General features: G+C 49.7%; 49 protein-coding genes (2 of these 49 only partly in view). 8 read left to right on the plus strand and 41 right to left on the minus strand.

Annotation, left to right across the window (positions count from 1 at the left end):
* Nucleotides 1-1,375, plus strand: the 3' portion of a protein-coding gene (gene ilvD / locus KJS63_RS05150) for a dihydroxy-acid dehydratase (protein ID WP_213618337.1). Its footprint begins 296 nt before the window's first position; 1,375 of the gene's 1,671 nt are visible here — the last part of the coding sequence; its start codon lies off the left edge, out of view; the stop codon is at nucleotides 1,373-1,375.
* Nucleotides 1,376-1,553: 178 nt separating this feature from the next.
* Here the strand turns inward: ilvD and KJS63_RS05155 are convergent, their stop codons facing one another.
* From KJS63_RS05155 to KJS63_RS05225, 15 genes are all read right to left on the minus strand, one after another.
* Nucleotides 1,554-2,963, minus strand: coding sequence for a polysaccharide deacetylase family protein (locus KJS63_RS05155; protein WP_213618196.1), 1,410 nt, complete (start codon nucleotides 2,961-2,963; stop codon nucleotides 1,554-1,556).
* 70 nt (nucleotides 2,964-3,033) lie between these two features.
* Nucleotides 3,034-4,827, minus strand: coding sequence for a peptidoglycan D,D-transpeptidase FtsI family protein (locus KJS63_RS05160; RefSeq protein WP_213618197.1), 1,794 nt, complete (start codon nucleotides 4,825-4,827; stop codon nucleotides 3,034-3,036).
* A 339-nt stretch (nucleotides 4,828-5,166) separates the two neighbouring features.
* Nucleotides 5,167-7,317: a methyl-accepting chemotaxis protein gene (locus KJS63_RS05165; RefSeq protein WP_213618198.1), complete on the minus strand. Its 2,151-nt coding sequence runs from the start codon at nucleotides 7,315-7,317 to the stop codon at nucleotides 5,167-5,169.
* Nucleotides 7,318-7,547: 230 nt separating this feature from the next.
* On the minus strand, nucleotides 7,548-8,882 hold the full coding sequence (locus tag KJS63_RS05170) for a peptidase U32 family protein (RefSeq protein ID WP_213618199.1): 1,335 nt from the start codon (nucleotides 8,880-8,882) through the stop codon (nucleotides 7,548-7,550).
* A gap of 14 nt (nucleotides 8,883-8,896) precedes the next feature.
* A complete protein-coding gene (locus KJS63_RS05175) occupies nucleotides 8,897-9,832 on the minus strand; it encodes a peptidase U32 family protein (protein ID WP_213618200.1) in 936 nt (311 codons plus the stop codon).
* A 17-nt stretch (nucleotides 9,833-9,849) separates the two neighbouring features.
* Nucleotides 9,850-10,902: an endolytic transglycosylase MltG gene (mltG, locus tag KJS63_RS05180; protein ID WP_213618201.1), complete on the minus strand. Its 1,053-nt coding sequence runs from the start codon at nucleotides 10,900-10,902 to the stop codon at nucleotides 9,850-9,852.
* Nucleotides 10,903-11,015: 113 nt separating this feature from the next.
* Entirely contained in the window at nucleotides 11,016-11,318 is a 303-nt protein-coding gene (locus tag KJS63_RS05185) for a DUF1292 domain-containing protein (protein ID WP_068615903.1), read from the minus strand.
* Complete coding sequence (locus KJS63_RS05190) at nucleotides 11,311-11,625, minus strand: DUF1292 domain-containing protein (RefSeq protein WP_068615901.1); 315 nt, start codon at nucleotides 11,623-11,625, stop codon at nucleotides 11,311-11,313. Before KJS63_RS05190 ends, KJS63_RS05185 begins: the two co-directional genes overlap by 8 nt.
* A 12-nt stretch (nucleotides 11,626-11,637) precedes the next feature.
* Complete coding sequence (gene ruvX, locus KJS63_RS05195; RefSeq protein ID WP_213618202.1) at nucleotides 11,638-12,054, minus strand: Holliday junction resolvase RuvX; 417 nt, start codon at nucleotides 12,052-12,054, stop codon at nucleotides 11,638-11,640.
* A 39-nt stretch (nucleotides 12,055-12,093) separates the two neighbouring features.
* Nucleotides 12,094-12,354 (minus strand): IreB family regulatory phosphoprotein, encoded by a 261-nt coding sequence (locus KJS63_RS05200; RefSeq protein WP_068615897.1) that lies wholly within the window; start codon nucleotides 12,352-12,354, stop codon nucleotides 12,094-12,096.
* Between the two features lie 131 nt (nucleotides 12,355-12,485).
* Nucleotides 12,486-15,113, minus strand: coding sequence for an alanine--tRNA ligase (gene alaS / locus KJS63_RS05205; RefSeq protein ID WP_213618203.1), 2,628 nt, complete (start codon nucleotides 15,111-15,113; stop codon nucleotides 12,486-12,488).
* Nucleotides 15,114-15,469: 356 nt separating this feature from the next.
* Complete coding sequence (locus KJS63_RS05210) at nucleotides 15,470-16,537, minus strand: AI-2E family transporter (protein WP_068615892.1); 1,068 nt, start codon at nucleotides 16,535-16,537, stop codon at nucleotides 15,470-15,472.
* A gap of 195 nt (nucleotides 16,538-16,732) precedes the next feature.
* Complete coding sequence (locus tag KJS63_RS05215) at nucleotides 16,733-16,942, minus strand: hypothetical protein (RefSeq protein WP_187386117.1); 210 nt, start codon at nucleotides 16,940-16,942, stop codon at nucleotides 16,733-16,735.
* Nucleotides 16,943-16,955: 13 nt separating this feature from the next.
* Entirely contained in the window at nucleotides 16,956-17,477 is a 522-nt protein-coding gene (locus KJS63_RS05220; protein WP_213618204.1) for a PRC-barrel domain-containing protein, read from the minus strand.
* A gap of 94 nt (nucleotides 17,478-17,571) precedes the next feature.
* Entirely contained in the window at nucleotides 17,572-18,723 is a 1,152-nt protein-coding gene (locus tag KJS63_RS05225) for a cysteine desulfurase family protein (RefSeq protein ID WP_213618205.1), read from the minus strand.
* A 553-nt stretch (nucleotides 18,724-19,276) separates the two neighbouring features.
* On the opposite strand from KJS63_RS05225, the gene KJS63_RS26105 reads away from it, so the two are divergent.
* Nucleotides 19,277-19,348 carry a YjcZ family sporulation protein gene (locus KJS63_RS26105; RefSeq protein WP_244862507.1) on the plus strand — a complete coding sequence of 24 codons (72 nt, stop codon included), beginning with the start codon at nucleotides 19,277-19,279 and terminating at the stop codon, nucleotides 19,346-19,348.
* 147 nt (nucleotides 19,349-19,495) lie between these two features.
* Here KJS63_RS26105 and cymR read toward each other — a convergent pair whose 3' ends face one another.
* Complete coding sequence (gene cymR / locus KJS63_RS05230; RefSeq protein WP_068615882.1) at nucleotides 19,496-19,915, minus strand: cysteine metabolism transcriptional regulator CymR; 420 nt, start codon at nucleotides 19,913-19,915, stop codon at nucleotides 19,496-19,498.
* Between the two features lie 232 nt (nucleotides 19,916-20,147).
* Here cymR and mnmA point away from each other — a divergent pair, with 232 nt between their 5' ends.
* The gene (gene mnmA / locus KJS63_RS05235) at nucleotides 20,148-21,287 is read left to right on the plus strand and encodes a tRNA 2-thiouridine(34) synthase MnmA (protein WP_213618206.1); all 1,140 of its coding nucleotides are present in this window, start codon (nucleotides 20,148-20,150) and stop codon (nucleotides 21,285-21,287) included.
* A 305-nt stretch (nucleotides 21,288-21,592) separates the two neighbouring features.
* Here the strand turns inward: mnmA and KJS63_RS05240 are convergent, their stop codons facing one another.
* Complete coding sequence (locus tag KJS63_RS05240; RefSeq protein WP_068615879.1) at nucleotides 21,593-22,921, minus strand: replication-associated recombination protein A; 1,329 nt, start codon at nucleotides 22,919-22,921, stop codon at nucleotides 21,593-21,595.
* Between the two features lie 630 nt (nucleotides 22,922-23,551).
* On the opposite strand from KJS63_RS05240, the gene KJS63_RS05245 reads away from it, so the two are divergent.
* Nucleotides 23,552-23,887: a CD3324 family protein gene (locus tag KJS63_RS05245; protein WP_068615877.1), complete on the plus strand. Its 336-nt coding sequence runs from the start codon at nucleotides 23,552-23,554 to the stop codon at nucleotides 23,885-23,887.
* Between the two features lie 381 nt (nucleotides 23,888-24,268).
* Here KJS63_RS05245 and KJS63_RS05250 read toward each other — a convergent pair whose 3' ends face one another.
* The 13 genes from KJS63_RS05250 to KJS63_RS05310 all read right to left on the minus strand — a co-directional run bounded on the left by KJS63_RS05250 (nucleotide 24,269) and on the right by KJS63_RS05310 (nucleotide 41,092).
* Nucleotides 24,269-26,413 (minus strand): HelD family protein, encoded by a 2,145-nt coding sequence (locus KJS63_RS05250; RefSeq protein ID WP_213618207.1) that lies wholly within the window; start codon nucleotides 26,411-26,413, stop codon nucleotides 24,269-24,271.
* Nucleotides 26,414-26,547: 134 nt separating this feature from the next.
* Complete coding sequence (locus KJS63_RS05255; protein ID WP_213618208.1) at nucleotides 26,548-27,207, minus strand: YdeI/OmpD-associated family protein; 660 nt, start codon at nucleotides 27,205-27,207, stop codon at nucleotides 26,548-26,550.
* Nucleotides 27,204-27,953 (minus strand): tRNA threonylcarbamoyladenosine dehydratase, encoded by a 750-nt coding sequence (locus tag KJS63_RS05260; protein WP_213618209.1) that lies wholly within the window; start codon nucleotides 27,951-27,953, stop codon nucleotides 27,204-27,206. Before KJS63_RS05260 ends, KJS63_RS05255 begins: the two co-directional genes overlap by 4 nt.
* Before the next feature lie 26 nt (nucleotides 27,954-27,979).
* On the minus strand, nucleotides 27,980-29,758 hold the full coding sequence (gene aspS, locus KJS63_RS05265; RefSeq protein WP_068615869.1) for an aspartate--tRNA ligase: 1,779 nt from the start codon (nucleotides 29,756-29,758) through the stop codon (nucleotides 27,980-27,982).
* 631 nt (nucleotides 29,759-30,389) lie between these two features.
* A complete protein-coding gene (gene hisS, locus KJS63_RS05270; RefSeq protein WP_213618210.1) occupies nucleotides 30,390-31,634 on the minus strand; it encodes a histidine--tRNA ligase in 1,245 nt (414 codons plus the stop codon).
* 827 nt (nucleotides 31,635-32,461) lie between these two features.
* Nucleotides 32,462-32,929, minus strand: a complete 468-nt coding sequence (locus KJS63_RS05275) for a hypothetical protein (RefSeq protein ID WP_213618211.1) — start codon at nucleotides 32,927-32,929, stop codon at nucleotides 32,462-32,464.
* Nucleotides 32,930-32,973: 44 nt separating this feature from the next.
* Nucleotides 32,974-33,483, minus strand: a complete 510-nt coding sequence (locus tag KJS63_RS05280; protein ID WP_213618212.1) for a type 1 glutamine amidotransferase domain-containing protein — start codon at nucleotides 33,481-33,483, stop codon at nucleotides 32,974-32,976.
* A gap of 233 nt (nucleotides 33,484-33,716) precedes the next feature.
* On the minus strand, nucleotides 33,717-34,844 hold the full coding sequence (locus KJS63_RS05285; protein WP_213618213.1) for an ROK family transcriptional regulator: 1,128 nt from the start codon (nucleotides 34,842-34,844) through the stop codon (nucleotides 33,717-33,719).
* Nucleotides 34,845-34,905: 61 nt separating this feature from the next.
* On the minus strand, nucleotides 34,906-36,120 hold the full coding sequence (locus KJS63_RS05290) for an MFS transporter (RefSeq protein WP_213618214.1): 1,215 nt from the start codon (nucleotides 36,118-36,120) through the stop codon (nucleotides 34,906-34,908).
* Between the two features lie 46 nt (nucleotides 36,121-36,166).
* Nucleotides 36,167-37,297 carry a Gfo/Idh/MocA family protein gene (locus tag KJS63_RS05295; RefSeq protein WP_213618215.1) on the minus strand — a complete coding sequence of 377 codons (1,131 nt, stop codon included), beginning with the start codon at nucleotides 37,295-37,297 and terminating at the stop codon, nucleotides 36,167-36,169.
* 36 nt (nucleotides 37,298-37,333) lie between these two features.
* Complete coding sequence (locus tag KJS63_RS05300) at nucleotides 37,334-38,179, minus strand: sugar phosphate isomerase/epimerase family protein (RefSeq protein WP_213618216.1); 846 nt, start codon at nucleotides 38,177-38,179, stop codon at nucleotides 37,334-37,336.
* A gap of 275 nt (nucleotides 38,180-38,454) precedes the next feature.
* Nucleotides 38,455-38,901 (minus strand): D-aminoacyl-tRNA deacylase, encoded by a 447-nt coding sequence (gene dtd, locus KJS63_RS05305; RefSeq protein ID WP_213618217.1) that lies wholly within the window; start codon nucleotides 38,899-38,901, stop codon nucleotides 38,455-38,457.
* A 16-nt stretch (nucleotides 38,902-38,917) separates the two neighbouring features.
* Nucleotides 38,918-41,092 carry a RelA/SpoT family protein gene (locus KJS63_RS05310; RefSeq protein ID WP_213618218.1) on the minus strand — a complete coding sequence of 725 codons (2,175 nt, stop codon included), beginning with the start codon at nucleotides 41,090-41,092 and terminating at the stop codon, nucleotides 38,918-38,920.
* Nucleotides 41,093-41,337: 245 nt separating this feature from the next.
* On the opposite strand from KJS63_RS05310, the gene uraA reads away from it, so the two are divergent.
* A complete protein-coding gene (gene uraA, locus KJS63_RS05315) occupies nucleotides 41,338-42,627 on the plus strand; it encodes a uracil permease (RefSeq protein WP_213618219.1) in 1,290 nt (429 codons plus the stop codon).
* A 319-nt stretch (nucleotides 42,628-42,946) separates the two neighbouring features.
* Here uraA and KJS63_RS05320 read toward each other — a convergent pair whose 3' ends face one another.
* The 6 genes from KJS63_RS05320 to KJS63_RS05345 all read right to left on the minus strand — a co-directional run bounded on the left by KJS63_RS05320 (nucleotide 42,947) and on the right by KJS63_RS05345 (nucleotide 49,629).
* A complete protein-coding gene (locus KJS63_RS05320) occupies nucleotides 42,947-43,459 on the minus strand; it encodes an adenine phosphoribosyltransferase (protein ID WP_213618220.1) in 513 nt (170 codons plus the stop codon).
* 51 nt (nucleotides 43,460-43,510) lie between these two features.
* A complete protein-coding gene (gene recJ, locus KJS63_RS05325) occupies nucleotides 43,511-45,922 on the minus strand; it encodes a single-stranded-DNA-specific exonuclease RecJ (RefSeq protein ID WP_213618221.1) in 2,412 nt (803 codons plus the stop codon).
* 137 nt (nucleotides 45,923-46,059) lie between these two features.
* Nucleotides 46,060-47,019: a cation diffusion facilitator family transporter gene (locus KJS63_RS05330; protein WP_213618222.1), complete on the minus strand. Its 960-nt coding sequence runs from the start codon at nucleotides 47,017-47,019 to the stop codon at nucleotides 46,060-46,062.
* 97 nt (nucleotides 47,020-47,116) lie between these two features.
* On the minus strand, nucleotides 47,117-48,028 hold the full coding sequence (gene secF / locus KJS63_RS05335) for a protein translocase subunit SecF (RefSeq protein ID WP_213618223.1): 912 nt from the start codon (nucleotides 48,026-48,028) through the stop codon (nucleotides 47,117-47,119).
* Nucleotides 48,018-49,274, minus strand: coding sequence for a protein translocase subunit SecD (gene secD / locus KJS63_RS05340; RefSeq protein WP_213618224.1), 1,257 nt, complete (start codon nucleotides 49,272-49,274; stop codon nucleotides 48,018-48,020). Before secD ends, secF begins: the two co-directional genes overlap by 11 nt.
* Before the next feature lie 97 nt (nucleotides 49,275-49,371).
* Nucleotides 49,372-49,629 carry a post-transcriptional regulator gene (locus KJS63_RS05345; RefSeq protein WP_068615837.1) on the minus strand — a complete coding sequence of 86 codons (258 nt, stop codon included), beginning with the start codon at nucleotides 49,627-49,629 and terminating at the stop codon, nucleotides 49,372-49,374.
* A 266-nt stretch (nucleotides 49,630-49,895) separates the two neighbouring features.
* Between KJS63_RS05345 and spoVB the strand changes: the two genes are divergently transcribed.
* Nucleotides 49,896-51,473 carry a stage V sporulation protein B gene (gene spoVB, locus KJS63_RS05350; protein ID WP_213618225.1) on the plus strand — a complete coding sequence of 526 codons (1,578 nt, stop codon included), beginning with the start codon at nucleotides 49,896-49,898 and terminating at the stop codon, nucleotides 51,471-51,473.
* A gap of 18 nt (nucleotides 51,474-51,491) precedes the next feature.
* On the opposite strand, the gene KJS63_RS05355 is transcribed toward spoVB, so the two are convergent.
* The gene (locus tag KJS63_RS05355; protein ID WP_068615833.1) at nucleotides 51,492-51,695 is read right to left on the minus strand and encodes a YetF domain-containing protein; all 204 of its coding nucleotides are present in this window, start codon (nucleotides 51,693-51,695) and stop codon (nucleotides 51,492-51,494) included.
* 186 nt (nucleotides 51,696-51,881) lie between these two features.
* Between KJS63_RS05355 and KJS63_RS05360 the strand changes: the two genes are divergently transcribed.
* Both KJS63_RS05360 and KJS63_RS05365 read left to right on the plus strand, forming a co-directional pair.
* Nucleotides 51,882-52,274 carry a TIGR04086 family membrane protein gene (locus KJS63_RS05360; protein ID WP_213618226.1) on the plus strand — a complete coding sequence of 131 codons (393 nt, stop codon included), beginning with the start codon at nucleotides 51,882-51,884 and terminating at the stop codon, nucleotides 52,272-52,274.
* Between the two features lie 102 nt (nucleotides 52,275-52,376).
* Nucleotides 52,377-53,204 (plus strand): phosphatase PAP2 family protein, encoded by an 828-nt coding sequence (locus tag KJS63_RS05365; RefSeq protein WP_213618227.1) that lies wholly within the window; start codon nucleotides 52,377-52,379, stop codon nucleotides 53,202-53,204.
* Nucleotides 53,205-53,302: 98 nt separating this feature from the next.
* On the opposite strand, the gene yajC is transcribed toward KJS63_RS05365, so the two are convergent.
* The 4 genes in view from yajC to KJS63_RS05385 are tightly spaced (at most 30 nt apart) and all read right to left on the minus strand, a layout consistent with a single transcriptional unit that may run on beyond the window.
* Complete coding sequence (gene yajC, locus KJS63_RS05370) at nucleotides 53,303-53,626, minus strand: preprotein translocase subunit YajC (protein WP_068615829.1); 324 nt, start codon at nucleotides 53,624-53,626, stop codon at nucleotides 53,303-53,305.
* A 30-nt stretch (nucleotides 53,627-53,656) separates the two neighbouring features.
* The gene (gene tgt / locus KJS63_RS05375; protein WP_068615826.1) at nucleotides 53,657-54,796 is read right to left on the minus strand and encodes a tRNA guanosine(34) transglycosylase Tgt; all 1,140 of its coding nucleotides are present in this window, start codon (nucleotides 54,794-54,796) and stop codon (nucleotides 53,657-53,659) included.
* A 24-nt stretch (nucleotides 54,797-54,820) separates the two neighbouring features.
* Complete coding sequence (gene queA, locus KJS63_RS05380) at nucleotides 54,821-55,849, minus strand: tRNA preQ1(34) S-adenosylmethionine ribosyltransferase-isomerase QueA (protein WP_213618228.1); 1,029 nt, start codon at nucleotides 55,847-55,849, stop codon at nucleotides 54,821-54,823.
* Nucleotides 55,850-55,858: 9 nt separating this feature from the next.
* A protein-coding gene (locus KJS63_RS05385; protein ID WP_213618229.1) for a SpoIID/LytB domain-containing protein crosses the window boundary here: on the minus strand, nucleotides 55,859-57,671 show its 3' portion. The gene runs 293 nt beyond the window's last position; 1,813 of the gene's 2,106 nt are visible here — the last part of the coding sequence; its start codon lies off the right edge, out of view; it ends in the stop codon at nucleotides 55,859-55,861.

The following is a 57,671-nucleotide window of genomic DNA, read 5'->3' on the forward strand; positions in this document are numbered from 1 at the left end:
CTCCCTGGAGACCGTGGTCTCCGCACACTGGTTCGACGGCATGGTATGCATTCCGAACTGTGACAAGATCACACCGGGAATGCTGATGGGCGCGCTGCGCGTTAATATTCCCACTATCTTTGTCAGCGGCGGTCCAATGAAAGCTGGCGTGGACAGCAAAGGGAACAAATTGTCGCTTACATCCGTATTTGAAGGTGTTGGTGCGTATCAAGCCGGCAAGATTGACGACAAAGGACTTCTGGAGCTGGAACAGTTCGGCTGCCCAACCTGTGGCTCGTGTTCAGGAATGTTCACCGCCAACTCCATGAACTGTCTGGCTGAGGCGCTTGGTCTCGCTCTTCCGGGCAACGGTACGATTCTTGCCGTATCGGAAGAACGTCGCGATTTCGTTCGTGAATCTGCGAAGCAGCTTATGGAGCTGGTCAAGATGGACCTCAAGCCTCGCGATATTGTGAACGAGGAAGCGATCGACAACGCTTTTGCTCTGGATATGGCTATGGGGGGTTCAACTAATACCGTTCTCCATACCCTCGCTCTTGCCCAGGAAGCAGGCATCGACTATCCGCTTGAGCGCATTAATGAAGTAGCCAACCGCGTTCCTCATATCTCAAAACTGGCACCGGCTTCTAACCATTTCATCGAAGACGTACACCGGGCAGGCGGAGTTAGTGCGGTAATCAACGAGCTTCTGAAAAAGCCGGGCGCTATCCACGGCGACCGTATCACGGTTACAGGCAAGACGCTTCGTGAGAATGTGGAAGGCGCTGAAATCAAAGACTTTGAAGTTATTCATGCCATTGACAATCCGCATTCCGAGCGCGGCGGTCTGGCTATCCTATACGGCAACCTGGCACCGGAGGGCTCCGTTATCAAGGTTGGCGCGGTTGATCCTTCCGTTGGCGGCTACCATAAAGGCCCAGCCATCTGCTTCGATTCCCAGGAACAAGCTCTGGAAGGAATTGCGAATGGCAAGGTAAAAGAAGGCCATGTGGTTGTTATCCGCTATGAAGGACCTAAGGGCGGACCGGGTATGCCGGAAATGCTCGCTCCAACTTCCCAAATCGCAGGTATGGGACTTGGCGCCAAGGTAGGTCTTATCACCGACGGACGCTTCTCCGGCGCTTCCCGCGGCATTAGCATCGGGCATATTTCTCCGGAGGCTGCAGAAGGCGGTCCGATCGCCTTTGTTGAAGATGGGGATATCATCGAGCTGGATCTGAATAACCGCAAAATTGAACTGCACGTCAGCGAGGAAGAAATGGCAGCACGCAAAGCGAATTGGAAAGGCTTCGAGCCGAAAGTTAAAACCGGCTATCTTGCCCGCTACTCCAAGCTCGTAACCAATGCAAGCAACGGTGGCGTGATGAAGATTTAATATTTGAATCACCATAATTATGATGGAACTCAACCATTTGGGTTCCTAACAAACTGGCGCTGCAGGTTTGATACCTGCAGCGCCAGTTGTTTGTTATGGGGATATTCCCTGTTAACACAAATAACAAGAGGCCGTCTCTCGCCATTATAATGACGTTAAAGACAGCCTCTTGTTTGGTTTATTTGGCCAGCACCATGTCGCTGCCTTCAATTCCAGGCTCCGCCGGATTCGGTTCTGCTTCATTCATTTGACGATGGGATCCGCTGACCGCGTAACGACTGAGCAGCAGGCTAACTGGCATAACAATCAGCTTCGGTACCATCTGCTCCGAATGGCGTTTGATCCGCTGCTGACCGGCAGGATGAATAACTCGCATTAATAATTTCAAATACAATGTCGATGATTTCGCAAATAAACCTTTGGGAAGGTCCTTAACCGTGAATCCAAACTGTTCAGGCCCCCGATTAATCAAACTTACTCCATATAAAGCTTTAGCATTCATCACCTCAGGATGCTCCTGAATGTACCGGGCCAGTTCAGGCAGTGTTTTCTCCACCGCGCGAATCATCTGAATCGCTATATGCATCGATGATTTGGCCCTCGAACCTATGTCGTATAACTTCTTATTATCGAAATGAAGTTCAACGATCTGGTCACCGTTCTCCAGTGTATTTCCATCCTTCATCTCTACAGGTTCCCCATGGTAAGTGCGAAGCCGGAAATGAAAAACAGGGTCTTGGCTGTTTGTTGTCTCCAACTGAAAAATCAGGTGGAAGATCTTTTCCCATAGCAGCCATAAGTAGACAATTGAACGTTTGAACCAGGATGGCTTGACTGTCTTAGCCAGAGATTTGCTCAGAGGCTGCGAGCTGACCACCTTCGCTCCTCCTGACTCCGCAATCATCTCGTCAATCCGTATGCTGCTTAATCCCCGGCTCTTGGCTTCAATCAATACCCTTTCCAGAGCAATCAACATATTCATTGGAGCCTCAGCATTGGCTCCGAGCGTTGCCCCGCAATCATGAAGCAGGAACACTTCACCAGGCGCAAGCTTCTTAAGCATTCTTCGGGCCAGCTCATCTGCACCAAGCTTGTATCTCCAGTCGCCAAACATCGAGGACCAAAGAACAATTTGGATATCATTCTTCTTGGAGAAATCAAACAGGTTGACGATTCCCCAAGGTGGCCTGTAATAATGCGTATTGAATCCCGTCACGTCATGTATAATCTTATCCGTCCGAAGAATCTGTTTCTTTACCGTGCCTGGTCGCATCAGCCAATTTGTCTTATGGATGTAGTTATGAATGCCAATCAGGTGGCCCTCCTCATACATCCTTTTAACAATTTCCGGATTCTTCTCAGCATTGGAACCTACCACGAAGAACGTTGCCTTCGCATTATATTTCTTGAGTAAGTCCAACAGCTGAGGAGTGTATACCGGATCAGGCCCATCATCAAAAGTAAGAGCGAAATGATGCTCCCCCTTACCTCTTCTGAAGACACGAAATCCAAACATGCGGCTGATTATTCCCGGTATGAAGGCATACAACGTAGAAATGTAGAATAACCACAGCAGTAAAGTCTCCATGTCGCTCTCCCCACTTTTCTAATCACCACAATCCTTGCATCTAATCTATTTTATCATATGATGTTAAGATTTAGGCGAGTTTTTTTGCGAGCATCTGCATTAACTCCCGAAACATTTGTGTAGCCTCGTGCCGGGCACCGGGATTCTTGCTTTGAACAAGGACAGCGGCGGCGTATTTCGGACTCTTCACAGGACCATAACCGATAAACCATTGATCATTAAGTTCCTTCCCTCCCCGCAATACCTGAGCCGTGCCTGATTTGCCTGCCAGTTCCCACCGGGCATCAAGAGTAGATCTCCCGGTTCCCTCAGTTACAACCTCACGCATCCACTGAAGCAGTGTTCGGGCTGTTCGTGGGGATATGGTTCCTGCAGTCGCAGGGGAACGATGGGGTGGAAGTTCGGCAAGCATACTTCCGTCAGCATACCGAATCTCACTTACCAGCCGCGGGGCCAGAACGGTCCCGTCATGAAGAAGTGTGACTACAAGATTCGCTGCCTGCAGCGGAGTCACGAGCACATCCCTCTGGCCGATCGCACTCTGGGCACGGGTGCCCTGATCGGGAATTCCCCTTTTGCCTGAAAATATGGCTCCCGCTTCCTCCTGGTCCAAGGGCCTTAAATCGTCAGCCCCCAGAAACATCTTCTCCTGCCACCCAACACGCCGGCCTATGCCCAGACTTAATGCCGCTGCTTCAATCTGTGAAGCCGTAAGGCGCTCGCCCAGAGCTGCAAACACGGTGTTACAGGAATTAGCGTAACCCTTCTCGAAGCTGATTTCACCATGTCCTCCTTCTTTCCAACACGAAAGATGATATTTCCCATAATCTCCTTTACATACGAACTTTTCATCCGGACTTGCACTTTGTGACTCCAACGCGGCAGCGGCAATCACGGTCTTAAAAATTGAACCTGGGGTGTAAGCTTTAACCGCCCGATTTCCCCACTGCTCCCCTTTTAAATTAATACGGTTTGGATCGTAAAAAGGTTTGGAAACCATGGCAACAATATCTCCATTTCGGACATCCAGGATCACCACTGCGCCTTCTTTCATCCCCATCCGTTCGGTCAAATCCTCCACCATGAACTGGATATCCGAGTCGATCGTTGTGCGGATTTGAAGAGGATAATAAGGACTTTGAGGACCTGTGATCCGGCTCCCGATCTGCTCAATCGGTCTCTTTTTCCCGTCTACTACCACATAGGCTGTTGTTGCTTCGGCTCTCCTAAGAAAAGAATCCATGGTCTTCTCAAGGCCAGCCCCCCCTACTTTCAAATTAAGGGGCAGCGGATGAGCCATGCCGTTTCGGGAGAAAAGTCCCTTAATCGTGTCCGGCTGCTCGGAGACAAAACCAAGCCATTGCCTGCCAGAAGGACCCGCCTTGTATCTTCTGACTATCGGCAGCGCTTCCAATCCGGCAATTTTTAGTCCGGACAAGGTTTGTAAATCGGCAGCTGATAAGTTAAGCGGTTCCCCGCTCTTGCTATCTTTCCATGGAACAGGTTGTTTTATGTTCGCCCACTTTCTGGTTAAGACTGCAGGATCCGTATGAAGCAATGCGGCCAGTTTCCCAAGAGATTTAGGGTCCGGCTTGACACCCACTGGGAATAACACGGGCGTCCATATGACTTGGCCGGTCAGGAGATGGCCTTTACGATCCGTAAAGTGTCCCCTCCCCGGATCAAGCTCAATCCCTCTTTCACGCTGACGTACTGCCATCTCATTAAGACTGTGTCCCCCGGCTGTCCAATGATCCCGATTCGAGGTGAACTGGACATAAGCCAGCCGAATGGCTAACAATAAGAACACGCCGCTTAAGGCAATTAAAATATATAATATTCGCTTTTTGTGCAGCACAGTCATGCTAGAAGCCCTCCAAGGAAATAAAAGTTCTGAATCTATATAAAATGAACTTATTAAGGTTACCCTTATGGGGCGCTGCGATGCCGAGTGTTCTTTAAGGCCGCTGTTGTCTCCGAAATGCTTGAACTAGATATCCAAGTAGGGGCATTTCGGAGACAAAGGCGGACGCTCCGCTTCTTCAGAATCACTTGGGATCGAAGCTGAGATAGGTAAATTCTAAAGTTCATTTTATCTCTAAGCTTTGAGTACATATATTATTTCCTGGGACATAACCTCTCACACCCCTACTGCTGCAAAAACAACAAAAAAACAGCTATCCGAATGGATAGCTGCCTTGTACTACTCTATTCTGAACTTAGACAAAGATTCCTTCAATCCATTGGAGACGTTGCTCAGTTTATTTGACAGTAGGACAAGTTGTTCTCCCACGCTCTGCTGTTCATTACTTAGCGAAGCCACTTCCTCAGAGGTAGCCGATGATTCTTCAGCCACCGCACTTACATTACCCATGGCATCGGAGAGAACTGCCTGCGATTCATTCAGCGTCTCGATGGATTCGGTTACCGAGCCAAGATGGTTCAAGAAGTTCTCCATTTGCTGCTGTACCGAGATAAAGATTTCATTGGTTTCCTTCACCGAGCTGATCTGCTCCGCGAACAGCGGATTGGCTGCAGCCAGAGCTTTGACAGTCTGATTCATCTCTTCCTGAATTTGATCCGTAATGTCAGCGACCATCGTGATCGACTGCCGCGACTGTTCAGCCAATTGGCGAATCTCATCCGCAACAACCATGAATCCGCGTCCGGCTGTACCTGCTCTAGCCGCCTCAATGGTGGCGTTAAGAGAAAGTATATTGGTCTGCTTCGTAATATTCTGCATGACCTCCAGCACTTTCAGAACGGAGGACGTGCTGTTCTTCAAGGAATCTACCTTTTGACTTAATGCATGCGTAATCTCAGAGGTCGAATTGGTCTTGTTCAGCAAAGTGTTCAAGTATTCTGTACCTAAATGGCTGGACTTCTCTACCTCTTTAGCCGATACCTGCATCGACTTGTTGGCCTCAATAACAATATTCATCTGGTTGAGAATATTCTCAGAAAGACTGTTGCCGCGTTCTGCCTCATTCGCCAGACTCCCTGCACCATTGGCGATTTCCTCAGTAGCAATCGCAATCTCTTTGGCTGAGAGAGCCGTCTTGTCCGATGCAAGAGTTAGATCCTTGGCTGTATCCAGCACTTCCTGGGCTGATACATTCGTCTGCTTCACAAGCTCGGTAATCTGCTCCATCATCAGGTTGAAGCTCGCGGCAAGCTGGCCAATTTCATCCTTGGATTTATGAGCCACACGAACGCTCAGATTGCCCTTAGCTCCCTCCTGCATCAGATCCTTCATATTCCCCAGAGGTCTTGCGATCATTCTGACCATCCAAACCCCAATCAGAATGGCAATTATGGCTACGACAAAGGCCGAAATAAAGGTGGATACAAGAATGCCTTTGGCGTCCTTAGTCAAATTGCCGGTAGGCACAACGCCAAGCAGCTTCCACCCTGAAGAGGCCTGGGTGCTATAAACGGCAAGCACCGACTGGTTTGCCACGTCCTTGGTGAACAAGCTTCCCGAGTTCTCTTTTTGTACTGCGAGCGAGGTGAATTCAGTCTTCTTACTGTTGTTCTTTATATTGGATGAAGCAACTACCGTAGCATCCGGTGCTAAAATTTGAAGCTCGGCATCATCACCAAGATCAATCTTCTTCAGCTGATCCGAGAGGATTTGAGTCTTGATATCTGCAATAAGATAATAGCTTTTGCTTCCCCCTCCAATTGTGGTCATCGTCTTAATCACACGGAATACAGGTTCACCGGTCGTTAATGTGCCTGGATCCACTCTCCGCCATTTGGCTGACCCTCTCTCTTGGAAATCCTTGCTGGAGTATCTCTTACTGAAGTCAGTAAGCAGCTCCTGGTCAACTGTACCCGCACCAATTCCTTTGAAAGATCCGTCCGAAGGAATTACATATACCCCCTGCACTCCATTTGTAGAGAATGCCCAGGTTCCGAATTTCTTGGAGATGGTATTGTTAAGAGCATAGCGGTCGTAATCCCCAACGGAGTCTGACCCGATGGCCATCATCGCTTTTTGAATATCCGGGTCAAGATAAGCCTGTTGAAGCCCATCTTCATACTGCTTCAGCACAATATCGAGCTTCTCAGATGTTTGAATGATCGTCTGCTGGTTTGCATCTTTTGCCGTATTCTCAATCGTATTCTTGGCCATTTGATAAGATAGAATTCCCAGAGTTAGTACAAAAAACATAATAGCTACAAAGAAAATCAGAAACAGCCTAACACCTACGGACTTGGACGGGTCTACCGCACCCAGCTTCACGTTACCTATACTCGTAACCGCTTTCTTACCAAGCCCAGTTAACTGCTCTTTCCCGAATTTTTTTGCAGTCTTTTCGTTGTTATCCTTCTTTGGAACTAAATTCATGATCGCTCCCCCGCCAGTTTCGTAATAAAGTCATAAGATTAGGATTCCAGGCCTACCACTATTTTCTTACTGATAGTATCATAACGCTTTCTTTTTCTCAATTTAATTGTAACTATTTTCCTAAATTAAGAGAAGGCTGCAATCCACAGAATCTTATCTTTTATATCGGCAGGTTTTGGAAAAAAATAACCCCTCATCTTAAAAAGATGGAGGGTTATTTACAAAGAGCTTTACTTCTTTTTACGCATCATGTCAAAATAACGGACGGGCTGGTCCACTTTCATGCGAATCCGCTGTAAAGGATGCCGCGCAGCCGCAAGTTCTACGCCCTGTTCATCCCAAATCTGCCCTACCGTCATCTTAAACGCGGAGCCGCCTGGCCCGAAGAACTCAATTTCCTGCCCTGGCTTAAAGTGGTTGCGCTGCTGAATAAGCGCTATACCGCTCTCCTCATCGTACTCCAGAACCAGACCAGCGAAATCGTAAGGAGCGGCTTTCTCTTCCGGTTCATAGATATGATCCTCATGATCAGGAGTGTCATAGAAGAAGCCCGTATTCAAAGGTCTGTTAGCAGCTTTGTTCATTTCTTCGATCCATTCCGGCTTGAGCACGTAATTCTCGGGATCAGCCATATAGGAATCAATGGCTTGACGGTAGACATTAACAACCGTGGCCACATAGTGAATGGACTTCATTCGACCTTCGATCTTGAAGCTGTCCACCCCCACATCAATGAGGTCCGGAATATGGGCAATCATGCACAAATCCTTGGAGGACATGGTAAAGGCATTATCCTGCTCCTCAAAGAGAGGAAACTGGTTCACACCCAAGTTAAATTGCTGCAGCACTTTGCTGTCCCGCGCTTCTTCCTCGGATACCCATACCTGTTCACTCCGGCCGTCTTCAAACAGGTCATACTTCCAACGGCAGGACTGGCAGCAGCCGCCCCGGTTGGAGTCACGGTCCGTGAAATGGTTCGACAGCACACAGCGTCCCGAATAAGATGAACACATAGCCCCATGGATGAAGGCCTCGATTTCGATATCCACCTTATTCTTGATCTCCGCGATTTCTTCAAGGCTCGTCTCACGGCCAAGCACAACACGCGGCAGTCCTTCTTCCTTCCAGAACTGCACAGCCTGCCAATTGACCGTAGACTGCTGGGTGCTTAAGTGAACCTCAAGACCCGGAGCCACCCGCTTTGCGGTCTCCACAATAATTGGATCAGCCGCAATAATCGCCGAGATCCCTACTTCCTCCAGATTGCGCAAATACTCCTCAATCCCGGCAATATCTTCGTTATGGGCATAAATATTTGTTGCGACAAAAACTTTAGCCCCGTATTTCTTCGCGAATTCAACACCCTCACGCATTTCTTCAAAGCTAAAATTATCCGCATTAGAGCGTAGTCCGTACTTTTGCCCCCCAATATAGACGGCATCCGCCCCGTAATGGATCGCAAATTTCAGCTTCTCCAGATTTCCCGCCGGAGCAAGCAGTTCAGGCTTGTCCAAGCGGTACCGTTTGCCTGTATATTTCGGTTTATGCTGCTGTGTTGTAGGCATATATTCGTTCCCCCTTAGTAGACCTGTTCTTTGTAAAAGAATCCAAACGACAATTCACGTTCAGGGTCCTGAACTTCCCTAATGGCATCGAGCCATTCTTCTTGGAACTCATAACCCTCTGGATCTTGGAAGTATGCATCCATGGCTGTGCGGTATATTTGAATAACCTTACAATTATAGTCCATTGGCTTAAGAAGAGTCTCAATCTTCAAGCTGTCCAATCCGGCTTCAAGCAGGATATGCAGATCCTCAAGGATGCAGATATCATCCGAGCTCATGATATGCGTACCGTTAATGTCTTCATAGATCGGGAACTTCTCTTCCTTGCGTTCGGCCTCAATCAGGAAGAGCCCCCGCTCCAGGCCAAGATTCTCACCTTCAACCGGCCGCCCTTGATGGGTCATATAACTCCGGACCAGCCTGCGTTTGGAATGGTAGATGTTCGTCATTCCGTGCACCTGAACCTGAGCCTCCACCTGCAAATGAGGTTTCATTCCAGTCAATTCATCCATGTTCAGTTCTCTCGCCAGAACAACCCGTGAAGCACCCTTGGAGCCCCAATAGTTGGCTGTGGCATAGTTAGTAGAGGTCATTTCCGCATTCCAGTGGAGTTTAATTCCTGGAGCATGCTGGTTCACTGCACGAAGCACAGCCGGGTCGCCAAATTCAACTGCATCCACGCCTGCTGCGGCCAGCGCTTCTACATAGCTTGGAAGCTCTCCCAAAATCTCATTACTCATCAGGTTGTTTAGACTAACATACACCTTTGCCTGTCTGTCATGTGCGATACGTACAGCCTCTTCTATCTCGGTTAACGTCATACTTCCGGGCAATCTCATTCCGAATTTGTCCTCGCCAATCAGTACCGCTGTGGCTCCGGAGGCAATATACGCTTCAACCTCGCGAAGAGAACCGGCGGCGGCGAGAAGCTCAGGTTTGTTTCCGTTCACTTCATACACCTCAGTTATTATTTAGCTGTTGTCTTGCTTATCTTGATATTCTTCAAATGTTCAGCATAGGTCTTGGCAAACAAGTGCTCATGGGAACCATCTTTCTTGGTTACGTAAAATAGATAATCCGAGGTATCCGGCTCCAGTGCGGCCTCGATGGACTTAAGGCTTGGACTCGCGATCGGACCCGGCGGAAGACCTTTATACAGGTATGTGTTATAAGGGCTGTCCACTTTCCTTAAATCACTGTTAAGCAGGCGCTCCTTCGGCTTTCCAAGCAGATACTGAATGGTCGCGTCAATTTCCAGCTTCATGCCCTTCTTCAGACGGTTATAGATGACACTAGCAACCAGCTTTCTCTCCTTGTCCACCACAACCTCCCGCTCAATCAGGGAAGCTACGGTAAGCACCTCCGTCAAAGACATCTTCCTCATCTGCAGCTTCAGATGCCAGTCCGGGATTTCATCAAGCCTGGACTGAAGCTCCTCCAGCATCCGGGTCATGATCTCCTGCTCGCTGCTGCCCTTTTTCAGTTCATAGGTCTCCGGAAACAGAAGGCCTTCAAGCCTGTACAGCTGCTTTGGCTGCGATGGGATTTCCTTCAGCAGAGGAAGCTCGATACCCGAAGGGTCTTTAGCGAGTTTAAGGAATTGAGCCTTATCTACAATCCCTTCTCCGCTAAGCCGGTCCGCCATCTGCATAACCGTATATCCTTCAGGAATCGTGAAATGGACCATGTCCACTTTCACGACATCGCCATGATTTAACTTCCCGATGATTTGATCATAAGTCATGCTCGGGCTTAATGCATAAGTACCGGCCTGGAACCTTGAGCCTTCTGACTTATATTTCAAGTAGACCTTGAACAATAGCGCATTTTTAATAATACCCTCCCGCTGCAGTTGATCCGCAATCAGGGAAGTGCCACTGCCTTCCGGGATGTTAATCTTGATGTCTGCACCTGAAGAGCTGACAGGACGCATTTGAATATATGCATAGACGGCTGCCCCACCTATGATGAACACGAGTGCAAGAACTATGACGGCGAACCGTCTCCTGAATTTACTCAAGCTGTTCAACTCCCTCTATAATACCATACAAAAAGAGCGGTGAATGCCGCTCTTCTTGTAGTAATGCTATAACAAAGCAGGACCCTGATCAATCAGAAAAAGAGAACTGGATTTTACTCAGGAAAAGTCAGCTCATCATAAAGCTCCGATACGTTCTCCCACTCATCATCGTCATCAATCGTTACAAGTTCAAGATTGCCATCTTGTGACGTCATGATCTTCAGGATTTCAGGCTCAGCTGGCTTACCATCCTCATCAGGCAGAAGCACCGCATAGGCTTGACCCGCGATATCAAATTCCTTCTCAACCCGGTAATAGGAGGTACGACCTTTCTCATCATGAAGCTCAACCACAGGTCCAAAGGCTTCCCTTACACGGGAACTCCAAACCACATGTTCAGCCGAGTACTCAGTCATGCTCTTCCTCACCACCCAGCTCGTCAAGCAGTGTGTTGAATGTTTCTTCAACAATCTCCCACTCTTCGTCGCTCTCGATTGTGAACAGCTTCAGATCATCGCCATCTTCCTCATAACGGAAAGCGTACACTTCTTCGCTGTCTTCGTCTGCCTCTTCAGAGTCAAGCGGTACGACCATCATATACTTTGCGTCAGAACCATCCACTTCGAATTTCATAATCACTTCGAATTCCTCTTCATTTCCCTCTTCATCAGGGATGTAGATAATTTCCGGTTCTTCTTCGTTATTCATGCGATCGTTAGCCATTTGCCATCACCCTCACCTTTTGCTCTTAGAATCCAAGAAATTTTGCAAAATCAGCGTCGCGGCCAGTTGATCCACGACCTGTTTGCGTTTTTTTCGGCTGACATCAGCCTCAAGCAGCGTCCGCTGTGCAGAGACGGTTGTTAGCCGCTCATCCCAAAGGTGAACCGGTAAACCAAGAACCTGCCGTAATTTCTCAGCAAACTCTATGCAAATCTCCCCACGGGGACCCACTGTGCCGTTCATGTTCTTCGGAAGTCCGACGACGATTTCCTCGGCTTCATATTCCTTCACAAGCCCGGCAATCCGCTTCAGTTCAGATTCGTCGCCCCGGCGCTCAATAGTCTCCAGCCCCTGGGCCGTCCAGCCGAAAGTATCGCTTACGGCTGCACCGATTCTGCGGTCCCCGTAGTCCAAACCTAATATCCTCATTGCTGATCTCCTATTTCTGCGGGAAACGGAGCGTTCTTCCTACTTGTGGCCGGCCAAATAATATCTGACCAGTTCCTCAATCAGTTCATCCCGCTCTTTCTTCCGAACCAAACTTCTCGCATTGTTGTGACGCGGTATATATGCGGGGTCACCCGACAATAAATAACCGACAATCTGGTTAATCGGATTATATTCCTTCTCCTGCAGTGCTTCATATACCGACAATAGAATTTCCTGTGCCGAAGCCTCATGCTCATCGCCTTTGACGTTGAACTTGACTGTTTTATCCATGGAGTCCAAGATGACACCTCACTTCTACGAACATTTGCCCGCGGGAAATTGCAAGCCGTGCAGCCTGCCTCCTTAACTATAACATATTCAGGCTCCCATAAGGAAATATTTGAGGGAAGAATCATCCTGATTATGGAATATTACTCTGCGGATGCCCGAACCAATTGCTCGGACAGCTTGAGCGCCTCGTCCAGCTTGGAAGCGTCTTTACCTCCGGCCTGAGCCATATCCGGACGGCCGCCGCCGCCGCCGCCGCACAGCGCTGCCAGCTCTTTCACAAGCTTGCCGGCGTGCAGCCCGCGCTTCACTTCCTGCTGGGGTACTGCAACCACGAAATTCACTTTATCCTCTACGACTGCGCCGAGCACAAGTACAGCCTCAGGCAGCTTGAGCTTTAATTCATCCGCCATTGTTCTTAGAACGTCCATACTTCCTGCCTGAACCCGGGCAGCCAGCAGCTGGGTGCTGCCAATGGTTTGAACCTGGCTGGTAAGTGCCCCGGCCTCAATACCGCTGAGCTTAGCCTGAAGTGATTCGTTCTCACGGCTCAGTTCCTTCATCTGTTGTTGAAGGCCTTCAAGACGCTTAGGCACTTCATTCACATTTGACTTCAACAAGGCAGCCGCCTGCTTAAGCAGCTCCAGTTGAGTATCCATATATTCATAAGCCTGACGGCCGGTTACCGCTTCAATCCGGCGAACGCCAGAGCCGATCCCACTTTCGCTAACCAGCTTGAACAGACCGATCTGGGATGTGTTCTCCACATGACATCCACCGCACAGCTCGAGACTGTATCCGCCGACTTGAACCACACGGACAATATCTCCGTATTTCTCGCCGAACAGAGCCATAGCTCCCATGGCTTTAGCCTCATCAATCGGCTTCAGCTCAATAATAACGTCAAGGCTGTTCCAGATCTGCTCATTCACGCGGCGTTCAATTTCCGTGAGCTCTTCAGGGCTGATACTGCCCAGATGGGAGAAGTCAAACCGCAGACGGCCCGGTTCTACCAGAGAGCCAGCTTGGTTCACATGCTCGCCAAGCGTCTCTTTAAGCGCTTTGTGAAGCAGGTGTGTCGCCGTATGGTTCTTGATAATATCACTTCTTAATCCGCGGTCCACTTCAGCGACAATGGTATCTCCGGTCCGAAGTTCTCCAGACTCCACCTTCACGATATGCACAAACTGCCCGTGCGGAGCTTTGTAGAGCCCTTCCACTCTGGCGTTTCCGGCATCGCCGCGGATGACGCCTTTATCGCTAACCTGACCGCCGCTTTCCGCATAGAACGGAGTCTTCTCAAGAATAATCTGACAGGACTCGCCCTCAGACACCACATCGGCAAAAGCATCACCGACAATAATTGCGGCGATCTTGGATTCAGCAACAAGCTCATTATAACCAACGAATTCGGTTTTAGTCGTGTAATCTGCGAGCACGCCGCCTTGAACCTTCATGCTCTCATTCTCGTGACGGGCGGCACGTGCACGGGCGCGCTGCTCCTGCATGGCAGCCTCAAATCCTTCACGATCCACGCCAAGACCATGCTCTGCGGCATAATCTTCAGTCAGATCAAGCGGGAACCCGTAAGTGTCATACAGCTTAAATGCATCAGGGCCGCTGATGACCTGCTTGCCAGCTGCCTTAGCTTCCTCGCTGATGTTTGCAAGAATGGCCAGTCCGTCGGTCAAGGTCTCATGGAACCGTTCCTCCTCGTTACGGACAACCTTCTCGATAAATTCACGCTTGGTAATGATATCCGTGTAGTAGGCACCCATGATTTCACCCACCACTTCAACGAGAGTGAACATGAACGGCCGGTCAAGGCCGAGCATTTTGCCATAGCGGACTGCCCGGCGAAGCAGACGGCGGATAACATATCCGCGGCCTTCGTTAGATGGAAGCACCCCGTCAGCCACCGCAAAAGAAACGGTCCGGATATGGTCAGCGATAACCTTCATAGCCACGTCATGGTCATTGTTAACCCCGTATGGAACGCCAGCGATCTGGCTTGTTTTAGCGATAATCGGCTGGAACAGATCGGTATCGAAGTTGGAATTCACGTTCTGCAGAATTGATGCAAAGCGCTCAAGCCCTGCGCCAGTATCGATATTCTTATTAGGAAGCGGGGTATAGGAGCCATCCTTGTTATGGTTGAACTCCGAGAATACTACGTTCCATACTTCCAGGAAGCGCTCATTCTCTCCGCCTGGATAACACTCAGGATCGGACAGATCCCCATAGGCCTCTCCCCGGTCATAGAAAATTTCCGTACAAGGTCCGCATGGGCCTTCACCGATATCCCAGAAGTTATCCTCAAGCTTCACGATCCGTTCAGCCGGAAGACCGATCTTCTCGTTCCACAGCCTGTAAGCCTCTGTATCCTCCGGATATACGGTAACAGACAGGCGCTCCGGATCGAAGCCGATCCAGTCCTTTCCAGTCAAGAACTCCCATGCCCAGGTTACCGCTTCTTCCTTGAAATAATCGCCGATGGAGAAGTTGCCCAGCATTTCGAAGAACGTGTGGTGGCGGCGGGTTTTGCCGACATTCTCGATATCATTGGTACGAATACATTTCTGAGAGTTGGCAAGCCGTGGATTCTCCGGCTTCACACGCCCGTCAAAATAAGGCTTAAGCGGTGCCATTCCTGCATTAATCCACAAAAGGGATGGATCGTTATGCGGAACGAGGGACGCACTCGGTTCAATTTTATGCCCCTTAGAAGAGAAGAATTGCAGCCATTTGGAGCGGATTTCACTAGCTTTCATAAGGAATAGCCTCCTAAACATTAAATAAAAAACAAAAAACGCCCCTGAATATCAGGGACGATGAGCTCGCGGTACCACCCTGGTTATCTTTTCCCTTGACCTTAAGGCCCCCGGAAAAAAATCTCCTTGGACGGCTGTAACGGAGCCACCGGCGGGTTTGGCCCGCTCTCTGAGATCAGCTTTCGGCACAACCGGAATTAAGGCTCTCACACCCATTGCCTGTCCATAATAATGAAGCTTGAACAGCAAAGGAACCTTTTCTCTGAACAATCCGGAACTGAACGTACTTTATCTCATCAACGATTTGACATATACATTCAAGTATATAAGTCAATGCCCAGAGCTGTCAATGTCCCTTATACCGGCTTCCGCCGCACGTAATAAGCATAGAAATGCTGGATAATTACTTTCAGAACGGCAAAGCAGGGAACCGCCAGGATCAGTCCCGGAATACCTGCGATCTCACCGCCTGCCAGCAGCGCAAATATAATCAGCATCGGATGCATATTCAGCGTTCTTCCCACCACCTGAGGGGAAATCACATTGCTCTCCAGCATCTGGCAGATAAAATTCACCACAATGACCATCAGCACCATTTTCCATGACACGACCGAGGCCATAAGCACCGCTGGAGCGGCCCCAAGAAACGGTCCAAGATAAGGAATGATGTTACATACGGCCACCACGCTCGCCAGCAGCAGGGCATAAGGCATGCCAATAATCATGTAACCGATGTAAGCAAAGGTTCCAATAATTACACATACCAGAAGCTGGCCCCGGATATAGCTGCCCAGAGCATCGTCAATTTCCTTCATCAGCAATACAATCGATTTGCGCCGTGTATGAGGCAGGAAGGTAATAACCATACGTTCCATGACTTCAAAATCCTTGAGCATATAGAAAATCAGAAACGGAATGATGAACGCATTGAAGATCACTCCGATGGTTGCACCTATGTTGTTCATGAAATCGGAAATGCCGGCTGCAAGCTTCTGCTCCAATTGAAAGAACCAGTTGTTCATCCCGAGCCGGACACCGCTCGGCAGGAACGAAGTATCCCAACTGTTCATAATTTGCTGTGTGTGCAGGGTCAGTTCAGGCAGATGCTCACTCAGCTCGCCTAGCTGATTCATGAACATCGGAATCATATTTGCAAGAATAACCGCAAGGCTGGTGAGAAATACCGCATAGATGAGCAGAACAGCCGCTGTGCGCGGAACTTTCCGTTCCCCAAGCAGCTTAACTACCGGATTGAGAATATAAGAAATAATCAGTGCGATAACAAACGGTGCAAAAATAACTCTCAAGAAACTAAAAATTGAACCAATGACGGGTCTCAGCAGCCACAGGAAATACACAATGATCAGTCCCAGCAGCACCCAGAGCCCGTAACGGAACACCTTGCTGTTCCAGAATGGTTCCATATGTATCTCCTCCTTACGCGGACTGGCTGTACGTAAAGAGTATATGCTGACCCGATGGAAAATAATCGGATGACTAAGACAAGTTGGCAGAAAATAAAAACGATGCAAAAAGCCGTCTGACGGAAAAGCTCCAAGTAAAGGAGTTTTGCCGCCTGACGGCGTCAGGGATTCCATATGTATGCAATCCGCAATTTATTAAGAGGACGCATGAATCTGAGGGAAGTCCTGAACCATTTCCTCCCCGAAAAACAGATCATCGAGTGAGCTCAGGGTTCCATCCTCTTCGACCTGGTATACCGACATTTTCTCTCCGTTAACAGTCAATTCAATAAAGCAGCCCCAGCAATAGAACTGATGGGAGCCAATCTTGCCGATATCTTTCGAGCTGCAATTTGGACATTTCATCATCGTATCACACCTATTCGTTAGCAGTATAAATCCCTTTTTCGAGCCTCTCCTCGCTTAGCGGAGGCACGATGACGGCATTCTCGCCCTTCGTCATATCTGAAGTATAGGGCAGCCATTTGCGGCCTTCCATCAAATCGGAAATAAATCCGTCACTTATTTCCAATCCTACTATTGTATTTCCCACTTCCTGGTCAAAATAAACATCACTGATATGCCCAATCATAACACCGTCACTCGTAAGCACAGGAAGTTCCCTGAGTTTACTGCTGCCTTGGACAAACGTTAGCTGTATATTCTCGGCTTCCAACTTGCGGACAGCCTGCTGGTTGCGGATCATAACGGCGTCTTCGCCATAAGCGACGATATCTTCCCACAGGACACCCTTAACACTGGTTGAGAACAGGCCTTTGCTCTCCAGTTCAATGGCCTCAATCTTCCAGTCGTTGCTAAGGATAATATCCAGGACTTTCCCGATTTGCTTGCCGTTCTCAACATCAAATACTGATAGTCCAATCAACTCTTGAAGTTTCATGTCCCGGATCCCTCCTGCCAAACTTTATGGTATCTAAACTAAAGAAATAGATACACAGCTTGCAGTATGCAGCCAAAAAGCCGAGCCGAAGATCCTATCTTCTATTACGTATACGGCTTAAAATGGTTCCAATTTTTTCGGCGGTGTATTCCATTTCTTCATTAGTATTACCCAAACCAAAGCTGAATCGAATCGCGCTCCGCAAAACCTGTTCAGGGATGTTCATAGCCTCAAGAACATGGGACGGTTCCAGTGACCCCGAGGTGCATGCTGATCCGCTAGCAGCGGCGATTCCCTCCATATCCAGATTCATAAGCATGGTCTCGGTTCCGACCTCAGGAAAGCTGATATTAAGGATGTGAGCGAGCCTTGAAGTAGGATGTCCGTTTATAACATAACGGTCCTTGCCAATGTGCTGGTCAAGCGCCGTAAGAAAAGTCCGCCGCAGCCCTTCATCGTAAGCTTGCTTCGCTGGAATATCAGCTGTGGCAAGCTGCGCAGCACGGGCAAAACCTGCGGCACCCGCCAGATTCTCTGTTCCCGCCCGGCGCTTCCTCTCCTGCAGTCCGCCATGCAGCAACGGCTCCAGTCTCGTATTGTGTTGCACATACAGGGCTCCTATGCCTTGGGGACCGTTTATCTTGTGAGCAGAGAAGCTCATGAGATCAACCGGAAGGTCGGAACATGAAATATCAAGAGAACCCAGAGCCTGTACTGCGTCAACATGAAACACAATCCCCCGCTCCCTAGCTAGGGTACCAATCTCCTGAATCGGCTGCACGGTGCCGACCTCATTATTGGCATACATGACACTAATCAGAATCGTGTCATCCGTGATGGCTTCCTTAACCTGATCAGCATACACCATTCCATGAGAATCAACCGGAAGGTAAGTCACACGGTACCCTCTCTTCTCAAGCTCATGACAAGAATGAAGAACAGCATGATGCTCCACGGCTGTTGTGATAATATGCTTTCCTTCTGTATGGCTCACGGCTACCGAGCCAAAGAGAGCTAGATTATCACTTTCCGTACCGCCAGCTGTAAAGACGACTTCATCCGGCCGGCAGCCCAAAGAGGCAGCGAGAGAATCCCGCGCCCCATTCACTGTTCTTTTGGCTGCCCGTCCAAAAGCATGTATGCTGGATGCGTTGCCGTACTGGCCCTGCATCACCCGAAGCATTTCAGCCGCCACCTCAGGATGAACCGGTGTAGAGGCTGCATGGTCCAAATAAATGTTTCTCATTTTTGAACGCCACCTTATTTTAATGAAGAATATCCAGCCCGGAATTCTTACATATTGTTTATGATTTCACAAAATCCTATTGTATCCACATTATAAAGGATAAATCAATACTTTATAAGAAAGAAGCAACTTGGAAGATTATTCAGGTGTTATCCTTAATAAATACACGGTTAAAGGTGGTCCGGTAAATTATGAAAAAGACCGTTCGAAAACACAGAGACCCTATCTACACGTCGCTCATCATCCTTAGCTGCCTGGCTTTGCTTTACCTCACAGCGGGCTTTTATGGAATGGTATCGTGGGGAAGATGATGTAAAAAGGCACCGGAACCAATTCTCCCTGGGAGTCTTGGTGTCTAATGCCTCAACTTTTCCCGTTGAAATCACTCCTAATATCGGCCAAAAGTCTGATTATTACGACAGAGTTAAGATTCAGCCTTTAATTTGGGAATTTTACCGTGGGAAACCAGGACATAGAAACGTATGAGTACTTCTGAAGATGAATAAAGCAGGTGTCAGACAAGGGAGAAGTAGCAGGAGGTCATGGTGGAGGAATGTTTACTTCTGTAGGCACGATTTTGGTTCTCTTTATTCTTCTGGTCATCGTTTCTAGGACCTTTGTGTGACCTTAAAAAGCCCTCTAGTGGATAACAGAGGGCTCGTTCACCTAAATAATGACCTGAGATAAATTGTTTACCCGGGATGGTTCCTGATACATAGGTGACACTTGCAACCATTGGTATCGGCGGTTCAATCCAGCGCAGGATTTTCTACTAGATGTAGAACATATAGTTCTCTTTTGCGCCCTGCTCTTCAAAATTGACCAGGTTATCCAGTGTTGTAGAATCCAGAACCTCGGCAATGCTATCGCGGATACGCAGCCACAGATCACGTTTGGCCGGATCGTCTTCCTCAGTGAAATCCACCGGAGAGATCGGTCCTTCAAGCACGCGGATAATATCCCCTGCTGTAATTTCAGAAGCCTCGCGAGACAATATGTATCCCCCATAAGCACCCCGAATACTCTTAACCAGTCCAGCATTGCGTAGCGGAGCAATCAATTGCTCAAGGTAATGTTCGGATAACTGGTTCTTCTCGGCAATACTCTTCAGGGAGGTTGGTCCTTCACCAAATTTGGCCGCAAGTTCCATCATAATTGTTAATCCATAGCGTCCTTTAGTTGAAATCTTCAAAGAAGCCACCTCTTTCAATTTTCGCATAATCTTTATATAATAGATCTTTGAACCTGTAAAAGTTAGAAACAGGGTACACTATAAGCAAAGTGTTTGCTCAAGAAGCTTATTTACGCCCTATTCCGATCTTTAACCTCAGCTTATCGTAACATATCTCCAGCGATTTTGGAAAACAATCGCTATTTACATTTTTGTTATCTTTACATTATTTACGAACTAAGGAGTGATCAGCATGTCAAAACCAAACAGCGAAACCCGCGTAGTCGTCGGTATGTCAGGAGGGGTGGATTCCTCGGTAACGGCGCTCCTGCTCAAACAACAGGGTTATGACGTGGTAGGCATATTTATGAAGAACTGGGATGATACGGATGAATTCGGCCACTGTACGGCAGAGGCCGATTCCGAAGATGTGCGCCGAGTATGCGAACAGATCGATATTCCGTATTATTCCGTTAACTTTGAGAAGGAATACTATGATAAAGTATTCACTTATTTCTTGGAAGAATACAAGCGCGGCCGGACGCCGAATCCCGACGTCATGTGCAACCGTGAGATTAAATTCGGTGAATTCCTCAATAAGGCCCTGGATTTGGGGGCCGATTATGTGGCAACGGGGCATTATGCGCGGGTTGTGGAGAAAGATGGCAGCTTCCAGCTTCTAAGAGGGGTCGATTCCAACAAAGACCAGACTTATTTCCTGAATGCCCTGACTCAGGACCAGCTCTCCAAGGCGATGTTCCCGATCGGTCACCTGCCTAAACCTGAAGTCCGCCGGATTGCGGAAGAAGCAGGTCTCTACACGGCCAAGAAAAAAGACAGCACTGGCGTATGCTTCATCGGGGAACGCAACTTCCGCGAGTTCTTAAGCCAATATCTGCCTGCCAAATCCGGCGACATGGTGGATATTGCCTCAGGCGAAGTGAAGGGCCGGCACGACGGGCTAATGTACTACACACTCGGACAGCGCCAAGGGCTCGGCATCGGCGGAACGGGGTCCGGCAACGGAGAACCGTGGTTCGTAGCCGACAAGGATTTGGAGCGCAATATTCTGTATGTTGTGCAAGGGGATAAGCATCCGAGCCTATACTCAACCGGGCTGATTGCCTCCGGGGTCAGCTGGATCGATGGCAGCACCCTACAGCCCGGGGACACCAAAACCTGCATGGCCAAGTTCAGATACCGCCAGCCAGATCAAGGCGTTACCGTCAACGCACGCGAGGACGGCACGATACATGTAGCCTTCGACCAACAACAAAAAGCCGTTACTCCTGGACAAGCCGTTGTGTTCTATGACGGGGAAATATGTCTTGGCGGAGGCACAATTGATGTTGTGGAGAAGGTCCCTTATTCCCAACCTGAGCATGTAAAATAAAATAACTATAAATTTGAACAATGATTGTACCGATGAAGGCATCCAGGTGTAATGTTCTTCCGATCGCTGTTGTTCACGGATTTCTTGATCTAAGCATTTCAATAGGGTAGAAATCCGTTAACAAAGGCGAACGCTTCGCTTCTCCAGAATCATTTCACCCTTCTGCCTAATCCCTGATCTTTCGTTAGTTCAACTTTTATAACAAGAAAGCCATCCCGCTCAGGCAATAATCCTGAAAGCCGGATGGCTTTTTGGTGTGACAGATTAGCTGTTGCATTGACGTTGGTCGGATGGAATCCTGAGCACTAGCGCTGTCTTCCCCGCCCATCCTGCTGGCTGCGCAGCTGCTGGTTATGCTTGATTTTGCTTTCATTGCCCTGTTCTGTCGCTTCGTAGAAGACGGCTCCCTTAAGCTCCTCCGGCAGATAGTCCTGCTTCACATAATGCCCCGGGTAATCATGCGGGTACTTGTAGCCGGTATGCCCGAGCTTAACAGCCCCGGCATAGTGGCCATCCCGCAGGTGCAGCGGAACCTCTGCCGACTGCATCCGGTCCATCGCTCCCATCGCCTTGGAGATGGCGGTGTACACTGCGTTCGACTTCGGACTCTCCACCGCAAACAGAATCGCCTGCGCAATATTGAGCTTGGCCTCCGGCCACCCGTTGTTGCGGTAGGCGTCAAGTGCGCTCACCGCCTGCACCATGGCCTGGGGATTGGCCAGGCCAATGTCCTCGCTGCTGGCTGCGATCAGCCGCCGCAGGAATACCATCGGGTCCATGCCGAGCTTCTCGACGGCATAGAGGAACCAGAAGAGCGCCGCGTCACTGGAACCGCGGATGCTCTTGTGGAAGGCCGACAAGACATCGTACTGGGTCGATTCGTCGGCTTTGACAATCGGGCGGCGGATGGACTCCTCCGCCACCTCCAGGGTCAGGTGCACGGTCCCGTCCGCCAGAGGCGGTGTCGTGAGTGCAGCCAGCTCCAGCGCGTTGAGCGCCCTGCGGATGTCCCCGTTGGACACCCAGGCAATGTGCTCCAGCGCATCCTCATCGGCCTGGAGCTTCATATAGCCCAGGCCCTTGTCCGCATCCGCCAGCGCGCGCCGCATCGCGATCAGCGAATGCTCCTTCGTCAGCGGCTCCAGCTGGAACAGTGTCGAGCGGCTCAGTAAGGCCCCGTTCACATAGTGGAACGGGTTCTCTGTGGTCGCCCCGATAAAGATGATCGTTCCCTTCTCCACCGCTGGAAGCAGGGCATCCTGCCTTGAGCTATTGAAACGGTGCACCTCGTCGAGAAACAGGATCGTTTTGATACCGTACATGTTCTTGTCATTCTGGGCCTTCTCTATAACCGCCCTCACGTCTTTAACCGAAGCATCCACAGCGTTAAGGCGCACGAACTCCCCCTGCGTCTGATTGGAAATTATATGTGCAAGCGTGGTCTTGCCGCATCCAGGTGGGCCATATAACAAAATGGAGGATACCTGGTCCGCCTCAATCGCTCTCCGCAGCAGCTTCCCCTTGCCGACAATATGCTCCTGGCCAATATATTCATCTAGTGTGGTTGGACGCATCCGGTCGGCTAACAGCCTCATTCCCGGAGTCGATTCCTGCCCATAAGAGAATAAATCCATAATTTACACATCCTTACCTGACGTCCAAGTCTATCGTTCACCTCTCATTTTATCACAGGATCGCCTATTTTCCGAACTGATGTTTGTCCTTATCCACGGCGTAAAGAACGTTTATAATTATTCTTTCACTTTCTTCCTGGTGCAGAATATGAGTTAATATAGTTGTCGGGCCGACAAAAACAGCTGGGAAAGGGGGCTGATCGAATTGATCACAGTGAACGAGGTGGCTTCCGCGTAAGCGGAGCTGAACCTAATGTCGGGGGGCCGCAAGGCCTCCCTTTTAATTTACGAGACATTTCTATTCTGTGGGTTAGGAAGGAAATGGAATGAAAAAAGTTGAATCTCGGATGGATAATAAGCTATTCTTAATATAGATTACACTACATAACGCTAAGAAAAGAGGTGCTGAGAATGATCAAGTATATGATCGACGTCAGAAGGTTTCCGGTGGGTCAACAATAATTTGTTTTTCTCAAGCGGCCGTTTTATTTTTGACATAAGCAAGAACCTTGTACCATTATTAAAAATCCAAAATCCAAAATCCAAAAATCGAAAGGAGGATCACGACAATGAACACTTTTATCGCATTGACAGTAACGGACGGACAACGATTTAAGGAGGAATTTGAACGTGAATTACAGAAACGGGAAGGATGTGCTTCCCCCTAGACTGCTGAAGGAACTGCAGCATTATATCCAGGGTGAACTGGTATATGTGCCCAAGCTTGAGAGCAAGCGGGCCCCATGGGGTGAAGTGAGCGGATCACGCAAACTGATTGCACGCCGTAACGAGGAGATATTCAGATCTTACTGCGGGGGCTTGTCTGCAACAGAGCTCGCCGTGACCTATCATCTGTCTATTGACAGCATCCGTAAAATTATTACCAAAATGCGTTCTGCGGCCCGGATGTCTGAACAGAAGCAGGCTGTGAGTGCCGGCTCGGTTCAGACCGCTTACCGCTCTTGAGCGCATGTAACAGCTATAACTTTCATGAATTTGAGAAGGGTTCAAACAGCTCTCCAATTCATTCTATACGTAAGGGGCCTTCTTGGCGGGAAGATGATCTTCCTCTCAAGAAGGCCCCTTATTTGGTCTAAGCCCACAGGGGGGCAATCCTAAAGAATAAGGCAGCCGGCAAAGTACCGACCGCCTTATTCCCTGCTTGAGCTTTAGCTTTTATCATGTGACCTGATACGAACGTCTCTTATGCGCACGGTGCTACGGGCTCTTGGCATGCCCGGATAGTCTTCGGGATATTTGTCAACCATCGTCGGCCGTTAACTATAGAGTTTCAATTCAGTTGACAGCTGTCATGCAAAGCCACACCGCGTGCTGGGTCTCGCCAGCTTAAGGCCACACCGTTTCAGCCAGCTCCGGGTCATTCGTTACATAGGCCGGAAGCTCCCCGTCATGAAGCAGCCACAGCTCATGCAGCGCCCGTGTACAGCCCACGTACAGGAGCTTGGCATCCATATCCCCGTAATGCTTCGCATCCGCATCCACCACAATAACGGCGTCAAACTCTAACCCTTTAGAGAGATAAACGGGGAGCACCGAAAATCCGCCCTCGTATTCACTCTTGCGGCCATCGATCAGATTGATCTCATAGTCCTTCCCTGCCAGATCCTCATAAAGCTCCTGAGCCTCACTTAAAGTCCGGGTGAGCAGTGCTGCTGTCCGGTAGGGTCCGGCTTGGATGTGGCCGAGCGCTTTCGCTATAACTTCGAGACGCTCTTGACCTCGTGCAGAAATGACCCTTACCGGGTCTGCACTGCGGAATACCGGTACAGCCATGAGATCCGTTCCTACACCTTGTCTTAAAATTTCATTAGCGAACGTAATAATTTCCATCGTGGACCTGTAGCTTCGCGTCAAGGCGAAGTAAGCCGTCTCGTCAGGCTGGAACAGCGTCTGCATTTCTTCCCAAGAACGAATCCCTTTGTAGTAATGGATGCCTTGGGACAAGTCCCCAAGTATCGTAAAGGAATGCCCTTTGCAGAAACGGTCGAGAACCGCGATCTGGAACGGAGAGAAATCCTGGGCCTCATCGATGACGATATGGTCAAATCGGTGATTGCCCTCGATCTCGTCAACTAGAGAATACAAGTACAGTAGAGCAGGAAGATCCTCTTCGCGGATTTCATTTTTCTTAAGATAGGCCCGGGTTTCTTTGAGAATATGTTCAGGAATTCCCCCCGCAGCCGCACTCTCCCCCAACTGGCCTGACAACTTTTTAACCCCTAGAAACGCCTTATACAGAGTCATAGGGGTAAGCTCCGGCCACTTCTTGGCATAAGCCTTTTCCCTTTTGGATGCCATAGATTTACGTTCTTTCAAAGCTGCAGCCGAAGGCGCCTTCTTCAGCTCCATCTCCATCCAGCGGTGAATCCGGGCCAGTACCCTTTCCTTACGTCTTGCAAGAGGATAGGGTTTATATTCTTCTTCATACCACATCTTAATCGTGGCGAGCGGCAGCTTCTTCCCGTCCCATGGGCAGAAGTCCTCTTCCGGGAGGCATGCCGGTTCAAGCTCATGTATAAATTCATCCAGCATATCGCGGAATTTCAGAGATCCTTTAAACCTTCCCGGCAGCTCATCTTCTTCGTGAGTTCTGCTGCCAGCTTCACGGTCGAACCACCTGGTTAATGCATCCGGTCCGTCTGCAGGCGCTTCATCAAGATTTAACACAGCAGCTGCCCAATCGCTGAACGTATTTTGTTGGATATCCCCAACACCAAGTTCAGGCAGCACCTCCGAAATATAATTGATAAACATGCGGTTAGGCGCAAAAATGACCATTTTCTCCGCGGATATCTGCTCCTTGTATTGATACAACAGATATGCAAGACGGTGCAGAGCTACCGTAGTCTTCCCGCTTCCTGCAACCCCTTGAATGATCAAGGCGGTGTTCTTGCCAGCCCGAATGATCTGGTCCTGCTCCGCTTGAATTGTAGAAACAATATCACGCAGCTTGTTATCCTTGTTCTCCCCGAGACGGTAGAGAAGGAACTCATCCGAGACAGCCGGTCCGTCCGCTTCGGAGTTATATGTATCCACCACACGCTCAAGAATCTGCTTGCGGATAACTACGTTCCGCTTGAGATAGACCAAACCCTCGATCAGGCCTTCCGGAGCTTCGTAGGACGCCGAGTCTCCCCCTGTAAAGGAGTAAAACAAGCTTGCCACAGGCGCCCGCCAATCGATAACCAGCGGCTGTGCGCTGTCCCCTCCCACTCCGACTTTGCCAATATAAAGAGGATGTCTTACCCCGCCGCGTTCTTCAAAATCAAGCCTGCCAAAATAAGGCTCCTGCAGAGATTGGGCAAGCTGCCTCCGCTGGGTGTCCCTTCCGGCCTCAAGCACCTGCTCTGTATAATCATGCCCCGTATACACGGGAATGCCGCGCAGCCGCTCAAGCTCTTTGTCTATCGTGATCAAGGTGCGGTCCAGCCGCTCCTTCTCTTCTTGATAGGCACTTTGAAAATCGTCCATTTCAGTTACCTCCTAAGAATAAAATTTAATGAAAAGGATTTTAAGTATACCATTGTTCTGTGTGAAAAAGCGAATAGAAAAAGACCGCACCGGAAAAATCCGGTGTGGTCCATTTGTGGTCATTCTATCAAAGCTTAGGCTTCTTTGTCAGAAGGCCTCTTAAGGCCAAGTACCAGTTTCTCAACGGTCTTCACTATTCTGGCTTCACGCGTTTCTGGCCGCTTGGCTTCCTCAATCCACTGCAGATAAGCCTTCCGGTGGGACGGAGCGAGCGCTGCAAAAAATTCAGCTGCCTTCGGCGATTCATTGAGCCGCTGCTGGAGATCATCAGGGACGGGCAGGGCAGCTGTTCCGCTATCAGAACGTCCAGTCTTCGGCCGCGCAGCCCCTGATCTGCGGGGAGCCGAATCCTTCTCCCGGGCCGGACGGTAGCGCATTGCAGACCACCGCTCATCAATAGAGACAAGCGACACACCCTCATAGCCAGAGCCCGTTACCACATCCCAGCCTTTATCGCGATTCAGATCGGTTCCCGCCTTCGCTCCGCCCTTCATATAGCAGAACCACAGAAGGCCATCTTCCTTGACCCCCCGTATCGCAGTGGGAGCCAGTTCCTCCACTTCTTGAATGGATTTGACAAACACCTGAACGAAGTCATACACAGCAGGTTCTTCCTGAACCCGGGTCACTTCCTTTGAAAGACCCAGCTCCTGCAAATACTGGTCAGGCGGGTTAAGAATCAGCACCGCTCCCGATTCAGGGAGGCGGAGCTTCCGCGCAAGCTGCTCATTCATGCTTTTGCACTCTCCAGCAGATCACGGACAGCAACACTCACCATGAACAAACCAACTACCGGGGGCACGAAGGAAATACTCGCTGGCGGCTGCTTGGCCTTACGGCGGTCAGGCGCATTCTCGGGCACGATCTTTTGGGTCACGTCTTCGCGCGGCTTAACCGGAGGTTCGGTGGAAAATACAACTTTAACCCCTTTTTTGATCCCAATCTCACGCAGTTTGCTGCGGACCACCCTAGCCATAGGGTCCATATGGGTCTTGGATATGTCTGCGACCTGAAATTTGGTCGGGTCCATCCGGTTGGCAGCACCCATGCTTGAAACAATCGGAATGTCGCGTTCACGGCATTCCCTGATTAGATGAACTTTGTAAATAATCGTATCCGAAGCATCCAGAACATAACTGAGATCATACTTAAATAGCTCTTCATATGTTTCTTCGGTATAGAACATGTTCAAAGCAATTGTCTCACACTCCGGATTGATGAGCTTCACGCGCTCACACATCAGATCCACTTTACTTTGACCTACGGTTGAGGTCAGCGCATGAATTTGCCGGTTCACATTCGTTATATCAACTACATCTTTATCAATCAGCACAATCCGGCCGACACCTGCGCGTGCGAGGGACTCCACAGCAATGGAACCTACCCCGCCGATGCCGAGTACCGCTACTGTGCTGTTCTTGAGAACTTCCAGTCCTTCAGCACCAATCGCCAGCTCGGTCCGGGAAAATTGATTAAGCATGTAAAGGCCCTCCTGACTTGCGGACTTTATTTTTTGTCTTCAACCGGTTTCTTCGCAACCTTGATATGAAGCTGTTCCAACTGATTGATGTCGACCTCTGCAGGAGCGTTCATCAGCGGATCGGTAGCACTGGCCGTTTTCGGGAATGCGATCGTCTCACGGAGGTTCGTACGGCCTGCCAACAGCATAACCACACGGTCGAAGCCAAACGCCATACCACCATGAGGAGGAGTACCATATTCGAAAGCGTCTAGCAGATAGCCGAATTTGTCCTGAACTTCTTCAGGCGGCAATCCCAGTGCCTTAAACATTTTCTCCTGTACTTCACGCTTGTATATCCGCATGGAGCCGCCGCCGACTTCATAACCGTTAAGTACAAGGTCATACGCTTGAGCGCGGATTTGGCCCGGATCAGTGTCGAACAGGGCAATATCTTCCTCACGTGGACGAGTGAACGGATGGTGCTCCGCCACATAACGCTTCTGATCCTCATCCCATCCGAGAAGCGGGAAGTCAACCACCCATGCGAATTTGAACACACTGTCATCAATTAGCCCTAGCTGACGGCCGATTTTCAGACGAAGATTTCCAAGCACATCCGCAACAACCTTCTTAGTGTCCGCGGAGAACAGCAGCAGGTCACCCTCTTCTGCCCCGGTGCGTTCCTTAACCGCCTCGATTTCTTCTGGGGTAAAGAACTTCACGATTGGCCCCTTGAATTCGCCATCCTTGACTTGAATCCACGCAAGACCTTTGGCACCATAACGCGCGGCGAACGGTCCCAGATCGTCGATCTCTTTACGGCTCCAGGTTCCGCAGCCTTTTGCGTTAAGTACTTTAACCTCTCCGCCTTTTTCAATAACGGAAGCAAACACCTTAACCCCGCTGGATGCCACAATATCGCTGACTTGGATCAGTTCCATGCCAAAACGGAGATCGGGCTTGTCCGAACCGTATTTGTCCATGGCATCCGCATAGCTAAGACGCTGGAACGGTGCTGGGATATCCACATTAACTGTTTCTTTGAACAGGCGCACAACCAACTCCTCCATCATGCCCAGCAGCTCATCCTGACTGAGGAAGGAAGTCTCAATGTCGACCTGGGTAAATTCAGGCTGACGATCCGCACGAAGGTCTTCGTCACGGAAGCAGCGTGCGATTTGGTAGTAGCGTTCCAAACCGCCCACCATCAGAAGCTGCTTATACAGCTGCGGGGATTGCGGCAGGGCGAAGAACTCACCAGCATGCACACGGCTTGGCACCAAGTAGTCTCTGGCTCCTTCAGGGGAGCTCTTAGTCAGGATTGGAGTTTCTACTTCGATGAACTGCTCGTTATCCAAGAAATCGCGGAACACTTTAGCCGCTTTGGAACGGAGCCACAGCGTCTTTTGCATTTCCGGACGGCGCAGGTCCAGGTAACGGTATTTCAGACGAAGATTTTCATCCACTTCAATTCCATCCTCGATGAAGAAAGGAGGGGTCTTGGCTGCATTCAACACTTCAATCTCAGTGATCTGAACTTCGATCTCCCCGGTAGGCAGGTTCGGGTTCACCGTCTCGGCATCACGCTGTACCACTTTCCCCTGAACTGCAATTACATACTCACTGCGTACCTTGTCAGCAGTCTGAAGAGCTTCTCCAGAGTATGCAGGGTTAAATACTACCTGTACGATTCCGCTGCGGTCCCTTAGATCGATAAAGAGGACCCCACCTAGATCACGGCGGGTCTGTACCCAGCCGTTCAGTGTTACCGTTTCTCCAATGTTAGCGGTGCTAAGCGCGCCGCAGTGATGTGTTCTGTTCAATGTTTATTCCTCCTAGTTGGTGTGACCCTCCCAAACCCTCCCTGGAAGGGAGGGCCCCAAGGGCTTCGCCCTCTGGACACCCGAAATTTTGGCGGATGAGAAGGGTTGGCGTGCTCTTGGCGGGTGGATGCTTGGATTCGCTTGTCGTCCCTTTGGGACCCGCTTGGTTTTGGTTGTACCTGGGTACGGAAAACCATTTGCTGATGGTGCTGCTTAAGAGAGTTTGATGCTTTATGTTGACGTAAAAGCCGCTTGCCGTCCCTGCGGGACCCGCTCTATGGTAGTGCGGCTGCATTGTGGCCTACTTCGTGCTTGCAGCGCTCTCCCTAACGGGATTTGCTTTACAGTTGTGCGGTGCTTGATTGCGCTACTTCGTGCTCGGAGCGCTCTCCCTTACGGGATTTGCTTTACAGTTGTGCGGCGCTCGGTTGCGCTACTTCGTGCTTGCAGCGCTCTCCCTTACGGGATTTGCTTTACAGTTGTGCGGCGCTTGGTTGCGCTACTTCGTGCTTGCAGCGCTCTCCCTTACGGGATTCGCTTTACAGTTGTGCGGCGCTCGGTTACGCTACTTCGTTCTCGGAGCGCTCTCCCTTACGGGATTCGCTTTACAGTCGTACAGTGCTTGGTTGGGCTACTTCAACTCGGCGGCAAGGTCTTCCAGCTTGACAGTGCGCTGTTCGCCGGTTTCCATCAGCTTAACCGCGATTTCTCCACGGGCCAGTTCGTCATCGCCGAGGATGGCCGTATAGCGTGCCTGCATGCGATCAGCGGATTTGAGCTGGGCCTTCATCTTGCGGCCGAGATAATCGCGCTCCGCCGAGATTCCAGCCTTACGCAGCTTGAACAGCTGTTTCGTAATTTCCTTGTCGGCCGCTTCACCCAATCCCACCAGATATACGTCTAGTGGCCGGTAGCCTTGAACCTCGATATTCTGATTTTCAAGAATCAGATGAATCCGCTCAAGTCCGATTGCAAGTCCTACCCCCGGCTGGTCAGGGCCGCCCACTTCGGCAACAAGTTTGTTGTAGCGTCCGCCGCCGCCAACGGTATCGATGGCTCCAATGCCCTGGGCCTTGTATTCGAAAGCGGTCAACGTGTAATAATCCAACCCGCGTACCAGCCTGTGATTGATCGTGTAGTCCACATTCATATCCGTGAGATAAGACTTAACCTGTTCGAAATGTGTCCGGCTCTCTTCGTCCAGACTGTCCAGAATAGAGGGGGCTCCGGTAAATTTGTCCTGGTCGACCTTGCAGTCAAGCACCCGCATCGGGTTCCGTTCCATTCTGGATTGGCAATCTTTGCACAAGCTGTCTTTCATCGGGGTCAGGAACGCAAGCAGCTTCTCGCGGTAATCGGCCCGGCTCTGCGGGTTGCCGACAGAGTTCACTTCCACGGTCACTCCCTGCAGACCAAGCTCCTTGCACAGCTCGTACCCGAGGGAAATCACTTCGGCATCGATCGCCGGATCAATCGCACCGATGGCCTCTATCCCGAACTGATGGAACTGACGCTGGCGTCCCGCCTGCGGACGCTCATACCGGAACATAGGCCCGATATAATAGAGCTTGCTGACATCAGGCTCGCCATACAGCTTGTTCTCGACGTAAGAGCGAACCACCCCGGCCGTCCCTTCCGGGCGGAGGGTCATGCTGCGCTCGCCTTTATCAAGGAAGGTGTACATTTCTTTTTCAACGATATCCGTTGTCTCACCCACCCCGCGCTCAAACAAGGATGTCTGTTCAAAAATTGGCGTGCGAATCTCCCGGTAATTAAACCGGCGGCAGAGATCTCTCGCCTTCTCTTCAATGAACTGCCACCGTTCTACAACACCCGGCAGCAGATCTTGGGTTCCTGTTGGTTTCTGAAAGCCCATTCTCAAGTCACCCTCCTCATTAACTTTAAATCACGAATCAGCTTCCTGATCCTGATAAATAAAAAAGCCCCCCATCCCTGTTGTATCAACAGGGACGAGAGACTAAGATATCCTAATCGCTCGTGGTGCCACCCACATTCCGGATACACGCCTGTCAGAACCCTGCAATACTGCTTATTACCAGGATTCTGCCTTAACCGGCATCCGCTTTAATACGGTTAACGCCCGTCCTACGCCATCAGCTACTGCGGAATGGTTACCTGTTCGCTGATGATTCTCTGGGAGGTCTTTCATGCAGTCATCACCGGAATTCTTCCAGCCTGGCCATCTCCGGTATAGTATTCACCGCAAGTGGCATCGGAATTCCTCTCTGAGGGTGTGGAGCTGAATTACTTTGTCCCGTCATTGAAGTTCATGATATAGAACTGTTAGTCCCACATACAAGTTTTTTTCATTGTAAGTAACCACACTGACAAAGTCAAGATATTAACCCAAGAAAAAAACCTGCCAGCCGAAGCTGCAGGTCCAAAATGGTATATTAAAAGGGGGTCATGCTGTTATTATAAACAGGCTATGTTAAAGAACCATGAAACTAATATTACATTTATATTACAGAAGTGAAAGCGGTTGAAATCCAGTTCATGATCGAAAGAAAAGCGTTCGCTTTTATGACCGGACACCCACCTTATATATTTAATTCAAGGAATCTGGGAGCAGCGTGTGCTCGGATGAACATTTTATACCGGCTGCCTTACCCCGTAAATCAATAGTCCAATTTATATAAAATAAAGTTAAAAGCCGCCCTTTGGGGACGGCTTCCAGCTGGTTTAGTCCAGAACTTCCACATATGCTCCCTGGGAGCGGAGTTTTGACACAATCTGATCAATTTCCGACTCCTTGACAGAAGCACTGAGCACATACCTTAATTTATTATAATCATAACTTGATGAAGCCTCCGCGTCTTCACGGCGGTCACGCTGATGCTCATCGCTCTCTAAGTTAACCTCGTCGTTGTTCAAGCTGCTGTTGGCATCACGGTCCATAGCAACCAGAGGAACAACGGTCTGAGGGCCTGTAGTGCCCGTAAATCCGCTTGTTCCAAAGGCGGCCCCTCCAAAGACCGGAGTTCCTCCCGCCGGATTGGCCACAATCGGTCCAAATAGATCTCTGTCACTCGAAAGGGTATGTTCAAGGGAACCTGTCTCCAAATGCTCCGTTTCAAAAGAGAGCAAACTTGTTTTGGCCCCTTCTGCCTGGCTTTCCGTTTCGAAGTATGCTTGAATATGTTTACTCATAATAAAATCTCTCCTTTACCACATTTGGATTCAGGTATCCCTTATTAAGCCAGTTTCTTCAGAATCTCACGGACAAAAGCTGGTTCATCCTTAGGTGTCCGCGATGAGATAAAGTTGTCATCCACTACAACTTCCTTATCCTCAAATTTTGCCCCGGCATTGACTACATCATCCTGAAGAGGAGGATAGGAGGTTAAGGTCCGTCCCTTGGCAAGGCCAGCACTGATCAAAATTTGAGGACCGTGACAGATCGCCGCAATCGGTTTCTTTGCCTCATTGACTTTCTTCACGAAGTCCAGAACGCCCCTGTCCAAGCGAAGGTTCTCTGGCGATGAGCCTCCAGGAATCACAACCGCATCGTAATCTTCGGCCTTAACCTCAGAAACCGCCTTATCTGTGGTGTATTCGGCTTTTCCCTGCTTGCCCTTTAGCGTCTCTCCCGCTTTCAAGCCTATAACTTCAACCTGATGTCCGGCTTTCTTAATCTCGTCATAAGGAACCTGCATTTCGGAATCTTCAAATTGATTTGCCAGCAAAAAAGCAACCTTACTCATGGTATTCCTGTCTCCTTTCCGTAACTATCCTTCGCTTGTTATTACCCGGATGACATGGATTTATAACAGAGCCAGACGGGTTGCCCGGCTTAGCTTCATTTGATAGTCCTATCGGTAGCACAGCTCATAACGGGGCGTTCACCCACCCTAAGGGATACCTTATTCATCGATACATACAACAAAAAACCACCGGACTTGGATTTCGTCCGGCAGTCTTTGTGAACTGGAGATTATTAATCTACCATTTTCATTTTGAAAATATGGTGTAGCCCTAGCGTGGCGGCTCCTACCGCGGCCCCAAGCTCCTTCCAGCTCGCCGGTTTGATCGGAGTAGGGCGTTCAAATACGTTGGCCTCGTGCTCCCGAATCTTTGCCGTTAACCTATCAAAGAAAGCCTGGTTCTCGGTAATCCATCCGTTCAGGATTAGCTGCTCCGGATTAATAAACTGCAGTATTGCCCCACAATAGGCGGACAAATGATCAACCAGAGCCCCAAGCTCCTTGTGGAGAGGTCCCTCTGTCCGCATTCCGTCCTCCATGAATTTGTGAAGCACTTCTTTGGACGTAAGTCCCTGATCTGAGAAAACCTCCGGGTACTCCTGCCGCAGCCGAAGCGCCAGCCTCTCCGTGCAATAAGGAGAAAATACACGTATTCGTCCGGCTCCTCCCGAGCTGCCTCGGTAAATTTTATCGTTAATGACAATACCCGCACCCACCCCATAATCGATCAGAATATAGACGAGGGTGCTGAGTCCCTGGGCCACTCCATTAAACCGCTCGGCAAATCCAGCCGCGTCCAAATCATTAAACAGGCTCACCGGAACTTGGTAGGTCATTTCGAGAAAACCTCCCAGATTCATCTCCTCAAGCTGAAGCGGGATTGCACGAAGGACCTTCTGCGAGGTCTCATCGACCCTTCCGGGCACCGATACGCCGATTCTTCGCAGCTGATCCCTGGAGATTGGACAGCTATCCAGAAAATCATCCACGATGCCCACGAGCTCCTGCCATATCGCAGTCTCCCCAATCAACCTCGGTATTGTACGGGAGGCTTTAATCTCTCCACGCATATTGAGCAGCACACACTGGGCTCCGGCAAGGTCCAGCCCAAGCACATAACCACTGTCTGCTTTTATATTAAGCAAGGTTACTCTCCGGCCTACACCAGACCCGGAAGTCCCCGTCTCATAAATGATCCCTTCCCTGAGGGCCTCCTCTACCAAAATCGACACGGTTGACGGGCTCAGCTTGGTCTGTCGGGATAACTCAATCCGGGATACAGGGCCATGCTGATATATAAGATGCAGCAGCAAGGATTTATTGATCTCGCGAAGCATTTGCTGATTTCCGATTTTGCCCATGGTTTCGATATATCTCCTCGTAAGCAAGTCTAGTTCAATCCATACAGTATACCACTGCTGTTTAGTCTTCGGATATAGAAAAAGCCTGTGCCGATGCGGAAGAGGACGGCGTTTTTATCATCTTGAACATCACCAGAAAAGCCACCATGCCAAGCAGAGTTACGCCTGCACTGATCTGGTACAAGGTTCTGGTCCCTAGTTCCTGGAACATCCAGCCGCCCAAGGTCCCGGCAATAATGCCGGACGCTCCACTCCAGCTCAAGCCATACACGGCCTGCCCGGTTGACAAATACTCATGCGGAATCAGGCGTGTGGTCAAGCGGGTGCCGATGTAATAATACGCTCCAAAAGTGACACAGTGCATCAACTGGATTGCAATAATTCCAAGCGGGCTGTCGGTCAGGCTCATCAGCAGCCAGCGGACGGAATACAGGAGACTAACAACCGCCATCCAGACCACCATAGGTTTCGTGTCATTTTTCAGATACCGGTCAAGCAGCAGGAATACAGGAGCTTCCAGAATGGCGGTGGCAAAGATCGACCACCCGACAGCGGAATCAGAGCCGCCTAAATCCTTAATATGAAGACCAACAAATGTCTGGTTAATAATGTTAGGCACAGATACAAGAATACCAATCAGCAGCAGCGCCAGAAACTGGGGGTTCATGAACACCCTTCTATAGCCTGCATTAGAGAAGGTATCCTGCTTACGGCTCCCGCTTCCCCGGGGCAGCGTAAAAGCGAACAGTATGGACAGGATCATCACTACGTCAAATATAATCCACAATTGGCCGATACCAATCTTCCCAATAACCGGTCCCGCCGCGGCGGCGCTTACCGCCCAGCCAAGTGAACCCCACTGCCGGAAGGAGCCGAATTTGTAACCTGTGCCTGCAATTACACTTAGAATCAAGCTGTTGCTCTGAATAAACAGCGGACTCTGAAATATGAAGAACACAAGCATGGCTCCATATATGAGGGATTCGGATTGAATCAGGAATATCCCCTGCATCACAGCAAATGCCCCGATGGAAGCTATAATCAGGATCAGCCTATTATTATTGAGCCGGTCCGACCAGTAAGCCCAAATCGGATTGGCGATTAACGAAACTACGGGTCCCCCCGAGAGAAGTGCTCCGATCTCAATCGTTGTTAATCCAATATGCTTTAAATAAAGGGCAAAGAAAGTGGAGTAGATGCCAATCGCACCATACATTAAAAAGTTAAAAGTTTTCAGCTTAACGAATCCAGCCTGATGTACGGTGTCACCGCTCATGGACTTTGCAACCTTCCTTTCCTACGGACACCTCAAATGGTGAGATTCAGATATGAACTGACCTGGACACCGACAGCTCCCTTACTTCATCGGCAGTCACCTCACGCCCCAGTTCATTGGACAAATAGATGCCTTCGCTGATCAGCATCGTATTGAGTGCGATCTCCGCGGTAGGCAGCAGGGGAACCTGATCAAGCAGTGCAGCGATCCAATGGTGCTGTGACGAATCGTAAGCCTCCGGGTACTTGGCCAACCGGTGCTGCCGTATATCATATAAGTCAAGATTCACGGTGCAATCCATATCAATATCTGCAATAGTTGTATGGAAGCTGAAGCGATTCGGCTCGGTATCGGATACCCCACCTGTGAACCGGATTCCGCCTTCGGAGCCAACAATGGAGCTGCCCTCCAATCCTCCCAGGTGAACGGCCCAGGTTTCAATAATATCAAGGGTTACCCCATTCTCGAATTTGACAAACCCTGCCCCGAACTCCTCCACATCAAACGCGCTGAGCTTACGGCGCTCCTCATTCATCGCCACCTCCTGATACAGTTGGCCAGAAATCCGGGAGACCTTGGGATTCCCAAGCAGATAGAGCATTTGGGAAATATGGTACACACCCATATCGAACAGCGCGCCCCCGCCGGCTGTTTCCTTGCGGGTGAAGGTTGCTGTTCCATATCCATCAACAAAGGGGCGGTTCCGCCTGCGGAACCCGGTTGAACGGGCATGAAACAGCTTGCCAAGCTTGCCGTTGTCAATGAGCTGCTTCGCAGCCTTGGTCTCGACGGTATAGAGTTGCCCGAGCTGAATATGGAGCTTTTGGCCGGACCGTTCAGCTGTTTCAACCATCTTCCGTCCATCCGCATAAGAACCCGCGATCGGTTTCTCGCAATATACATGCTTGCCTGCCTCCAGCGCGTATACCGTAACAGGCTCATGAAAATTATTATGCAGGCAGACATCCACCGCATCCAGGTCATCCCGTGCTATCAGTTCACGATAGTCGCTGTACACGTGGGGAATGTTATACTGCTTGGCGACCCGCATCGCCTCATCCGCATTCACATCACAGACTGCAATAATCTGAACCCCGGATACCGCCTGGTACTTCTCAATGTGCATTTTTCCAATTTGTCCTACACCAATGATTCCAATCTTAATAAGTGCGCTCATAGATACATGTCCTCTCTGGCTAGTTTAGTCAAATAACTAATTCTGACCTGTTCTGTTATACGAATCCAGCCTGTCAGCTGCCGATTCTGCTTCCTTCAGGCGTTTGGCCGCCTGACAGAGCAGGTATTCAACCTCCAGATACTGATTCTCTGGAGCGTTATATTCAACGGCCCAATAGCCGTCATACCCTCCCGCCCGAATGGCCTTGATGTGACTCAGGATTTCTTCTTTAGCCGCAGATTTGTTGTCAAAATGAATGTGATAAGCCCAAGGCGCCACAAGCTGGTCTCCTGTCTCTTGATCCCGCGACCACCGATCCATGTGCAGCAGTACACCAAACGCAGGGTCGTTCACCGCCTCGGCGATACGAACCAGTTCACCTGGGACGAGGGAAGCTCCCATATGATTCTCCGGACCAATCCGGAAGCCGTAATCCCTTGCAAATTGACAGTATTCACGGTACCCGTTCACAATCCATTCAAACGCTTCATCCGTATAGCTGTCATCCGCTGCCCGGTAGCTTCCTCCGGTGTCAATCCGGACCGTCTCAGCGCCCAGGATAACAGCGGCTTGCAGATGTTTGAGGGCATTCTGCCGCAGAGCCTCGCGAATCTCTGGGTCCGGGTCCCACAAATGCGCTGTGTCCACAGCCAGATTAACCAGTCTAAGCCCCTTCTCATCCAAAGCCTCACGTACTTTAACTAAATAGCTCTCATCCGCCAAGATGAGCAGCGAGTTCGTTCTCTGCGCAATCTGGGCATTCCACAGATCCACCGCATCAAGATGGTACCTGTATTTTACGGTTTCGAGATAACCGAAGACGTCCATTTTGCCCTCCTGGAACAGATTGTAAAAGGAATAGCCGCCTACAGATAATTTCATAGTGATCCTCCCATTAATTAATTCTTTCGATGGATAAAATAATTAATCAAAAAAAAGCTTGGTATGAATGGGAAAGCTAAGCTAAATCTAATATGCTGCATGTGCAATACGATGTCAAGCGCTTTCATAATATTTTTTTGATGCTCGAAATAATTATTTAATCCTCCCTCTTCCCAGCATATATGCTCTGTTAAACTGTTTTATACACTCAAAAAGAAAAAGCCCCCTGCTCCCATGGATGGCAGCACGAGGCTTCACTAAATCGGGGTTATATACTAACTGGACGGACTCTCCAAAATTATCGTGACCGGCCCCCAGTTGGTCAGCTCGACATCCATGTCGGCACCGAACTGGCCTGTCTCCACATGCAGGCCCGTATCCGCAAGCAGCTCATTAAACCGGTTATACAGAAGAGTGGCTTCCTCCGGGCGTGCGGCAGCCATGAAGTTAGGACGTCTCCCCTTACGGCAGTCGCCGTACAGTGTGAACTGGGATACGGACAGAACCGCTCCTCCTATATCCTGAACACTCAGATTCATTTTGCCGGCTTCGTCTTCAAAAATCCGGAGACCGGCTATCTTATCGGCAAGATAGGCCGCATCCTTCTCCGTGTCCCCATGTGTGATGCCTACCAGCAGCATCAGACCCGGGCCAATCGAGCCGACGGTCTCCCCGGCCACAGTCACCTTGGCCATCTTGCATCTCTGTAATACAACTCTCATTGTTCAAGCTGCCCCTTTATTGCATAATCCGATGAACGGTGTAAACGTCCTTAATCCGCTTGATCTTATCCACGACGGATTGGAGGTGCTCCGTATTGCGGATCAGAATGGTCATATGGATCAGATCCATCTTGTTCTTGTCCGACCGCCCGGACACCGCGGACATATTTGTCTTACTCTCTGAAACAGCCTGCAGCACCTCGTTTAACAGGCCTCTGCGGCTGTGGCCGGTAATTTCAATATCCACGCTGTAATTCGCTTCGATGGATTCCTCCCACTCGACCTCAATGACCCGTGCAGCTTCCTCCCCATCATCCGCTGAAGGTATATTCGGACAGTCCGAGCGATGAACCGATACCCCGCGCCCGCGTGTAATATATCCGACGATGTCATCCCCAGGCACCGGATTGCAGCAGCGGGCAAACCGTACTAACAGGTTGTCGATCCCCTTGACGGTAACTCCATTGGTCGGCCGCTTCTTCTCTGCCGATGGAGCCTTCACTTCCTTCACCTCGGAAGTCAGCTGAATGATCCCCGCCTCTTCTTGCTCCTTGCGCAGCTTCTCGGTGACCTTCGTGCATACCTGGGCTGCGGTAAGACCTCCAAATCCAACTGCGGAGAGCATGTCCTCGATATCGTTAAAAGCAAACTTCTTAGCCGCTTCCATCAGTTTGTCATCCGACATGAACTGGGACGGCTCCAGACCGGCACGCTTAAGCTCACGCTCAATCGCTTCACGGCCCTTCTCCACGTTCTCTTCCCGCTTCTCTTTCTTAAACCACTGTTTGATCTTGCTTCGCGCATGGGAAGATTGGGCGATCTTCAGCCAGTCCTGGCTTGGTCCGTACGAATGCTTGGATGTCAGAATCTCAACAATATCCCCAGTCTTCAGCTTATGATCAAGCGGGACAATCCTGCTGTTCACCTTGGCCCCGATCGTCCGGTTACCTACTTCGGTATGGATGCGGTATGCGAAATCCAGCGGGACCGATCCGGCCGGAAGCTCAATCACCTCACCCTGCGGGGTGAACACAAACACCAGGTCCGAGAAGAAATCCATCTTCAACGACTCTACGAATTCCGAAGCATCCTTGGCTTCATGCTGCAGCTCCAGAATCTCCCGGAAGAAAGGCATCTTGTTCTGAGGTCCTGCTCCCTCCGTACCTTCCTTGTAAGCCCAGTGAGCCGCAATCCCGTACTCTGCAGTGCGGTGCATCTCATAGGTCCGGATCTGGACCTCTGTTGGCTCGCCTGTAGGACCAACCACTGTCGTATGAAGCGACTGGTACATGTTGGCCTTAGGCATGGCAATGTAATCTTTAAATCTGCCTGGCATCGGCTTCCACAACGTATGAATAATTCCAAGAGTCGCGTAACAATCTTTAATATTATCAACAATGATTCGAATCGCCAGCAGATCATAAATTTCGTTAAACTGCTTGTTCTTCGTAGACATTTTCTTATACACGCTATATAAGTGTTTCGGCCGCCCGGACAGATCCGCGGAAATCCCCATCTCCTCAAGCTTCTCACGGATTCTGGAAATAACATTCTCAATATATTCCTCGCGTTCCGCACGCTTCTTATGCATCAGATTGGCAATCCGGTAGTACTGCTGCGGGTTTAGATATCTGAGTGCAATATCCTCCATCTCCCACTTGATCGCCGAGATACCCAGCCTATGGGCAATTGGGCAAAAGATCTCCAGCGTCTCATACGCAATTCTGCGCTGGCTCTCCTCGGATTGATATTTAAGGGTCCGCATATTGTGCAGCCGGTCCGCAAGCTTAATAACGATGACCCGGATATCCTGTGCCATCGCAATGAACATTTTACGATAATTCTCGTTCTGCTGCTCTTCCTTGGATTGAAATCTGATCCGCTCAAGCTTCGTCAATCCGTCAACCAGCATAGCACAATCATTGCCGAACTTCTCCCTGATTTCCTTCAAGGATACCGTGGTATCCTCAACCACATCATGGAGCAGGGCGGCAATAATAGACAGGGAGTCCATCTGCATGCCCACAACAATTTCTGCAACCGCAAGCGGATGCAGGATATAAGGTTCACCGGATTTACGCACTTGTCCGTGATGGGCTTGTTCAGCGAAATCATAGGCTTCCCTGATACAAATGATATCCTGTTCTTTGATATAGGCAGATGCCTTTTCAAGTAATCGCTCAATGCCCATTGAATCTATTTCGTGTCCTTTCTTGGTAACAAGGCCTACTCACCTGAGGGTGAAGTACCCCTATTTTTATTTTCTATAATTATGACGCTTGGGGAGAAGCACGTCAACTCTTGGCGCGTTTGGTTTACAGGGAATTTGCTTGAATAAAGGGATTTTTTTGAACTTTCCTGTTGTCAAATGCCGTCGATGTCTTTAATCTAGGTAAGATGCACAGAATAAGCTATAAAAAAGGAGTGGCTTTAATTTTGCAACGTGAAATCCAGGTCAACGAAAAAGTTCCCTTTGGACCGGGGATCCTGCTCAGTCTTCAGCATCTGTTCGCCATGTTCGGAAGCACTGTTCTTGTTCCGAATTTGTTCGGCGTAGACCCCGGCATGATTCTGCTGATGAATGGAATCGGCACCCTGCTCTATATTGTAATTTGCAAAGCAAAGATTCCCGCCTATCTCGGCTCCAGCTTTGCATTCATTTCGCCGGTGCTTGTGGTTCTGACTACCCATCCGGGCAACGGATATAACCTGGCCCTGGGCGCTTTTGTTATTACAGGAATTATCTTTGTGTTGGTAGCCCTGCTGGTCAAGTACGCAGGTACCGGCTGGATCAATGTTGTTTTCCCGCCCGCTGCAATGGGAGCGATTGTTGCCATTATCGGTCTTGAGCTTGTACCGGTGGCCGCAGGTATGGCCGGTATTATCAACGACAATCCCGCCAAGCCGTGGACTCCTGATCCCACCTCCATTCTTCTGGCCTTGGTCACCCTTGGAGTAACTATTATTGGTGCTGTGATGTTCAGAGGTTTTCCGAAGATCATACACATTCTGATCGGAATCGTATCCGGTTATGTGCTTGCTTACGCATTAGGAGAGGTGAATACAACAGCTATTGCTCATGCGAAATGGTTCTCCCTCCCTCACTATGCAACTCCGCAGTGGGATATCTCGGCGATCATCACCATCATCCCCGTTGCGCTCGTTGTCATCGTAGAACATATCGGGCACCTGCTCGTAACCAGCAACATCGTTGGCAAGGACCTGTCCAAAGATCCCGGCCTGCACCGTTCCCTGCTGGGCAACGGAATATCCACCATTCTGTCCGGCTTCGTTGGCTCCACGCCAAACACCACCTATGGGGAGAATATCGGGGTTATGGCACTTACCCGTGTATACTCCATCTACGTCATCGGCGGAGCCTCCATCTTCGCGATACTGCTGTCCTTCTCAGGCAAATTCTCCGCCATTGTGGCCAACATTCCGGTCCCTGTCATGGGAGGGGTATCTCTGCTTCTGTTCGGGGTAATAGCGGCATCAGGACTCCGTATATTCGTTGAGCAGAAGGTTGATTTCTCGAAAGCCACCAACATGATTCTTGCAACGGTCATTCTTGTCATTGGAATCAGTGGAACCAAGCTCACCCTCGGTACAGTTGAACTGAAGGGAATGGCGCTCGCTACGGTTGTTGGCATCCTCTTTGCCCTGTTCTTCAAGCTGATTGAAGTTCTCGGACTGTCCAACGATAAGGAAGAGTCAGCACATTAATTTAAAATAGAATCGACAAAAAGCCAGGTAGCTCAGGGCAGATTAACTGCCGCCACCTGGCTTTTGTTATGTTCTCCAAATATTTCCCGGGAAAGTCACTTAAAAGGGGCTATATAAAATGAACATTAAAAATTAACACAGACCTCAGCTTCGATCCCGAGTGATTCTGAAGAAGCGGAGCGTCCGCCTTTGTCCATAATGCCTCTACTTGGATATCTAGTTCAAGCATTTCGGAGACAACAGCGGCCTTAAAGAACACTCGGCATCGCAGCGCTCCTAAAGGGCAACCTTCATAAGTTCATTTTATATAGTCAGCCCCTTAATAAGTCACCAATGATACGATGTCCACGCCTGGAAGCTTCGCCCGTCCGTTCAAATCCGCAAGCTCAATCAGGAACGCAGCCCCTGCGATGTTACCCCCGAGCTGTTTGACCAGCTGCACAGAGGTGGAGATGGTACCTCCCGTAGCCAGCAGGTCATCTGCAATCAGTACGTTCTGACCTGGCTTGATGGCATCACTGTGCATAGCAAGACGGTCCTTGCCGTACTCCAAGTCGTACTCGATTTCAATCGTGTCCGATGGCAGCTTGCCGCTCTTGCGGATCGGTACAAAGCCAACGCCAAGCGCATACGCAAGCGGAGCGCCTACCACAAATCCGCGTGCCTCCGGCCCGGCAATCAGATCAATTTTCATATGGGAGACCATCTTCTTCAATTCATCAATTGTTTGACGGTATTTCTCGCCATCATTCAACAGAGTGGTAATATCCTTGAAACTGATACCAGGCTGCGGGAAATCGGGGATTACGCGGATGTAGTCTTTGAAATTCATTATAAAATCGCTCCTTCAATGTCTATACAATCTAATAGTTATATTGCTCTTCTAAGAAACAGCGGCAGTTCTGGATCTCATCCATTCTGCAACCTGAGCGGCTTTCCCGCGAAGCATCACCTGCTCCATTTCAGCCAATGCTTCAAGCTGCAGGTAACGGGCAGAGGTCTCGAGCGGCTGTTTCGAAGGGGATGGGTTCAGCCTTAACCGGCCGTTATCCCTGATGATGAACTCCAGCTCCTCAAATACCTCCAGAGTCAACCGCATCATCCTTTTGGTAAACCCAGTCTGGCGGACCAGCTGATTCAGCATCTGTTCCTCCGTTAGCCCCTTGGCTGAATAATGGCGAATCCAAGCATAGACCGTTTTAAAATTATCCCGGGATGGAATCTCCACCCGCTCATATCTGTCCTGCTGTCCATGAACCAGTATAATACGTTCCAGATTCGGAATGGAAGTCAAAACAGAATCCAGCTGAGCCGAATACTCCGGCAATTCAAGAATAAATAAGCTGGTGATTTGAGACAGGTCATCTACAGCTAAACCCGGTCTCATTCCAGATTCATGCAACCCGGCTTCTTCATCATATACCCAAAGGAGGGAATCTACCAAATCCGGGCGGTAGCGCTCAGCCGAAGATTGTCGGCATACCACTGCCGTGCGGGCTGTTTGTCCTGATGGAAGCTGCCGCAGCTTCGTTGCAAAGTCGTCCATTATTTTAAATGGGGACGGGCATGACCTGAAGTCAAATACCTGCAAATGAGATACGGAGAGATCCTGGATCATTAGCTGGGGCTTCACAGAGCCATTCCATTCATTAATGGATGCCTCAACAACAAGATCTACCCTAGCCCCTTCGGTGATAAAGGTTCCCAGAACCCCTTTTCCAAAAGCCACTGCTTCAACAACCGCCCCATTCTGACGCAGAGTTAGCTTAAGATGATTGCCTTCCCGGCCCATCGTTCGGGTCTCCATCAATTCCGCACCGCGGATCAACAGGCGGGGACAGCTGTTCTCCATGCCGAATGGAGCGAGCCGCTCCAGTTCTTGAATCAACGGAATGGTGATCTCATTTAGTGAACATTCCAAATCGGCTGAGAGCACGGGCACGAAATGCTCCGGCTCCAGAACCTGGGCAGCATATTTGTTCAGCCTCTCTTCAAAAGCGGCAAGATTATCCCTATGAAGCGACATGCCCGCAGCTGCAGTATGCCCCCCATAATGGTGCATAAGGTCTGCACACTCAGTTAAAGCCTCATACATATCAAAGCCTGGTATTGACCTGGCCGACCCTTTGCACTCACCTGTCTCCGGATTGACGGCTAGGATGATCGTGGGGCGGTAGTACCGCTCAAGAATTTTCGAAGCCACAATGCCCACGACCCCTACGTTCCAGCCTTCCCCAGCGATCACTATAACACTTGGAATTTGCTTTCCCTCCGATGAGGCGGCCTCCAGCTGGCTCACTGCCTGCTGAACGATATCTTCAACCATCTGCTGCCGCTCCCTGTTAAGCAGGTCCAGCTCAGAGGCAATCTCGTCCGCTTCATCCAGATCTTCCGTTGTAAGCAGGCTTACAGCCCTGCTGGCATGGCTGAGACGCCCGCTGGCGTTGATTCTCGGAGCCATGCTGAAACCGATTGTTGTTGAATTTACGCCTTTATCCGAACCACCCGCAATCCGCAGCAGAGCTGCCGCACCAATAAGCGCTTCTTTGTCCATCGATTTGAGTCCCCTGCTAACGAGCACCCGGTTCTCATCCATGAGAGGCATAAGATCAGCTATCGTTCCCAAAGCCACCAACTGAAGCCATTCCTCCGGTACTTCGCCAATCAAAGCACTGGCAAGCTTATAGGCTACTCCCACACCGGCGAGTCCTTTAAATGGATACGGGCAGTGGGAGAGCTTTGGGTTAATAAGTGCATAAGCCTGTGGAAGCTCGGATGGGGGTTCATGGTGATCAGTTACAATTACATCCATTCCCAGCTCGTTCGCATAGGCGATTTGACTAACCGCGCTAATCCCTGTATCCACAGTGATAATCAGCGAAGTCCCTTTCTCCCGGGCAAGGTCCAACGCATGATTATGCAGACCATAACCCTCTTTGGAGCGGTGTGGAATATAATAGTCGAAATCAGCGCCTAGATGGCGCATCAAACGGATCATTAAGGATGTCGAGGATACACCGTCCGCATCATAATCCCCATAAATTAGTATGCGTTCACCCGCGGCTATAGCATGCAAAATACGCGGAACTGCTTCCTGCATCCCGCTTAACAGAAACGGATCATGGAGCTCACCTGAGCCGCCACGCATGAACTTCTCCGCGAATTCGGCATCCGCCATTCCCCGGTTGATTAGTAAAGAGGCAAGGATGACGGAAATATTCATCTGCCCCGCAAGCTCCTCCGCCTTCTGGCGGTCTGGCTGCTGACATTTCCAATTGTATTTGGACTTTATCATTCCATTGCTCCCCCTTCTTAACTGCATGGAATGAACTTGTTTGACTTCTTTCGTTACATAACAGCAATGCTCCCGCCTGAAGCAGCAGCAATTCGCTCATTCCCCGCAGCCATCAATATAAGTGCTTTTCGAATATTCTATTGAAGCAGGGTCGTTGTGTCGCTGCTTGAGCTTTCGTGATTGGATTTGTATGGATACACCGGATCATAAGGGATAACCTCAATATGGACATCGCTGACATGAGAGAATCTGTGCATCAGCAGAACCTTGGCCCTGTTCGCAATATCCCTGGCCTCCAGTACCGTACTTCTTGGATTCACACAGATAGTAGCCTCGACAGCCACATAGTGCCCCTGCTCGTGAGCCCGGAGCTCCTCAACCATAATTACTCCGTGGACACGCTGTACCGTCTCAATAAAGCTCGCCGCATCCTCTTCACGAAGCTCCTGTACCAAGGTTCCATAAATGCTGCCCGTTACCATCCGGTAACCCCTCCATAAGACGAGGCAAGCGATCAGCAGAGCCGCAGCAGGGTCGAGATAGAGCAAAGCTTCAATATTAAGCGCTCCTCCCGCCATTGAGCCAAAAACACCAAGCAGAACTGCGATGGATGAATACAGGGAGAAGCGCCGGCTTTCCAGATATGCAGGTCTCTTGTCCTCTCCTGTTTTCCTGTATTGGCGGTATTGGTATTGGAACACAGCTTCTTTCAGTGCAACGGCAATGACAACGGTGACCCCCGCCAAATAGGTCGGGGCCGTCACCTCCCCAAGAGACATTTCTTTGATCGAGGAAATTGCCATCTGCAAAGCTCCCATTAACAGAAAAACTGTAAACATGATCGTAACGAGCGGCTCGCCTTCCCTTTGGGGCTGTGCGCCGCGTCCCACCGAACTACGCCGTCCCTGGATGCCCTGAAGCTGAATTTTCTCAGCCAGGCCGCCTGCGGCTTCCGATGCGGAATAGAGCGCGTCCCCAAGAAGCGATTTACTGTCGCAGAGCAGGCCGGCTGTTCCTTTAAAGACAGCCAAGATAAAGTTATTAATAATACCGGTCCACGCAGCAGCTTCGGAATGAGCGGCAGGTCTGCTAGTCATTGAATCTCCTCCTCAATCACTGACAAGACCGAGAGCGAACAGAAAGCCGCGTCACCTTCAGACGCGGCTCCCCCTTTAGCTCTGGCGGATCTCTAAATTAGGTCGTTGTTTTGGACGGTTTGGTTTTCACATTCTTTTGCAAGCCTTTAAGCCCATACCAGAGCGGACTCGCGATAAAGATGGAAGAATACGCACCACACAAAAGCCCGATGACCATAGCGAGTGAGAACATGCGGATGGACTCACTTCCGAAAATCAGCAAACATACTGAAGCGATAAACACGGTGAAGACCGTATTGATCGAACGGGTCATCGTTTGAGAGATACTCTTATTCACGACATCATGCAGATCGGCATGTGACTTGATTTTGGCGAAACGCATATTTTCACGTACCCGGTCAAAGATAACGACCGTATCATTAATCGAGTAACCGACAATCGTCAGCACTGCGATAATGAAGGTCAGGTTCACTTCCAAGCGCAGGATGGAGAAAATCGTTATAACTAGGAAAGCATCGTGCAGCAGTGCAATGATCGCAGCTACCGCAAAACGCCATTCGAACCGGATGGTTACATAAACAATGATACCAAGGCTTGCCAGCAGGACCGCATAGATGGCATTTTGCTGAAGCTCACGGGCCATTTCCGGATCAACCGTATTTACTTCTGCAGAGGCGCTCTTGTCGACATTCTTCGCAAGAATGTCTTTCAGCGTAGCCTCCTGGGCTGGCGACAGCACTTCAGGGAAACGGATGTTGACCCGTCCTGTACCCGGAGTAATTAGGACATCCTTCTGATACAGTTTGGCATCCACCAGCACTTTCTCAATTTCCTGCTTGGATACGTTCTTGGTAACCTTCACATCGACATTGGAACCGGCACTGAAATCCACGCCATAATTCAACTTGAAGACAGCCAAGCTGATAATCCCTGCAATGGTCAGGGCAATAGAAAATATATAAAAATACTTACTAGCTTTGACGAAGTCATAATCCCACTTAAAGCGCACGGATTTCACTCTCCTTTACACCAAGCATTTTCGGGCTCTTGATAATGTTCCCCTTAACCAGAAGATGCAGGAGATAACGGGAGAAGAAAATGTTAGTAATGATACTGACAATAAGGTCAAGCATCAGGACGAAGGCAAAGCCTTTAACTGCGCCTGTACCGAGACCGAACATGACCGCAGCAGCGATAAAGGTGGTTACGTGAGCATCCATAACGGTACGGAAGGACACTTTACTACCTGCTTTAACTGCAGACAGAATGCTCTTGCCGCTCCGGATTTCTTCCTTAATCCGCTCATCAGTAATGATGTTGGCATCGACCGCCATCCCGATACCTAGAATGAACGCCGCAATACCCGGCAGGGTCAGTGTCACACCGGCAAAGTAGAAGAATGCAATCAACAGCCAGGTGTAAACAATCAGCGTAAAGCTCGCAATCAGTCCTGGAATCCGGTATACAAGAATCATAAAGAGCAAAATAATCAGTGAACCGATAATCCCTGCTCTGAGGGTCTGTTCAAGAGACAGCTGGCCCAAAGTCGCTCCGACGCTTTGTGAGTATTTCTCAGTCAGCTTCAGCGGCAGTGCGCCCAGGTTGATCTTGTCGCTCAGATCTTTAGCCTGCTCCTTCGTGTACCCACCGCTAATGGAGGCCGTTCCATCAGAGAGTACTGCTCGCACTACTGGTGCATACAGCTTGGTATCATCCATGAAAATCGCCAGCTCTTTGTTCAGAAGACGCTTGGTGATATCCGCCAATTTCGACTTATCTTTCACTTTAATGCTAACTTCATAGAATTGGTTCAATTGGTCAGGATGGTAGGAGGCTCCGCCCTCGGCGAACTCATTTCCGTACAGTTCAATTTTATTGTATTGATCCGCATTTTTCTCTGTTCCGTCTTTACTGCGGAACGTTAGAGTGGCCGGTTCTTTCATTTTCTGACGTACCACATTCTCGTCTGTTACACCCGGCATCTTAAGGCGTATGCGGTTTGTACCTTCCGTCGTTACATCAGGCTCGCTGGTTCCCAGCACATTGGCCCGTTTCTCAATACTTTTTGCTGTTTGCTGAAGAGCATCCTTCGTGATCTTGCCACCTGCTTCGATAGGCTGGGCTTCATACAGAATCTCAAAGCCCCCCTTTAAATCCAGGCCAAGATTAATGTCTTTCAGCAGGCTGGGGGTTGTCCCTACCATAACCGCAGTGGTTACGACCACCACGACCAGGAATGTGATGATTCTTTTCATCCCGTTCTTTGTTCCCCTTTCATTCTCAATATTCCTATTATATCTACGTGCGAAATGACCGTCAATTTATCAAATATTCCCGACAAAAAAAATCCCATTAATCAAAACGGGATCCACGATAAGCGGAAAGCGTTAAATAATTCATAAATTGGGTCGCTTTCAAAGACATAATATCATTCACCAGCTGATAAAGAGGCGGGATACCTGCTTTCTCATACTTGGAACTGACGCAGTCCCAGATGTCGGAATGGGTAACGTGCTCGTAACCGATTAATTGGAATTCCTCCGCTTTGCTGCGGCACAGCTGTTCGATCGACTCAAGGAGCTGGGCCTCGGTGATTGCTTCCTCGTCCATGGGAGTCCTCCTTCTTTTCCAAGCATCTGAATTTCCTCTTTAATTACTTCCCTCTCATCTTACTAAATTCCTGCCCATCAAGTCCAGGCATTTCAAGGCAAAACTTGTCAGAGCTCCCCCGCGGTCATCGGGGTTTCGCCTCATGCTCTCCTAAGGTGGACAATCAAAACAAATGGCATGAACACGGACAGGTCCTGCATATGGTTAAAACAGGCATGTCTATGTTCATGCCTTCGATAATGACACATGGGGGAAGAGGGAGAAATGTGAACAAGCAATCTTTTATCCAGGGAACGATGATCCTGCTCGCCGCAAGTCTAATTAACCGGATTCTGGGCTTCATCCCCCGCATTATGCTTCCCCGCATTATTGGCGCCGAGGGAGTGGGTCTATACCAGCTTGGATATCCGTTCTTCCTGGTCATCGTTACGATTATATCAGGCGGCATTCCGCTTGCTGTCAGCAAGCTGGTCGCCGAGGCTGAATCCTCAGGGCAACCTCATCGCTCCAAGGTTATACTCCGCACCAGTCTCGCCTTGTCCATGGGCGCGGGATTTTTGTTTACCTTCCTATGCCTGTTCGGGGCGACTTGGATCACCCGGAATCTGCTCCCTGACAGCCGGGTCTATCATACCTTTATCAGCATGAGTCCTATGATTGTCATTGTGGCCGTATCTTCTGTCTACCGGGGTTACTTCCAAGGGAAGCAGGATATGATTCCGTCAGCCACCTCATCGATTATGGAGACCCTAACCCGCATCTTGTGTGTGCTCTGGTTCTCCTATCTTATGCTTCCTATGGGGATCGAATACGGTGCAGCTGGTGCCATGCTCGGGGTGGTTGCAGGTGAGATCGTCGGTATGTTAGTGCTGCTGCTTCAGCTGAGGAGGCTTAAGCATTCTCCGGAAAACCATCTCTCTCCGTCATCCGGCAATCCAGACGCTGACTTACCCAATCAGCCCTCCCCTAAAAGCCTGCTTAAGCGGATTCTGGGTATTTCTCTTCCCGTTACTGGCGGCAGATTGGTAGGGTCCTTATCCTATCTGCTGGAGTCCATTACTACGGCTCAGAGTCTTGCGTTAGCAGGGATCGCCACGGCAGTAGCCACAGCCCAGTATGGTGCCCTGCAAGGAATGATCATCCCCGTACTGCTGCTGCCTGGCGCTCTGACGTCCTCTCTGGCTGTCTCCTTGGTTCCTTCGCTGGCCGAGGCCCAAGCCCGGGGAGATATGCGTACCATTCACAAGAGACTGCACCAATCCATAAAGCTGGCCCTGGTATCGGGGGCACCTTTTGCCGTGATTATGTATGTCATGGCCGAACCGTTATGTAATCTGCTCTATAAAAATACCGAAATCGCCGGCATGCTTAAGCTAATGGCTCCATTCGCGATTTTAATTTATCTGCAGGGGCCGCTTCAAGCAACTCTGCAGGCCTTGGATCAGCCAGGAAAAGCGCTCACCAATACTCTAATCGGAGCTGTCGTTAAAATCGGCTTGATCCTATACCTTGCCTCAAACCCGGCACTTGGCATTTATGGTGCGGTTATTGCCATCATTGCCAACATTGTGATCGTTACCCTTCTGCATGCTATCACCGTAGCCGTCGCGCTGAAGTATAAATTCCCTTGGCTGGATTTCTTGAAAATCATGGCAGGAATGACCATTATGGCCGGGGCGGTTACCCTGCTCTACAACAAAGTAACCTCAAACTCCCCGACCTGGCTTCAATTCGCAGCTTCCTGTGCTGCCGGAGGAATTTTGTATATTATTCTGATTACCGCGCTTAAGCTTGTTGACCGTAGTGATATGCAGCGGGTCCCTTTTATCGGAAGGTGGTTTTAACTAAAAGGGGGGCTAGAGTCATTTCTCTGTATGAATGTACAATTTTCCTTTATGATCCACCGTACAGACTAGAACTTCCTTGAATCGGGTTACCCCTTTAGTCTGGATCTGATTCTTTAACCAGAAACGGTTCTGCCTGATCCTCTCCAAATTCTGGTCTTGTACCTGTCCTTTTACAATGAGGGGCAAGGGCAAAGGTGCATAGCTGATTGGTGCAGACACGCCATCTCCTCCTTATGACCGAATCAAAGTACATGTATTCTTCACCGCTAAGGAGTAGCCCATGCAGCCGGCCTCCTTTTAAATTGCGGATGTATTTACAAAATAATCATGTATCCCAAGATGACTTGTACTAACAGCACAAGCTTGACCATAAAATGGAGTATCTTATAAATGAGGAGGACAAATATGGAACAAAAACGCGGCCTGCTTCCATTTCATATCACCCACCCCCTTGTCTCAGGACTTTGGTACGGGTTCCTATGGATGATGATTGGTGCTTTGATCTTATCCCTGTTTCTTCAGGCAAGCGGTTTGTCGGAGGAGAATCTGTCCGTATACACCTATTTAGTACACTCCGTGTCTCTCTTTATAGGAGGACTTGTCGCAGGCAAAAGATCAGGCCGGAAAGGCTGGTATCAAGGCGGACTTGTAGGCGTGCTGTACGGTATTATCGTGCTGCTTATCAGCTTTCTCGCCCTCGACTCTCACCTCCTTATCCAGGATATGGCTTTAGTGATTCCAGCCTTCATGTTTGGTGCCATCGGCGGAGCTCTGGGAGTAAATTTACACAAGTCTTGATCAATAACGCGAAACGGTTGGATATTTAAGGAATATTTCTGATTATGCTGAAATGTGTTAAACTGGTGTAATCTGAGATAAATTAAGGGGGAAAAACCGGTTTTGCTCTATCATTCCATGACAACCGTTTCGTTGTTCACAGCAGGTGTAACCATTTTATTCATCTGGTTTGCCTCAAGGAAGAATCCCTTTGTGGCAGCCTATTCCTTTATCCGGGAGCTTTTTATTTCCAGAAAGTTTCTCATTTTGTTTGCTATGATGGTTGGAATACTCCTGGTCAACAGCGTGGAGCTGAAATGGGAAAATGCCTTAAACCTTAAGGCGGATTATACGCATTGGTTCCTCGCCATCGAAGGAGATTTTGTGAAGAATTTCCAACAATTTTTCCACGCGCATTGGGTGACGGAGGTAACAGCCTTTTTCTATGTCATAGTGTTTCAGGCACTTATGATTGCTTCGCTTGGCATCTATGCCAGCGGGAAGAATATGGTATACGTCCATGCTGTATGTTATACGGTCATTCTGAACTACCTGGTGGCGATCCCGTTTTATTTATTCTTTCCTATTAACGAAGTTTGGTCATATGCACCGTCAGGCGTTAGCTTCTACATGTACGAGGTGTTTCCTAATTTTGATGCCGCCTACCGTCCGTTATCAGGCATCAATAACTGTTTCCCAAGTCTCCATACCTCGATTTCGGTATCGATGGCCATTCTCGCTTTCCGCTCGGGCAACCGCCGCTGGGCAGCTGCAGCAGGAATCAGTGCTTTTATTATCGTATTTGCCATCTTCTACATGGGGATTCATTGGCTGATCGATATGCTTGGCGGACTTGTGCTCGCTACCGTGGCAACGACTCTTGCCGTAAGGTGGGCGCAGCGCTCCGCTTATCGGAACGAATTGCCGCTTAAGGTGGAATCCACCATTTAATCCTTACAATTTATAAGAAACTATAAGAAAACCTCAGCTCTGTTTATGGAACAAACTCCATAAACCTGCTGAGGTTTTCTTTATTTGCATGCTAAATTTTAAGACTCCGCTTTTTCAGGTTCGGCTGCGGAAGTAGCGATACTGTGACTGATGGCACTGCGCTCGAAAGTAAGCTTAGTTACATCATTGACCTTCAGAACAACTGTGTCGTTCGTAAGCTCTGTAATCGTGCCATGAAGCCCTCCGATGGTCACGATTTTGTCCCCCTTCTTAAGGGCGCTGAGCATCGTATTCCGCGTCTGCTGCTTCTTCTTCTGCGGACGAATAAGCAGGAAATAGAATACAACGAACATCAGAACAAAAGGAATGATGATGCCGAGGATATCCTGTCCTCCCGCTCCAGCTGCTGCATATTGAAACATTTTTAACCCCCCCTTTCTTCTCTAATGAGTTTAGAACCCTTTGTCATTGTTAAACAGACCATACTGTTCGAAGAATTCATCCCGGAAATCAAGCAACCGGTCATCCATGATCGCTTGACGTACGTTCTTCATAAGATCAAGCAGGAAGTGCAGATTATGATACGTCGTTAACCGGAGTCCGAAAGTCTCGTCAGCCTTGATCAAATGACGTAAGTAAGCCCGTGAATAGTTCCGGCATGTATAACAGCCGCAATTCGGATCCAATGGACCGAAGTCGTTGGCATACTTCGCATTACGGACAACAAGCCGGCCTTGGCTTGTCATCGTGGTCCCGTTGCGGGCGATTCTCGTTGGAAGCACACAATCGAACATATCTATTCCCCGGATGGAGCCTTCGATCAGCGCATCGGGCGAACCCACACCCATTAAATACCTTGGCTTATTCGAAGGAAGCAGGGGCACTGTATAATCCAGCACCTCATACATCAGGTGTTTGGGCTCACCTACACTCAGTCCACCAATAGCATACCCCGGAAAATCCAGGGAAGTCAAATCAGCCGCGCTCTGTCTGCGAAGTTCCTCATACATCCCGCCCTGAACAATGGCGAATAAGGCCTGATCGTGCGGACGGGTATGGCTTTCAAGACAGCGCTCCGCCCACCTGGTTGTCCGCTCCAACGACTTCTTGACATAGTCGAAGTCCGCCGGATATGGGGCACATTCATCAAACGCCATCATAATATCCGAGCCTAGGGCATTCTGAATTTCCATCGCAACCTCAGGAGACAGGAACAGCTTATCCCCGCTTAAATGAGAATGAAAATGTACCCCCTCTTCCGTAATCTTGCGCATTTCGCTAAGGGAGAAGACCTGGAATCCGCCGCTGTCCGTGAGGATCGCACGATCCCAGTTCATAAATTTGTGGAGTCCGCCAGCTTCACGGATCACCTCATGACCCGGGCGAAGAAAGAGATGGTACGTATTGCTCAAAATAATTTTGGCGTCCATTTCCTTCAGTTCTTCCGGACTCATCGTCTTCACCGTGGCTTGAGTACCTACAGGCATAAAGGTAGGGGTTTCAATAATCCCGTGAGGGGTATGCACCCGGCCTAATCTGGCGCCGGATTGCTTACATGTTTTGATATGTTCGTACGTTACTGCTGCTGTCAAATTTATCAACCATCCTCTAAAGCTTTAATAAATAAACATGGCGTCACCGAAGCTGAAGAATCTGTACTCCTTCTCAATCGCTTCCTGATAGGCCGATAAAATATGTTCTCTTCCCGCCAAGGCACTCACCAGCATAACGAGCGTGGATTTAGGAAGATGGAAATTCGTGATGAGCGCGTCAACAATACCGAATTGATAACCCGGATAGATGAAAATTTGTGTCCATCCGCTGCTCTTTACGATCGGCCCGTCCCCGCACTTCTGGCTGACCGTCTCCAGGGTTCTTGCTGAGGTTGTCCCAACTGCAATAACTCTGCCGCCACGCGCTCTGGTCTCATTGAGGATGTCCGCCGTCTCCTGCGGAAGGACGTAATACTCCTCATGCATCACATGGTCCTCAATCCGGTCCACGGACATCGGTCTGAATGTGCCAAGTCCGACGTGAAGCGTTACAAAGGCAATCGTAACCCCCTTGGCACGAATCCGGTCCAATAATTCCTCGGTAAAATGCAGTCCTGCCGTCGGAGCCGCCGCCGAACCTTCATTACGTGCGTATACGGTCTGGTACCGTTCCTTGTCTTCCAGCTTTTCCTTAATATAAGGGGGAAGAGGCATCTGCCCAAGCCGGTCCAGAATCTCGTTAAATATCCCTTGATAAGCGAACTTCAGCACACGGCCGCCAAGCTCGCCTTCTTCCATAATCGTTGCCTTAAGCTCGTCACCAAATACGATCACCGCACCGGTTCTAAGCTTTTTCCCTGGCTTAACCAGAACCTCCCATTGATCCTCACCCAGGTTCTTAAGCAGCAGAACCTCGGCCTTGGCGCCGGTATCTTCCTTAACGCCAAACAATCTTGCGGGCAGAACCCGCGTATCATTAAGTACGAGGGTGTCTCCGGGATTCAAGTAATCAATAATATCCGAGAAAATATGATGCTGGGTCTTTCCGTCCTTCTTATTCAGCGTCAACAGGCGGGAGGACATTCTCTCTAAAAGCGGCGTCTGGGCGATTAAGCGCTCAGGCAGCTCGAAATCATACAAGTCCACATTCATGATGCTGCTTCATTCCTTCTCTATAGTCACATTTTGATAGTAATGCTGCAAAATGGTTTTGTAATCCTTGCCCGCGTCGGCCATGCCCTTAGCGCCCCATTGGGACATCCCGATGCCATGGCCATTCCCCTGTCCAGTGATAAAGAACATGTTGGTGTCATCCACTACTCTGGCTTCATTCGAACCATTCAGGACAACCATGTTCCCGCCGTTCAAGGTCTGGGTGCCGGATACGGACAGAACCTTGGTTCCAGCCTTCGCTGTGCCCGAAGCCGTCTGATCCCCCGCACCTAGTACAGTATACCTCCCGGTTGGGGTAATATCAAACAGCGTGCTTGGCAGGCCGCCTAACGCGGACCGGAACATATCCGGGTATTTCACATCCAGCACCTGTCCGTTCGCCTTCACTTCAATCGCACGGCCCGACGGACCTCTCTTCGTCACATCCAAGGACACAATGGGGGAACTCACGGCCGTTGCTGTCTTCCCTTTCAAGGACTTGCTAAGCTGATCGGAGGTGAACGGTCCCCGGACCCAGGCGTATTCGTTAGATTGGCTGACCTTCTCAAGCACCACGGCCTGATCCCCAGGATTGAGCTTGCCAACCGGGGTCTCACCCGATTGAATCATTGGCAGAGTACGAACATTGGTATCCTTCGCCGTAGCTGTCAGATAAGCAAGGCCTGCCGGATTCTTGTCTCCGGTAAGCTTGGCGTTGTCTTCACGGACATATCCGCTCTTCCCATTGGACAGAAGAACATGGTACCACATCTTAAGTCCAGCTTGAGCCGCCTTATCTTCCTCGCTCTTAACGGCTTGATAAGTGCTGTCGGTGTCCTTCCAGACCTCTGAAGAATCCGCTGCCATACCGCCGCTGTTCGAGGAGAACAATCCTTCAATCAGCTTCCCGTTCTTCTTGAGCACCTCTCCTGAAGTACTATCTACCGCCTGAATAATGCTTGCGGCTTCCTTCTCAATCCCGTTGTAGGCCTGGCTCAGCGTGGTATCAACAAGTCCGGCCACCTTAAACTTGGTAGCGCCCTGATATAAGGCATAAGTTCTTGCAGCCACCGCCTGTGCTTTCAGCGCTTCCTGCGGCCAGCTGGAATATACCTCGCCGCCTACCACAGAATACAGATATTGATCCATAGGCAGTTCATTCACCACGGCAAGCTGTCCAGCCACCTTGCTCAGTTCGAAACCGCCTCTATATTTGCGTGAGGAACGCTCAACCAATTGAATATTTCCGGAATCTCCCGCGGTCCCTTGAATCCAGAGCGGCGAGCCCGTTCCATTCAATGAATAGTGTTTAACCGGCGAGGGTGCATTCAGGTTCAGTGTTACATCACTTCGCACAATCAAGGCAATACCTGATTGGCCTGCCGGGGTCAGATTCTGTCCTGGCAGTTGGCTGGTAAGCTGTGATTCCACCTGGTCGAGCTCATCGCCAGTGGAGGCATCCCCTACCCAGACTTCATATGAGGCTTGTCCGGTAATGGCAATCACCGCATCCACACCCAGGGAAGCAATTTTGGCTCTAAGCGTCTCGGCCTCCTGCTGGGTCTTAAATGCGCCTGCGGACAAATATAAGCCCCCCCTAGCTTCTGGCGCATCCCCACCGCTTAGGCCTAGCGTCTGTCCTGTACGGGCGGCGGCTTTTTGAGCTTCTGCAGCGCTCAGGTAAGGGCCGGTGTATACTTGGTACAATGTACTGCCGGATTGATTAACTGAAAATATGAAGGGCTTGTCCGAACCTGCTTGAAGCTTCTTGGCTGCGGCAGATGCCTTGGACCAGTCCGGCGTCTCCATGACTTTGACTTTA

It is taken from the genome of Paenibacillus sp. J22TS3, assembly GCF_018403205.1.
Classification (GTDB): domain Bacteria; phylum Bacillota; class Bacilli; order Paenibacillales; family Paenibacillaceae; genus Fontibacillus; species Fontibacillus tuaregi.

Coding starts and splice junctions, on each gene's coding strand:
- KJS63_RS05360 (WP_213618226.1), top strand. CDS start 51,882: ATGGAACAAAAACGCGGCCTGCTTCCATTTCATATCACCCACCCCCTT.
- KJS63_RS05250 (WP_213618207.1), bottom strand. CDS start 26,413: ATGGACGATTTTCAAAGTGCCTATCAAGAAGAGAAGGAGCGGCTGGAC.
- KJS63_RS05185 (WP_068615903.1), bottom strand. CDS start 11,318: ATGACTGAGTACTCGGCTGAACATGTGGTTTGGAGTTCCCGTGTAAGG.
- KJS63_RS05240 (WP_068615879.1), bottom strand. CDS start 22,921: ATGGATTTATTCTCTTATGGGCAGGAATCGACTCCGGGAATGAGGCTG.
- secD (WP_213618224.1), bottom strand. CDS start 49,274: ATGAAAAGAATCATCACATTCCTGGTCGTGGTGGTCGTAACCACTGCG.
- KJS63_RS05290 (WP_213618214.1), bottom strand. CDS start 36,120: ATGAGCGGTGACACCGTACATCAGGCTGGATTCGTTAAGCTGAAAACT.
- queA (WP_213618228.1), bottom strand. CDS start 55,849: ATGAATGTGGACTTGTATGATTTCGAGCTGCCTGAGCGCTTAATCGCC.
- KJS63_RS05310 (WP_213618218.1), bottom strand. CDS start 41,092: ATGGGCATTGAGCGATTACTTGAAAAGGCATCTGCCTATATCAAAGAA.
- dtd (WP_213618217.1), bottom strand. CDS start 38,901: ATGAGAGTTGTATTACAGAGATGCAAGATGGCCAAGGTGACTGTGGCC.
- KJS63_RS05220 (WP_213618204.1), bottom strand. CDS start 17,477: ATGAAACTTCAAGAGTTGATTGGACTATCAGTATTTGATGTTGAGAAC.
- recJ (WP_213618221.1), bottom strand. CDS start 45,922: ATGATAAAGTCCAAATACAATTGGAAATGTCAGCAGCCAGACCGCCAG.
- KJS63_RS05275 (WP_213618211.1), bottom strand. CDS start 32,929: ATGAGTAAACATATTCAAGCATACTTCGAAACGGAAAGCCAGGCAGAA.
- KJS63_RS05215 (WP_187386117.1), bottom strand. CDS start 16,942: ATGAAATGTCCAAATTGCAGCTCGAAAGATATCGGCAAGATTGGCTCC.
- yajC (WP_068615829.1), bottom strand. CDS start 53,626: ATGTTTCAATATGCAGCAGCTGGAGCGGGAGGACAGGATATCCTCGGC.
- KJS63_RS05210 (WP_068615892.1), bottom strand. CDS start 16,537: ATGGAACCATTCTGGAACAGCAAGGTGTTCCGTTACGGGCTCTGGGTG.
- KJS63_RS05255 (WP_213618208.1), bottom strand. CDS start 27,207: ATGAATGAGCAGCTTGCGCGGAAGCTCCGCCTCCCTGAATCGGGAGCG.
- KJS63_RS05295 (WP_213618215.1), bottom strand. CDS start 37,297: ATGAGCGCACTTATTAAGATTGGAATCATTGGTGTAGGACAAATTGGA.
- mnmA (WP_213618206.1), top strand. CDS start 20,148: ATGTCAAAACCAAACAGCGAAACCCGCGTAGTCGTCGGTATGTCAGGA.
- hisS (WP_213618210.1), bottom strand. CDS start 31,634: ATGGGCTTTCAGAAACCAACAGGAACCCAAGATCTGCTGCCGGGTGTT.
- KJS63_RS05190 (WP_068615901.1), bottom strand. CDS start 11,625: ATGGCTAACGATCGCATGAATAACGAAGAAGAACCGGAAATTATCTAC.
- KJS63_RS05285 (WP_213618213.1), bottom strand. CDS start 34,844: ATGGGCAAAATCGGAAATCAGCAAATGCTTCGCGAGATCAATAAATCC.
- KJS63_RS05160 (WP_213618197.1), bottom strand. CDS start 4,827: ATGACTGTGCTGCACAAAAAGCGAATATTATATATTTTAATTGCCTTA.
- KJS63_RS05320 (WP_213618220.1), bottom strand. CDS start 43,459: ATGAATTTCAAAGACTACATCCGCGTAATCCCCGATTTCCCGCAGCCT.
- KJS63_RS05170 (WP_213618199.1), bottom strand. CDS start 8,882: ATGCCTACAACACAGCAGCATAAACCGAAATATACAGGCAAACGGTAC.
- KJS63_RS05155 (WP_213618196.1), bottom strand. CDS start 2,963: ATGGAGACTTTACTGCTGTGGTTATTCTACATTTCTACGTTGTATGCC.
- KJS63_RS05280 (WP_213618212.1), bottom strand. CDS start 33,483: ATGAGTAAGGTTGCTTTTTTGCTGGCAAATCAATTTGAAGATTCCGAA.
- ruvX (WP_213618202.1), bottom strand. CDS start 12,054: ATGAGGATATTAGGTTTGGACTACGGGGACCGCAGAATCGGTGCAGCC.
- KJS63_RS05225 (WP_213618205.1), bottom strand. CDS start 18,723: ATGAGAAACATTTATTTGGACCATGCAGCCTCTACACCGGTTCATCCT.
- KJS63_RS05165 (WP_213618198.1), bottom strand. CDS start 7,317: ATGAATTTAGTTCCAAAGAAGGATAACAACGAAAAGACTGCAAAAAAA.
- KJS63_RS05345 (WP_068615837.1), bottom strand. CDS start 49,629: ATGGACGAGGAAGCAATCACCGAGGCCCAGCTCCTTGAGTCGATCGAA.
- KJS63_RS05300 (WP_213618216.1), bottom strand. CDS start 38,179: ATGAAATTATCTGTAGGCGGCTATTCCTTTTACAATCTGTTCCAGGAG.
- KJS63_RS05260 (WP_213618209.1), bottom strand. CDS start 27,953: ATGCTTAATCAATTTTCCCGGACCGAGCTGGCGATTGGTGCTGAAGGA.
- alaS (WP_213618203.1), bottom strand. CDS start 15,113: ATGAAAGCTAGTGAAATCCGCTCCAAATGGCTGCAATTCTTCTCTTCT.
- KJS63_RS05330 (WP_213618222.1), bottom strand. CDS start 47,019: ATGACTAGCAGACCTGCCGCTCATTCCGAAGCTGCTGCGTGGACCGGT.